Annotated in this window: 62 protein-coding genes, 1 tRNA gene and 1 pseudogene (1 of these 64 running past the window's edge); 22 read left to right on the forward strand and 42 right to left on the reverse strand. The window is 72.5% G+C overall.

Going from position 1 to position 54,428, the window contains the following annotated elements:
• On the forward strand, positions 1-464 hold a 464-nt coding region (locus tag Q9S36_RS40565), incomplete at its 5' end, for a phospholipase D-like domain-containing protein (RefSeq protein WP_311290419.1).
• On the opposite strand, the gene Q9S36_RS40570 is transcribed toward Q9S36_RS40565, so the two are convergent.
• Genes Q9S36_RS40570 through Q9S36_RS40585 form a run of 4 tightly spaced genes read right to left on the reverse strand, consistent with a single transcriptional unit; the run spans position 461 to position 2,878 of the window.
• A complete protein-coding gene (locus Q9S36_RS40570; RefSeq protein WP_311290421.1) occupies positions 461-1,102 on the reverse strand; it encodes an HAD family phosphatase in 642 nt (213 codons plus the stop codon). The two genes, Q9S36_RS40565 and Q9S36_RS40570, sit on opposite strands and share 4 nt — an antisense overlap.
• The gene (locus Q9S36_RS40575; RefSeq protein WP_311290422.1) at positions 1,099-1,566 is read right to left on the reverse strand and encodes a PTS glucose transporter subunit IIA; all 468 of its coding nucleotides are present in this window, start codon (positions 1,564-1,566) and stop codon (positions 1,099-1,101) included. The genes Q9S36_RS40570 and Q9S36_RS40575 overlap by 4 nt, the downstream gene beginning before the upstream one ends.
• The gene (locus tag Q9S36_RS40580; protein ID WP_311290493.1) at positions 1,563-1,820 is read right to left on the reverse strand and encodes a PTS glucose/sucrose transporter subunit IIB; all 258 of its coding nucleotides are present in this window, start codon (positions 1,818-1,820) and stop codon (positions 1,563-1,565) included. The genes Q9S36_RS40575 and Q9S36_RS40580 overlap by 4 nt, the downstream gene beginning before the upstream one ends.
• Positions 1,820-2,878 (reverse strand): SIS domain-containing protein, encoded by a 1,059-nt coding sequence (locus tag Q9S36_RS40585; RefSeq protein ID WP_311290423.1) that lies wholly within the window; start codon positions 2,876-2,878, stop codon positions 1,820-1,822. The genes Q9S36_RS40580 and Q9S36_RS40585 overlap by 1 nt, the downstream gene beginning before the upstream one ends.
• 97 nt (positions 2,879-2,975) lie before the next feature.
• Here Q9S36_RS40585 and Q9S36_RS40590 point away from each other — a divergent pair, with 97 nt between their 5' ends.
• The 4 genes from Q9S36_RS40590 to Q9S36_RS40605 are packed head-to-tail and all read left to right on the forward strand — an operon-like array spanning position 2,976 to position 6,809.
• Positions 2,976-3,779 (forward strand): GntR family transcriptional regulator, encoded by an 804-nt coding sequence (locus Q9S36_RS40590; RefSeq protein ID WP_311290424.1) that lies wholly within the window; start codon positions 2,976-2,978, stop codon positions 3,777-3,779.
• A complete protein-coding gene (locus Q9S36_RS40595) occupies positions 3,776-5,029 on the forward strand; it encodes a PTS transporter subunit EIIC (RefSeq protein ID WP_311290425.1) in 1,254 nt (417 codons plus the stop codon). Before Q9S36_RS40590 ends, Q9S36_RS40595 begins: the two co-directional genes overlap by 4 nt.
• Complete coding sequence (gene nagA / locus Q9S36_RS40600; protein WP_311290426.1) at positions 5,026-6,162, forward strand: N-acetylglucosamine-6-phosphate deacetylase; 1,137 nt, start codon at positions 5,026-5,028, stop codon at positions 6,160-6,162. The genes Q9S36_RS40595 and nagA overlap by 4 nt, the downstream gene beginning before the upstream one ends.
• A gap of 20 nt (positions 6,163-6,182) precedes the next feature.
• A complete protein-coding gene (locus Q9S36_RS40605) occupies positions 6,183-6,809 on the forward strand; it encodes a class I SAM-dependent methyltransferase (RefSeq protein WP_311290427.1) in 627 nt (208 codons plus the stop codon).
• On the opposite strand, the gene Q9S36_RS40610 is transcribed toward Q9S36_RS40605, so the two are convergent.
• On the reverse strand, positions 6,810-7,034 hold the full coding sequence (locus tag Q9S36_RS40610) for a hypothetical protein (protein ID WP_311290428.1): 225 nt from the start codon (positions 7,032-7,034) through the stop codon (positions 6,810-6,812). It lies immediately after the preceding gene.
• Between the two features lie 23 nt (positions 7,035-7,057).
• Positions 7,058-7,957, reverse strand: coding sequence for a mycothiol conjugate amidase Mca (mca, locus tag Q9S36_RS40615; protein WP_311290429.1), 900 nt, complete (start codon positions 7,955-7,957; stop codon positions 7,058-7,060).
• Between the two features lie 38 nt (positions 7,958-7,995).
• Here mca and Q9S36_RS40620 point away from each other — a divergent pair, with 38 nt between their 5' ends.
• Positions 7,996-8,388, forward strand: coding sequence for a DUF4307 domain-containing protein (locus tag Q9S36_RS40620; protein WP_311290430.1), 393 nt, complete (start codon positions 7,996-7,998; stop codon positions 8,386-8,388).
• A gap of 211 nt (positions 8,389-8,599) precedes the next feature.
• Positions 8,600-9,091, forward strand: a complete 492-nt coding sequence (gene greA, locus Q9S36_RS40625; RefSeq protein ID WP_311290431.1) for a transcription elongation factor GreA — start codon at positions 8,600-8,602, stop codon at positions 9,089-9,091.
• A gap of 103 nt (positions 9,092-9,194) precedes the next feature.
• On the opposite strand, the gene ilvA is transcribed toward greA, so the two are convergent.
• From ilvA to Q9S36_RS40650, 5 genes are all read right to left on the reverse strand, one after another.
• Positions 9,195-10,403, reverse strand: a complete 1,209-nt coding sequence (gene ilvA, locus Q9S36_RS40630; RefSeq protein WP_311290432.1) for a threonine ammonia-lyase — start codon at positions 10,401-10,403, stop codon at positions 9,195-9,197.
• A complete protein-coding gene (locus tag Q9S36_RS40635) occupies positions 10,400-11,776 on the reverse strand; it encodes an AI-2E family transporter (RefSeq protein WP_311290433.1) in 1,377 nt (458 codons plus the stop codon). Before Q9S36_RS40635 ends, ilvA begins: the two co-directional genes overlap by 4 nt.
• A 10-nt stretch (positions 11,777-11,786) precedes the next feature.
• A complete protein-coding gene (locus Q9S36_RS40640) occupies positions 11,787-13,193 on the reverse strand; it encodes a glutamate mutase L (RefSeq protein WP_311290434.1) in 1,407 nt (468 codons plus the stop codon).
• Entirely contained in the window at positions 13,186-14,355 is a 1,170-nt protein-coding gene (locus tag Q9S36_RS40645; RefSeq protein WP_311290435.1) for a cystathionine gamma-synthase, read from the reverse strand. The genes Q9S36_RS40640 and Q9S36_RS40645 overlap by 8 nt, the downstream gene beginning before the upstream one ends.
• 107 nt (positions 14,356-14,462) lie before the next feature.
• On the reverse strand, positions 14,463-15,218 hold the full coding sequence (locus Q9S36_RS40650) for a hypothetical protein (protein WP_311290436.1): 756 nt from the start codon (positions 15,216-15,218) through the stop codon (positions 14,463-14,465).
• A 159-nt stretch (positions 15,219-15,377) separates the two neighbouring features.
• Here Q9S36_RS40650 and msrA point away from each other — a divergent pair, with 159 nt between their 5' ends.
• Entirely contained in the window at positions 15,378-16,028 is a 651-nt protein-coding gene (gene msrA / locus Q9S36_RS40655) for a peptide-methionine (S)-S-oxide reductase MsrA (RefSeq protein ID WP_311290437.1), read from the forward strand.
• Between the two features lie 48 nt (positions 16,029-16,076).
• Here the strand turns inward: msrA and Q9S36_RS40660 are convergent, their stop codons facing one another.
• The 3 genes and pseudogenes from Q9S36_RS40660 to Q9S36_RS40665 form a co-directional block, all read right to left on the reverse strand.
• Positions 16,077-16,814, reverse strand: a complete 738-nt coding sequence (locus Q9S36_RS40660) for an Ltp family lipoprotein (RefSeq protein ID WP_311290438.1) — start codon at positions 16,812-16,814, stop codon at positions 16,077-16,079.
• A gap of 114 nt (positions 16,815-16,928) precedes the next feature.
• A pseudogene (locus Q9S36_RS51705) lies at positions 16,929-17,033 on the reverse strand (DUF2510 domain-containing protein); the annotation flags it as partial.
• 172 nt (positions 17,034-17,205) lie between these two features.
• Positions 17,206-17,610: a pilus assembly protein CpaE gene (locus tag Q9S36_RS40665; RefSeq protein ID WP_311290439.1), complete on the reverse strand. Its 405-nt coding sequence runs from the start codon at positions 17,608-17,610 to the stop codon at positions 17,206-17,208.
• Between the two features lie 71 nt (positions 17,611-17,681).
• Here Q9S36_RS40665 and Q9S36_RS40670 point away from each other — a divergent pair, with 71 nt between their 5' ends.
• The 3 genes from Q9S36_RS40670 to Q9S36_RS40680 all read left to right on the forward strand — a co-directional run bounded on the left by Q9S36_RS40670 (position 17,682) and on the right by Q9S36_RS40680 (position 19,522).
• Positions 17,682-18,047 (forward strand): DUF4406 domain-containing protein, encoded by a 366-nt coding sequence (locus Q9S36_RS40670; protein ID WP_311290440.1) that lies wholly within the window; start codon positions 17,682-17,684, stop codon positions 18,045-18,047.
• Positions 18,044-19,060 (forward strand): Gfo/Idh/MocA family oxidoreductase, encoded by a 1,017-nt coding sequence (locus tag Q9S36_RS40675; RefSeq protein ID WP_311290442.1) that lies wholly within the window; start codon positions 18,044-18,046, stop codon positions 19,058-19,060. The genes Q9S36_RS40670 and Q9S36_RS40675 overlap by 4 nt, the downstream gene beginning before the upstream one ends.
• Before the next feature lie 120 nt (positions 19,061-19,180).
• Positions 19,181-19,522: a YciI family protein gene (locus tag Q9S36_RS40680; protein ID WP_311290443.1), complete on the forward strand. Its 342-nt coding sequence runs from the start codon at positions 19,181-19,183 to the stop codon at positions 19,520-19,522.
• A gap of 25 nt (positions 19,523-19,547) precedes the next feature.
• On the opposite strand, the gene Q9S36_RS40685 is transcribed toward Q9S36_RS40680, so the two are convergent.
• Positions 19,548-20,105, reverse strand: a complete 558-nt coding sequence (locus Q9S36_RS40685; RefSeq protein ID WP_311290444.1) for a hypothetical protein — start codon at positions 20,103-20,105, stop codon at positions 19,548-19,550.
• Between the two features lie 99 nt (positions 20,106-20,204).
• Here Q9S36_RS40685 and Q9S36_RS40690 point away from each other — a divergent pair, with 99 nt between their 5' ends.
• Positions 20,205-20,936, forward strand: coding sequence for a CDP-diacylglycerol O-phosphatidyltransferase (locus Q9S36_RS40690; RefSeq protein WP_311290445.1), 732 nt, complete (start codon positions 20,205-20,207; stop codon positions 20,934-20,936).
• Here Q9S36_RS40690 and Q9S36_RS40695 read toward each other — a convergent pair whose 3' ends face one another.
• Together Q9S36_RS40695 and Q9S36_RS40700 are read right to left on the reverse strand one after the other, a co-directional pair.
• Positions 20,937-21,221, reverse strand: coding sequence for a DUF1905 domain-containing protein (locus Q9S36_RS40695; protein WP_311290447.1), 285 nt, complete (start codon positions 21,219-21,221; stop codon positions 20,937-20,939).
• Positions 21,222-21,344: 123 nt separating this feature from the next.
• Positions 21,345-22,844, reverse strand: coding sequence for a S8 family serine peptidase (locus tag Q9S36_RS40700; RefSeq protein ID WP_311290448.1), 1,500 nt, complete (start codon positions 22,842-22,844; stop codon positions 21,345-21,347).
• A 106-nt stretch (positions 22,845-22,950) separates the two neighbouring features.
• On the opposite strand from Q9S36_RS40700, the gene Q9S36_RS40705 reads away from it, so the two are divergent.
• Together Q9S36_RS40705 and Q9S36_RS40710 are read left to right on the forward strand one after the other, a co-directional pair.
• Positions 22,951-24,303, forward strand: a complete 1,353-nt coding sequence (locus Q9S36_RS40705) for an AarF/ABC1/UbiB kinase family protein (RefSeq protein ID WP_311290449.1) — start codon at positions 22,951-22,953, stop codon at positions 24,301-24,303.
• A 58-nt stretch (positions 24,304-24,361) separates the two neighbouring features.
• Positions 24,362-24,784 carry a nuclear transport factor 2 family protein gene (locus Q9S36_RS40710; protein ID WP_311290450.1) on the forward strand — a complete coding sequence of 141 codons (423 nt, stop codon included), beginning with the start codon at positions 24,362-24,364 and terminating at the stop codon, positions 24,782-24,784.
• Between the two features lie 90 nt (positions 24,785-24,874).
• On the opposite strand, the gene Q9S36_RS40715 is transcribed toward Q9S36_RS40710, so the two are convergent.
• Genes Q9S36_RS40715 through Q9S36_RS40735 form a run of 5 tightly spaced genes read right to left on the reverse strand, consistent with a single transcriptional unit; the run spans position 24,875 to position 29,657 of the window.
• Positions 24,875-25,246, reverse strand: coding sequence for a VOC family protein (locus Q9S36_RS40715; protein ID WP_311290451.1), 372 nt, complete (start codon positions 25,244-25,246; stop codon positions 24,875-24,877).
• Positions 25,247-25,284: 38 nt separating this feature from the next.
• A complete protein-coding gene (locus Q9S36_RS40720; protein WP_311290452.1) occupies positions 25,285-27,297 on the reverse strand; it encodes a VWA domain-containing protein in 2,013 nt (670 codons plus the stop codon).
• On the reverse strand, positions 27,294-27,689 hold the full coding sequence (locus Q9S36_RS40725; protein WP_311290454.1) for an OsmC family protein: 396 nt from the start codon (positions 27,687-27,689) through the stop codon (positions 27,294-27,296). Before Q9S36_RS40725 ends, Q9S36_RS40720 begins: the two co-directional genes overlap by 4 nt.
• Positions 27,686-28,246, reverse strand: coding sequence for a GNAT family N-acetyltransferase (locus tag Q9S36_RS40730; protein ID WP_311290456.1), 561 nt, complete (start codon positions 28,244-28,246; stop codon positions 27,686-27,688). The genes Q9S36_RS40725 and Q9S36_RS40730 overlap by 4 nt, the downstream gene beginning before the upstream one ends.
• A complete protein-coding gene (locus Q9S36_RS40735; protein WP_311290458.1) occupies positions 28,239-29,657 on the reverse strand; it encodes a sigma 54-interacting transcriptional regulator in 1,419 nt (472 codons plus the stop codon). Before Q9S36_RS40735 ends, Q9S36_RS40730 begins: the two co-directional genes overlap by 8 nt.
• 169 nt (positions 29,658-29,826) lie before the next feature.
• Here Q9S36_RS40735 and Q9S36_RS40740 point away from each other — a divergent pair, with 169 nt between their 5' ends.
• The gene (locus Q9S36_RS40740) at positions 29,827-30,267 is read left to right on the forward strand and encodes a pyridoxamine 5'-phosphate oxidase family protein (protein ID WP_311290459.1); all 441 of its coding nucleotides are present in this window, start codon (positions 29,827-29,829) and stop codon (positions 30,265-30,267) included.
• Between the two features lie 30 nt (positions 30,268-30,297).
• Positions 30,298-31,863, forward strand: coding sequence for a GAF domain-containing protein (locus Q9S36_RS40745; RefSeq protein WP_311290460.1), 1,566 nt, complete (start codon positions 30,298-30,300; stop codon positions 31,861-31,863).
• Positions 31,864-31,959: 96 nt separating this feature from the next.
• On the opposite strand, the gene Q9S36_RS40750 is transcribed toward Q9S36_RS40745, so the two are convergent.
• The 3 genes from Q9S36_RS40750 to Q9S36_RS40760 form a co-directional block, all read right to left on the reverse strand.
• Positions 31,960-32,562 carry a hypothetical protein gene (locus Q9S36_RS40750; protein ID WP_311290461.1) on the reverse strand — a complete coding sequence of 201 codons (603 nt, stop codon included), beginning with the start codon at positions 32,560-32,562 and terminating at the stop codon, positions 31,960-31,962.
• 81 nt (positions 32,563-32,643) lie between these two features.
• Positions 32,644-33,306, reverse strand: coding sequence for a response regulator transcription factor (locus tag Q9S36_RS40755; RefSeq protein ID WP_311290462.1), 663 nt, complete (start codon positions 33,304-33,306; stop codon positions 32,644-32,646).
• A 39-nt stretch (positions 33,307-33,345) separates the two neighbouring features.
• Positions 33,346-33,828: a GNAT family N-acetyltransferase gene (locus tag Q9S36_RS40760; RefSeq protein ID WP_311290463.1), complete on the reverse strand. Its 483-nt coding sequence runs from the start codon at positions 33,826-33,828 to the stop codon at positions 33,346-33,348.
• Between the two features lie 110 nt (positions 33,829-33,938).
• Between Q9S36_RS40760 and Q9S36_RS40765 the strand changes: the two genes are divergently transcribed.
• Complete coding sequence (locus Q9S36_RS40765; RefSeq protein WP_311290464.1) at positions 33,939-34,322, forward strand: VOC family protein; 384 nt, start codon at positions 33,939-33,941, stop codon at positions 34,320-34,322.
• Between the two features lie 15 nt (positions 34,323-34,337).
• On the opposite strand, the gene Q9S36_RS40770 is transcribed toward Q9S36_RS40765, so the two are convergent.
• A complete protein-coding gene (locus tag Q9S36_RS40770) occupies positions 34,338-34,874 on the reverse strand; it encodes a DinB family protein (RefSeq protein WP_311290465.1) in 537 nt (178 codons plus the stop codon).
• 47 nt (positions 34,875-34,921) lie between these two features.
• The gene (locus Q9S36_RS40775; protein ID WP_311290466.1) at positions 34,922-35,500 is read right to left on the reverse strand and encodes a hypothetical protein; all 579 of its coding nucleotides are present in this window, start codon (positions 35,498-35,500) and stop codon (positions 34,922-34,924) included.
• 96 nt (positions 35,501-35,596) lie between these two features.
• Here Q9S36_RS40775 and Q9S36_RS40780 point away from each other — a divergent pair, with 96 nt between their 5' ends.
• Positions 35,597-35,941 (forward strand): YchJ family metal-binding protein, encoded by a 345-nt coding sequence (locus Q9S36_RS40780; protein WP_311290494.1) that lies wholly within the window; start codon positions 35,597-35,599, stop codon positions 35,939-35,941.
• Here Q9S36_RS40780 and Q9S36_RS40785 read toward each other — a convergent pair.
• From Q9S36_RS40785 to Q9S36_RS40805, 5 genes are read right to left on the reverse strand one after another with little or no spacing between them, the layout of a single operon-like run.
• Positions 35,938-36,576 (reverse strand): YigZ family protein, encoded by a 639-nt coding sequence (locus tag Q9S36_RS40785; RefSeq protein WP_311290467.1) that lies wholly within the window; start codon positions 36,574-36,576, stop codon positions 35,938-35,940. The genes Q9S36_RS40780 and Q9S36_RS40785 overlap by 4 nt on opposite strands.
• On the reverse strand, positions 36,573-37,586 hold the full coding sequence (locus Q9S36_RS40790) for a YihY/virulence factor BrkB family protein (protein WP_311290468.1): 1,014 nt from the start codon (positions 37,584-37,586) through the stop codon (positions 36,573-36,575). Before Q9S36_RS40790 ends, Q9S36_RS40785 begins: the two co-directional genes overlap by 4 nt.
• A 37-nt stretch (positions 37,587-37,623) precedes the next feature.
• The gene (locus tag Q9S36_RS40795) at positions 37,624-38,403 is read right to left on the reverse strand and encodes a TSUP family transporter (RefSeq protein WP_311290469.1); all 780 of its coding nucleotides are present in this window, start codon (positions 38,401-38,403) and stop codon (positions 37,624-37,626) included.
• A 1-nt stretch (position 38,404) separates the two neighbouring features.
• Complete coding sequence (locus Q9S36_RS40800; RefSeq protein ID WP_311290470.1) at positions 38,405-38,845, reverse strand: hypothetical protein; 441 nt, start codon at positions 38,843-38,845, stop codon at positions 38,405-38,407.
• The gene (locus Q9S36_RS40805) at positions 38,842-40,239 is read right to left on the reverse strand and encodes a cystathionine beta-synthase (protein ID WP_311290471.1); all 1,398 of its coding nucleotides are present in this window, start codon (positions 40,237-40,239) and stop codon (positions 38,842-38,844) included. The genes Q9S36_RS40800 and Q9S36_RS40805 overlap by 4 nt, the downstream gene beginning before the upstream one ends.
• A 40-nt stretch (positions 40,240-40,279) precedes the next feature.
• Between Q9S36_RS40805 and Q9S36_RS40810 the strand changes: the two genes are divergently transcribed.
• A complete protein-coding gene (locus Q9S36_RS40810) occupies positions 40,280-41,365 on the forward strand; it encodes an SGNH/GDSL hydrolase family protein (RefSeq protein WP_311290472.1) in 1,086 nt (361 codons plus the stop codon).
• Positions 41,366-41,494: 129 nt separating this feature from the next.
• Here Q9S36_RS40810 and Q9S36_RS40815 read toward each other — a convergent pair whose 3' ends face one another.
• The 7 genes from Q9S36_RS40815 to eno all read right to left on the reverse strand — a co-directional run bounded on the left by Q9S36_RS40815 (position 41,495) and on the right by eno (position 47,225).
• A complete protein-coding gene (locus Q9S36_RS40815) occupies positions 41,495-42,373 on the reverse strand; it encodes a Bax inhibitor-1/YccA family protein (RefSeq protein ID WP_311290473.1) in 879 nt (292 codons plus the stop codon).
• A gap of 382 nt (positions 42,374-42,755) precedes the next feature.
• Positions 42,756-42,829 (reverse strand) — tRNA-Leu (locus Q9S36_RS40820).
• 8 nt (positions 42,830-42,837) lie between these two features.
• A complete protein-coding gene (locus tag Q9S36_RS40825) occupies positions 42,838-43,659 on the reverse strand; it encodes a uracil-DNA glycosylase (protein ID WP_311290474.1) in 822 nt (273 codons plus the stop codon).
• A complete protein-coding gene (locus Q9S36_RS40830; RefSeq protein ID WP_311290475.1) occupies positions 43,656-44,588 on the reverse strand; it encodes an exopolyphosphatase in 933 nt (310 codons plus the stop codon). Before Q9S36_RS40830 ends, Q9S36_RS40825 begins: the two co-directional genes overlap by 4 nt.
• 160 nt (positions 44,589-44,748) lie before the next feature.
• Positions 44,749-45,291, reverse strand: a complete 543-nt coding sequence (locus tag Q9S36_RS40835) for a DUF501 domain-containing protein (RefSeq protein WP_311290476.1) — start codon at positions 45,289-45,291, stop codon at positions 44,749-44,751.
• Positions 45,292-45,301: 10 nt separating this feature from the next.
• A complete protein-coding gene (locus Q9S36_RS40840) occupies positions 45,302-45,928 on the reverse strand; it encodes a septum formation initiator family protein (RefSeq protein ID WP_311290477.1) in 627 nt (208 codons plus the stop codon).
• A gap of 19 nt (positions 45,929-45,947) precedes the next feature.
• Positions 45,948-47,225, reverse strand: a complete 1,278-nt coding sequence (eno, locus tag Q9S36_RS40845; protein ID WP_311290478.1) for a phosphopyruvate hydratase — start codon at positions 47,223-47,225, stop codon at positions 45,948-45,950.
• 114 nt (positions 47,226-47,339) lie between these two features.
• Between eno and Q9S36_RS40850 the strand changes: the two genes are divergently transcribed.
• The 3 genes from Q9S36_RS40850 to Q9S36_RS40860 all read left to right on the forward strand — a co-directional run bounded on the left by Q9S36_RS40850 (position 47,340) and on the right by Q9S36_RS40860 (position 51,865).
• The gene (locus Q9S36_RS40850; protein WP_311290479.1) at positions 47,340-47,837 is read left to right on the forward strand and encodes a helix-turn-helix domain-containing protein; all 498 of its coding nucleotides are present in this window, start codon (positions 47,340-47,342) and stop codon (positions 47,835-47,837) included.
• Entirely contained in the window at positions 47,834-49,078 is a 1,245-nt protein-coding gene (locus Q9S36_RS40855; protein WP_311290480.1) for an APC family permease, read from the forward strand. The genes Q9S36_RS40850 and Q9S36_RS40855 overlap by 4 nt, the downstream gene beginning before the upstream one ends.
• A 93-nt stretch (positions 49,079-49,171) precedes the next feature.
• Positions 49,172-51,865 carry an esterase-like activity of phytase family protein gene (locus Q9S36_RS40860; protein ID WP_311290481.1) on the forward strand — a complete coding sequence of 898 codons (2,694 nt, stop codon included), beginning with the start codon at positions 49,172-49,174 and terminating at the stop codon, positions 51,863-51,865.
• 42 nt (positions 51,866-51,907) lie between these two features.
• Here the strand turns inward: Q9S36_RS40860 and Q9S36_RS40865 are convergent, their stop codons facing one another.
• The 3 genes in view from Q9S36_RS40865 to mfd are tightly spaced (at most 3 nt apart) and all read right to left on the reverse strand, a layout consistent with a single transcriptional unit that may run on beyond the window.
• Complete coding sequence (locus tag Q9S36_RS40865) at positions 51,908-52,312, reverse strand: MazG nucleotide pyrophosphohydrolase domain-containing protein (RefSeq protein WP_311290482.1); 405 nt, start codon at positions 52,310-52,312, stop codon at positions 51,908-51,910.
• Positions 52,312-52,992 (reverse strand): hypothetical protein, encoded by a 681-nt coding sequence (locus Q9S36_RS40870; RefSeq protein ID WP_311290483.1) that lies wholly within the window; start codon positions 52,990-52,992, stop codon positions 52,312-52,314. Before Q9S36_RS40870 ends, Q9S36_RS40865 begins: the two co-directional genes overlap by 1 nt.
• A gap of 3 nt (positions 52,993-52,995) precedes the next feature.
• Positions 52,996-54,428, reverse strand: the 3' end of a protein-coding gene (mfd, locus tag Q9S36_RS40875) for a transcription-repair coupling factor (RefSeq protein WP_311290484.1). The gene runs 2,149 nt beyond the window's last position; 1,433 of the gene's 3,582 nt are visible here — the last part of the coding sequence; its start codon lies beyond the right edge, outside the window — the gene reads right to left on this strand; its stop codon occupies positions 52,996-52,998.

Raw genomic sequence — 54,428 nt, forward strand, 5'->3', positions numbered from 1 at the left:
AGCAGATGCTCAAGGGGACGAAGGAGGTCACCTTCGCGATCTTCACCTTCGCCGGCTCGTCGGGCATCGACGACGCCATGCTGGCCCTGGCCAGGGGCGGGATGCGGGTCCGCGGGGTCCTCGACCGCGGGCAGGCCGCCCGCGACTGGGCGGCACCGCCGTGGCTGGTGCACGACAACATCGAGCTCTTCGTGCCGCGTCGCGACGGTCCGTTCGCGGACCTGCGCAAGCTGCACCACAAGCTGATGGTGATCGACGAGCAGGTCGTGGTGGCCGGCAGCTTCAACTACACCGCGCCCGCCAACGAGTACAACGACGAGAACATCTTCGTCGTGGGGTCGGTCCACGACGAGGTGGAGGGGATCGACGTGGACCACGACCCCGGCGGCGACATCGCCCGCCACCTCAAGGCGGAGATCGAGCGGATCATCGCCCACAGCGAGCCGTGGTCGCCGGGCAGCTAGCCGCCGAGCAGGCCCAGCAGCGGGCGCAGGTCGTCGTGGACGTCGACGGCGCCGGCCTCGCGCAGCCGGTCGGCGTCGTGGGTCGTCGCGACGCCGTGCACGCGGCGCACGCCGGCGCCCAGGGCGGCGCGCACGCCTGCCGGCGAGTCCTCGGCCGCGACCGCGAGGGCGGGATCGACGCCGAGCCGCTCGCACGCCAGCGCGAAGCCGGCCGGGTGCGGCTTGCCGTCGACGACGTCGCGCGCGGTGACGACCACGTCGACGCTGGTCAGCGACAGCCCCAGCGACTCGACCAGCGAGCGCTCCACCCAGGCCGGACCTGCCGAGGTGACGATCGCGAGGCGGACCCCGGCAGCCGCGGCCGACTGGATGAGATCGCGGGCGCCCGGGACCGCCTCGGCAGCCTCGTCAGGGACGTGGCGCAGGACCTCCGCGAGCACGGTCGCGGGGTCGAGCCCCGACCACGGTCCCGGCTCGGTGGCGAAGACGTCCTCGGCCCGGCGACCGGTGAAGATCGTCAGGTCAGGCACGTCCCACCCCCGGTGGGCGAAGTACGCCTCGTAGCCGCGGCGGTGGATGGGCTCGGAGTCGACGAGCGTGCCGTCGAGGTCGAGGAGGAAGGCCGAGACCTCCGTCATGCGGTCGTGAACAGCAGGTCGCCGGCCGCGACCGGGCCGCCGATCGCGTCGCTGGTGACCGAGCCCTTCGGCGCGTCCATCACCACGACCGGCACCACGGACGAGAGCTCGTGCCCGTCGTGCGAGGTCGGGATGCTCGCCGGGTCCCACCGGACCATCTCATCCCCAGCGGCGACATGGGAGCCCTGGGTCGCGAGCACCTCGAAGCCCTCGCCGCCGAGGCGGACGGTGTTGATGCCGAGGTGCACCAGCACCCCGACCCCGTCGCCGAGCACGACGAACGCGTGGGGCATCACCTTGACCACGGTCCCGGCGATCGGGGAGACGACGGTCGTCGGGCCGGGGTCGGGCTCGATGGCCACTCCCGGGCCGACCATCTCCTCGGCGAAGACCGGGTCGGGCACGTCGCTCATCGCGACGACCTTCCCGGGGCAGGGGGCGAGGACGTCGACGCGGGACGTCACATCAGGTCCTCGATGTCGTCGGCGAGGTTGTCCGCCTCGGGCCCGACGACGACCTGGACGACCGTGCCGCTCGCCATCACGCCGTGCGCGCCCGCGGCCTTGAGGGCGGCCTGGTCCACGAGGGAGCCGTCCTTGACCTCGGTGCGGAGCCGGGTGATGCAGGCCTCGATCTCGACGACGTTGTCCGCGCCGCCGAGGCCCGCGAGGATCTGCTCGGCCTTGCTGCTCATGGTGGGTTCCTCTCGTTGGTGGATCAGTCGGTCGGGGTGACGTCGGTCTGGGTGACCTTGTTGAGCCCGCGCGGGTTGTCCGGGTCGAGCCCGAGGCGCAGCGCCAGTCTCTCGATCATCATCTGTGCCGGGACGATGCTCGCAACAGGCTCCACCGTCTCCGGGAGGTCGGGGACCGAGAGGTGGACGTCGCAGCCGCGGGCGAACGCCTCCGTGCCACCGAGGCCGAGCACCTGCGCCCCGCGCGCACGGAGGTCGTCGGCGAGCTCGACCATCGGCTCGGCGAGGGGCCCGTGGGCAGCGGCGACGAGGACGGCGAGGACACCGTCGCCGACCACCGAGATGGGGCCGTGGCGCAGGTCGGCGTAGGAGTAGCCGCGCACCGGGCGCAGGCAGGTCTCCTCCATCTTGAGCGCGGTCTCCAGCGCGGTGCCGAGGAGGAAGCCGCGACCCGAGACGATCACCCGGTCCACGCCGGCGAGGGCGGCCGCGGCGGGCTCGACGTCCTGGGCGAGGAGGCCGGCCACCGCGTCGGGGAGGCGCTCGAGGTCGGCGGCGAGCGCCGAGCCGGCCGGCGCGAGGGCGTCCGCGAGCACCGCGAGGGCGACCATCTGCGTGAGGTACGTCTTGGTGGCGGGCACCGCGACCTCCGGGCCGGCCTGGGTGGTCAGGGCCAGGTCGGCAGCCGCGGCGAGTGGTGAGCCGGCGACGTTGGAGACCGCGACAGTGGCCGCGCCGCACGACCGGGCCCACTCCTGGGTCTCGACGATCTCCGCCGTCGACCCCGACTGCGACACCGAGACGACGAGGGTGTCGTCGAGGTCGAGCCGCGCGCGGTAGTGGGTCGCCACGCTCGGCGCCGCCAGCGCGGCCGGGACCCCGGAGGCGACCTCGAGGAGGTAGCGGCCGTAGATCGCGGCGTTGTCGCTCGACCCGCGCGCCACCAGCAGGACCCGCCGTCGACCCGCGAACAGCTCGCGGAGGCGGTCGCGCTCGGGCAGCAGGTGGTGGAGCGTGCGACGGGCGGCGGCCGGCTGCTCGGCGATCTCGGCGGCCATCCGGGTGGGTGCGGGGGTGCTCATCGCGGTCCTTGACAGGCTCGGGGCGCTGGGTTCATGCTCTCCCAACTGGTACGTACCAGACCGTACCAATCAAACCCGCAGGCGTCGAGAGGTGGAGATGGCCCGCAGGATCGACGACGGCCCCCGGCCCAAGCACGCGCAGCTCAGCGACGTGCTGGCCGAGCTGGCGGTGCGCGAGCTCGGGCCCGACGTGGCGATCCCCTCGGAGCGCGAGCTGATGACGACGTACGACGTCTCGCGCGCCACCGTCCGCAAGGCCATCGACAACCTCGTCGCCGGCGGCCTGCTGCACCGCATCCAGGGCAAGGGCACCTTCGTGGCCCGGCCGCGGGTGGAGAGCCGCCTGCACCTGGCGTCGTTCTCCCAGGACATGCTGCGCCGCGGCCTGACCCCCTCGACCCGCCTGCTCCGGGTGGACGAGGAGCGACCGCCGGCCCCGGTCGCCCGGTCGCTGCGGCTCGGCGCGCGCGGCACCGCCTGGCGCATCGACCGGATCCGGCTCGCCGACGACCAGCCGATGGCCATCGAGCAGGGCTGGTACCCCACCGCCCTGCTGCCCGACCTCGACGCCGAGGACCTCTCCGGCTCGCTCTACACGCTCTTCGACGTCCGCTACGACCTCGTCATCGACGCGGCCGAGCAGACCCTGTGGGGCGAGGCCGCCGAGGGTGCCACCGCACGCCGGCTCGAGGCGCCCGTGCACACCCCGCTGCTCGTCTTCCGCCGCGTGTCCAGCGCCGCCGGGCGCCCGCTCGAGCACGTGGTCTCGCGCTACCGCGGCGACCGCTACCAGGTCCACATGACGCTCGGCCCCACCGCCGGCCCCGACTCCAGCCCCGATTCCAGCACCGCACCAACCCCCACCCGCACAACCAGCACCACCAGAAGGGATCCATCGTGACGACCCAGGACACCGCCGCCGGCGGGACCACGACCGGGCGCAGGTTCAACCTCGCACCCGTCCAGAAGTTCGGGCGCAGCCTCATGCTCCCGATCGCCGCCCTGCCCGTTGCTGCGCTGCTGCTCCGCCTCGGCCAGCCCGACCTGCTGGGCGCGGACGGCCTCGGCTGGGTCGACGTGGCCGCCGTGATCGGCGCCGCCGGCAACGCGCTCTTCGCGAACCTGCCCCTGCTCTTCGCCGTCGGCATCGCGATCGGCATGGCCAAGAAGGCCGACGGCTCCACGGCGCTCGCCGCCGTCGTCGGCTACCTGGTGTTCAAGGGCGTCGGCGACGCCATGTCGCCGGTCATCCTCGGGGCTCCCGAGGGCGACGCCGAGCAGCAGCTGATCAACTACGGCGTCCTCGGTGGCATCGTGGCCGGCCTGGTGAGCGCCTGGCTCTGGCAGCGCTACCACCGGATCTCGCTGCCGCCCTACCTCGCCTTCTTCGGCGGGCGCCGGTTCGTCCCGATCATCACCGCCTTCGCAATGCTGGTGATCTCGGTCCTGATGAGCTTCGTCTACCCCGCGTTCGACTCCGGCATCACCTCGCTCGGCGAGTGGGTGACCGACAACTCGGTCCTCGGCGGCTTCGTCTACGGCACCCTGAACCGCCTGCTGATCCCGCTGGGCCTGCACCACATCCTCAACAACCCGCCGTGGTTCATCTTCGGCGAGTACACCAGCGGCGGCGAGACCTACCACGGTGACATCGCGCGCTTCCTCGCCGGCGACCCGACGGCCGGCGCCTTCATGACCGGCTTCTTCCCGATCATGATGTTCGCGCTCCCCGCCGCCGCGCTGGCGATCTGGCACGAGGCCAAGCCGGCCCACAAGAAGGCCGTCGGCGGCATCATGCTCTCCGCCGCGCTCACCGCGTTCCTCACCGGCGTGACCGAGCCGCTCGAGTTCGCGTTCATGTTCGTCGCGTGGCCGCTCTACGTCATGCACGCCGTGCTCACCGGCACCTCGCTGGCGCTGGTCAACGCGATCGGCATCAAGGACGGCTTCGGCTTCTCCGCCGGCCTGTTCGACTACGCGTTGAACTTCAACATCGCCACCGATCCGCTCCTGCTGATCCCGATCGGCCTCGGCTACGCCGCGATCTACTACTTCCTGTTCCGGTTCGTGATCCGGAAGTGGAACCTCAAGACCCCCGGTCGCGAGGACGAGGGCGAGGAGTCCCTCGTCGAGGCGGACACCCGCGCGTGACGGTGCTCCTCACGGCCGACCAGGTGGTCACCCCGGCGCAGATCCTCGCGCCGGGGTGGCTGCTCCTGGACGGCGACCGCATCACCGAGGTCGGCGAGGGCGCACCGCCCCGGCCGGCCGACCTCGACCTCGGCCCCGCCACCGTCGTACCCGGGTTCGTGGACATCCACGTGCACGGCGGCGGCGGCGCCTCCTTCGACACCGGTACGTCGGACGCGGCTGCCGTGGTGGCCGACACCCACCTCGCCCACGGCACCACCTCCATCGCGGCCAGCCTGGTGACCGACACGCACGAGCGGATGGTCGACGCGGTCCGCGAGCTGTCCCTCCTCGTGCAGGACGGCCGCCTCGCCGGGGTGCACCTGGAGGGGCCGTGGCTGAGCCCCCGGCGCTCCGGCGCGCACCAGCCCGGCTCCCTCACCGAGCCCGACCCCGCCTCGGTCGAGGCGCTCCTCGACGCCGGCGAGGGCGCGGTCCGGATGGTCACCCTCGCCCCCGAGCTGGCGGGCGGCGTCGAGGCCGTGCGCGTGCTCGCGGAGCGAGGGGTCGTCGCGGCCATCGGCCACACCGACGCGACCTACGACGAGTCGCGCGCCGCCATCGACGCCGGCGCACGCCTCGGCACCCACCTCTTCAACGCGATGCGCCCCCTGCACCACCGCGACCCGGGGCCGGTCGGCGCGCTGCTCGACTCCCCCGTCGACGTCGAGCTCATCGCGGACGGCGTCCACCTGCACCCGGCCGTGCTGCGGACCGTCTTCGCCGCCAAGCCCGGGCGCTGCCTCCTCGTCACCGACGCGATGGCCGCCGCCGGCGCTCCCGACGGGGACTACCGGCTCGGCCCGATGGCCATCGAGGTCCGCGAGGGCGTGGCCAGGCTCGCCGACGGCAGCGGCACCGGCGCGATCGCCGGGTCGACGCTGACCATGGCAGCGGCCGTCCGGTTCGCCGCGGGCGAGGCGGGGCTCCCCCTCCTCGACGTCGTCCACGCCGCCAGCACCGCGCCCGCCGCGGCCTGGGGCCTTGCCGACGTCGGCGCCCTCGAGGCCGGCCGACGGGCCGACCTCGTCGTGCTCGACGACCGGCTCGAGGTGGCCCGCGTGATGCGGGCGGGGGTCTGGGTCGGTCACTGAGCCGGACCTAGGCTGGCGGCATGGACGCACGCGACTGGGACGAGAGGTACGCCGCGAGCGAGCTGGTGTGGTCGAGGGAGCCCAACGGGTTCGTGGCCGCCGAGCTGGCCGACCTCCCGCCCGGCACCGCCGTCGACCTCGCCGCGGGCGAGGGCCGCAACGCGATCTGGCTCGCCTCCCGCGGCTGGGACGCGACGGCCGTCGACTTCTCCCAGGTCGCGCTCGACAAGGGCGCCCGGCTCGCCGCCGAGGCCGGGATCGAGGTCACCTGGGTGTGCGCCGACGCCACGTCCTGGCAGCCGCCCGCACCGGTCGACCTGGTGGTCGTCGCCTACCTCCAGCTCCCTGCAGATGATCGGCGCCGGGCGGTGCGCAGCGCGATCACGATGCTGCGCCCCGGCGGCACGCTGCTGCTGGTCGCGCACGACTCGACCAACCTCACCGAGGGCACCGGCGGCCCGCAGGACCCGTCGGTCCTGATGACGGCCGAGGACGTGCTCGCCGACCTCGAGGGGTACGACGTCGAGGTGCTGCGCGCGGAGCGGGTCGCCCGGGAGGTCAGGTCAGCGGACCCGGCGCACCACGAGCACGGCGGTGAGGAGCGGCGTACGGCCTGGGACTGCCTGGTGCGGGTCGTGCGACGCTGATCAGCCGTCGCTGTCGGCCTTCTGCTCGGGCTTGACCGGCTCGTCGCCGTAGACGCCGGCGTCCTTGGCGGCCTGTGCCTTGCGCAGCTGCTTGACCAGGCTGAACGCCAGCACGACGACGGAGAGGATCAGGAAGATCCAGATCGCGAAGCCCAGCGGACCCGCGACGACGTCGTTGTCAGCCGGCGTCGGGTCGTCGGCGAGGGTGATCAGCAGCGCGTGCATGCCTCCAGTGTCCCACTTCCCCGTCAGGGGGCGGGCGTCGGGATCCCTGCGAAGAGGTCGTCCTCGGGCGTGGTGGTCTCCACCTTGGTGTCGACCAGCTCGTAGTCCTCGGTCGGCCAGGTCTTCTGCTGGATCTCGCGCGGGATGGCGAACCACATGCCGTCCGGGTCGATCTGCGTGGCGTGGGCCAGCAGCGCCTGGTCGCGCACGCCGAAGTACTCGCCGCAGGGCACCCGGGTGGTGATCCGGTCGTCCCACTCCGGCTCGCGCTCCCACTTCTCCAGGCGCTCGGCGTAGGGGGACTCGAGGTCGTGGGCGAGCATCGCCTCGTGGAGGGCGTTGGTCTTCGCCCAGCTCCAGCCGTGGTGGTAGTAGAGCTTCAGCGGCTGCCACGGCTCCCCCGCGTCGGGGAACCGATCGGGGTCGCCGGCGGCGTGGTAGGCCGCGACGGAGACCTCGTGGCAGCGGATGTGGTCGGGGTGGGGGTAGCCGCCGCGCTCGTCGTACGTCGTCATCACGTGGGGCCGGAACTCGCGGATCAGCCGCACCAGGCGCTCGGTCGACTCCTCGAGCGGGACGAGCGCGAAGCAGCCCTCGGGCAGCGGCGGCAGCGGGTCGCCCTCGGGCCAGCCGGAGTCGATGAAGCCGAGCCAGTCCTGGCGGATGCCGAGGATGTCGCGGGCGCGGTGCATCTCCTCGCGGCGGATCTCGGTGATGTTCTCCCAGACCTCCGGACGGTCCATCTTCGCGTTGAGGACCGACCCGCGCTCACCGCCGGTGCACGTGACGACGTGGACGTCGACGCCTTCGGCGACGTACTTCGCCGTCGAGGCGGCGCCCTTGCTCGACTCGTCGTCGGGGTGGGCGTGGACGTGCATGAGCCGGAGCCCGGTGCGGGGGCGGTCGGCGGAGGGCTGGGCCATGGGCGCGAGTCTAGGAGGTGGCACTTACCCTCTTCGTCGTGACCACTGACCTCACCGACCGCTACGGCTCGCCGTCCGCCTGGCGGCGCCCCGTCACCATCGCGGTCGCGGCCGGCCTCGCGGCGGTCGGCCTGACCTGGCTGGTGTGGGTCGCGTGGTTCCACGGCAACCCCGAGGTGCGCTCGGAGATCGTCTCCTTCGACGTCACCAGCGACCACGAGGTCGCGGCGCGCGTCGACGTGCGCCTCAGCGACGACGACGTCGACGCGACCTGCCGCGTGCGGGCCCTCGCGGAGGACAAGACCGCGGTCGGCGAGCTCGCCTTCACCCCGCTCGGCGGCGTCAACGACGTCGTCATCCGCACCGAGCGGCGGGCCACCTCGGTGGAGAAGCTCGGGTGCACCGCACCCGGGCAGTCGCGCCCCCGCTGACCAGTCCAGGTCCACCCCGGGTCCACGACCTGCGCTTTTGCTGCAGGCTTGCTAGCCTGTAGTCCTGCCCGTCCGGCAGCGCTGGCCCACGTCTGCAGCCGCGCTGACCCCGATCGGACGGAAGAACCACCACCGACCGGATGCGGTCGCGCTGAGGCACACCCGCATCTCGCACCACCTGAATTTCCTACGTTGAAGCAGGAGTAGTGACATGACCGACCAGGGCACCATCTGGCTGACCCAGGAGGCCTACGACAAGCTGCGGGCCGAGCTCGAGGACCTCAAGGGTCCCAAGCGCCAGGAGATCATCGAGCGCATCTCGGCCGCCCGCGACGAGGGCGACCTCAAGGAGAACGGCGGCTACCACGCCGCCAAGGACGAGCAGGGCAAGCAGGAGGCCCGCATCCGTCAGCTCGAGGACATGCTCCGCCGCGCCGAGGTCGGCGAGACCCCGCCCGACGACGGCGTCGTCGAGCCCGGCATGGTCGTCACGGTCGACTTCGGCGACGGCGACCACGAGAAGTTCCTGCTCGGCGCCCGCGAGAACCTCGGCGAGGGCGACACCCTCGACGTCTACTCCCCGGAGTCGGCGATGGGTGCCGCGATCAACGGCAAGTCCAAGGGCGACAAGGTCACCTACACCGCGCCCAACGGCAAGGACCTCACCGTGAAGATCGTCGACGCGGAGCCCTACAAGGCCTGACCGCCACCCGCCTCACCGCTGGAGCGGTGCGCCAGCCACGTCCGGGACTCCCGGGCCGTGGCCGGGGCACCGCTCCGCGGCATTTCCGGGCGGCGTACGACGCTCAGTCGTCGACGCGGTAGCCCCGCTCGCGGAGCCGGGCGCGGAGGTGGTCGGCGTGCGCCTCGCCGCGGGTCTCGAGCTGGATGCGCACCTCGACCTCGTTGAGCGTGAGGGACGGCGAGATCCGCTCGTGGGCGACCTCGAGCACGTTGGCGCCCTCCTCGCTGATCTCGGTCAGGAGGGAGGCGAGGCCGCCGGGGAGGTCGGGGATGCAGACGCGGAGGTAGAGGTAGCGTCCGGCGGCAGCGAGGCCGTGGCGGATCACCTTGCTCAGCAGCAGGGGGTCGATGTTGCCGCCCGACAGCACCGCGACGGCGGGCGTCTCGAAGCCGGTCGGGTTGTCGAGCATCGCCGCGACCGCGGCCGCGCCGGCGGGCTCGACGACCTGCTTGGCGCGCTCGACGAGCGCCAGCAGCGCCCGCGACAGCGACTCCTCCGAGACGGTGAGGATCTCGTCGACGTGGTCGCGCACGGCGGCGAACGTGATGTCACCGGGCCGTCCGACCGCGATGCCGTCGGCCATCGTGCTCATCGAATCCAGCGCCAGGGGGTGCCCGGCGGCGAGCGAGCCGGGGTAGGCCGCCGCCCCCTCGGCCTGCACGCCCACGACGCGGACGTCGGGGCGCATCGCCTTGATCGCGATGGCGACCCCGGCCAGCAGTCCCCCGCCGCCGGTCGGCACCAGCACGGTGCGCACGTCCGGTGCCTGCTCGAGCACCTCGAGACCGAGCGTGCCCTGCCCGGCCACGATGTCGACGTGGTCGAACGGGTGGATCAGCACGGCGCCGGTGCGCTCGGCGAACTCGCGGGCAGCCGCGAGGGAGTCCTCGAGGTAGCGCCCGTGGAACACCACGTCGGCGCCGTAGCCGCGGGTCGCCTTCTCCTTGGGGATCGGTGCCCCCTCGGGCATGAAGACGGTGGACGTGATGCCGAGGGTCGACGCGGCGAGGGCGACGCCCTGGGCGTGGTTGCCGGCGGAGGCCGCGACGACGCCGTGGGCACGCTCGTCCTCGGAGAGGCGGGCGATCCGGACGTAGGCGCCGCGCGCCTTGAACGACCCGGTGCGCTGGAGGTTCTCACACTTGAGCCGCACCGGTCCGCCGGCCATGGCGGAGAGCCAGCGGGCCCCCTCCATCGGCGTGGTGAGGGTGATGTCGCGGAGCATCTCGCGGGCGGCGTGGATGTCGTCGATGCCCACCTGGTCAGTCATCTGCGGTCCTTCGTCTGGTCGTCGTCCGGCGCGTCCGGTCCGGCGAGCGGGCTGTCGTCCTCGGGGATCAGGTCGCCCTCGGTCGGTGGTGGCGCGATGTCCTCGTCGAGCGCCTCGTCGGGGTCGTCCTCCCCGATCTCGGTGTAGCTGGCGAGGTGCTGGGCGACCGCGTTGCCCGCGGCGGCGAGGGGTACGGCGATGAGTGCGCCCGCGATGCCGGCGACGAGCACGCCGCAGCCGATCGCCACGATCACGCCGAGCGGGTGCAGCGAGACGAAGCGGCCCATGAGGAACGGCTGGAGGATGTGACCCTCGATCTGCTGCACCAGGATGACGCCGCCGAGCATCAGCACGGCGGTCCAGGGGCCCTGGTCGACGAGCGCGACCAGGATCGCGACCGTGCCGGCGACGGTGGCGCCGATCATCGGCACGAAGGCGCCGAGGAAGACCAGCACGCCGATGGCGACCACGAACGGCACGCCGAGGACGGCCGCGACGATCATGATGCCGATCGCGTCGGCGAGGGCGACCAGGACGGTCGCGCGCACGAACTGCGTCAGCGACACCCAGGCGACGCGGCCCGAGGCGTCGACCCGCTCGCGCGCGGCGCGGGGGGCGATGCGGACCAGCCACGACCAGATGCGCTCCCCGTCGGAGAGGAAGAAGTAGGTCGAGAAGAGCACGATGAAGAAGCCGGCGACGACGTGGCCTACTGCGGTGCCGACCTCGGTCACCCGGGTGACCATGCCGTCGGTGCCGGTGCTGTCGGTGATCGCCCCCTGCACCTCCTTGATGTAGCCGTCGAGCTGGGAGTCGGAGACGTGGAGCGGCCCGGTGCGCAGCCAGTCGCGGACCTGCCCGAGTCCCTGGACGACCGAGTCCGCGAGGTCGTTGGCGCCCTGGGCGACCTGCTGGCCCACGTAGGTGAGCAGCAGGGAGACCATCGCGATCCCGAGCAGCATCACGATCCCTGTCGACGGACCGCGCGGCAGCCCGACCCGACGGAGCCACGCCACGAGCGGCGCGGCCAGGGCGGCGATGAGCAGCGCAACGGCCAGCGGCAGCGTGATCACCGCGAAGTACCTCAGCGTCCACAGCACGCCGAGCCCGGCGACCACGATGACGATCAGTCGCCACGACCAGGCAGCGGCCAGGTCCAGGCCCCACGGCACCTGCGCACGGCTGAAGTTCGAGGGGCCGGTGGTGAAGGCCGGCCGCTCCTCGGCCCTCCGCTCGGCGCGCATCTGCGCCCACTGCGCGACGATCCGCTCGGTCAGCCCGTCGTCGTCGCTGCGGGACAGCGCGGCGAAGAGACGACGGCGGCCCGACTCCTCGTCGGTCTCCTCGGGCTCGGGCGTGCGCTGCTCGCTCACGTCGGCCACGCTAACGGGTGCCCGCGTCGTGGAGGCGTCGTACGAGCCGGTGCGCCGCGAGGGGGTGCGCCTCGGCCAGCAGGCCGGCGGCGGCGAGGACGTAGTCGTGGTCGACCACGACCACCGGGTCGCGCGGCAGCTGCCAGCCACCCTCGAACGCGTCACCGGTCGACGGCACCAGCACGCGTCGTACGGCGTCGGGGCCGCCGTGGCGCAGCACCCCGCCCGAGCCGACCAGCAGGTCGACCTCGCGGAGGTCCTTGCCGCTGCGCTCCACGACGCGCCCCTCCGGGCTGACCACGACCTTGCTGCGCCCGGCGTGCCGCTCGAGCGCGATCCGCACGGCGGCGGCCGCGATCTCGTGGTCGACGTCCTGCTCGGCGGCGTCACGCGGCACCCAGCCGGGGTCGGCGCGGCGGGCGGCCGCCGCGTCGGCGAGGTCCTCGCGCCCGGCCGCCTCGACCGTGGAGACCGCCGACCACCGCATGCCGAGGTCTCCCTCGACCGTGCGGGTGACGGGGGTGGTGGCCACGACCTCGCGGGCCAGGCCGCTGTCCTCCGGGTCGAGCTCGACGACGCTGTGCACGTCGGTGGTGGCGCCGCCGACGTCGACGACGACCACGTCACGGGCCCCGGGGTGCTCGTCGTCGAGGCCGCGCGCCAGCAGCTCCACACCGGTCAGCACCACGTCGGGCGTGGCACCGCGGACCATGGCGGTGAAGGTCCTCCCCTGCGCGTCGGTCCGGCTGCTGAGGTGCTTGCCGCCGATCACGTGGCTGAGGAAGATCTCGCGGATGGCGCGGCGGGCGCTGTCAGGGGCGAGGACGCCGATCTTCGGCACGACGTTGTCGGCGACGACGTGGGGCGTGCCCGAGTGGGCGAGCAGCGAGCGGACCGCGTCCTGCGACTCGACGTTCCCGGCGACCACCACCGGCCCGTCCCACGGGGCGTCGGCGAGGACCGCGGCGTCGCCCTCGAGCACCTCGGAGTTGCCGCCGTCGGTGCCCCCGACCAGGAGCACCACGTCGGGCTCGGCGCGGCGCAGCTCGGCGAGGCGGTCGGCGTCGAGGCCGCCCGAGAGCACCAGCACGACCTTGCCGCCGCTGGAGAGCGCCACCCGGCGACCCGCCTCGGCGGTGACGAGCTCCTCGTTGCCCACCACCGCGATCCGCAGCCCGCCGCCGGCGCTGGAGCAGGCGAGCACGTCGGCGTCGACGGCGCGCGGGTCCTGCTCGGCGAGCGCGTCGAGGCAGGCGTCGTACCCGTCGAGGACGTCGCCGTGACCGCTCGCGTCGGGGAGCGTGGTGGGGTGGCTCGCGGTGGCGAGCAGCGCCCCGGAGCCGAGGTCGACGAGCGCGGCCTTGGTGAACGTCGACCCGAAGTCGACGCAGACGACGGCCGCGCCCTGCTCAGCCAACGGTGCCCAGGGACCGGTCGAGGTCGGCGACCAGGTCCTCGACGCTCTCGATGCCGACGCTGAGGCGGACCAGGTCGGCCGGGACCTCGAGGTCGGTGCCGGCGACGCTGGCGTGCGTCATCCGCCCGGGGTGCTCGATGAGCGACTCGACGCCGCCCAGCGACTCGCCCAGCGTGAAGACCTCGGCGCGCTCGCAGACCGCGAGCGCCTGCTCGAGCCCACCGGCGACGCGGAAGGAGATCATCCCGCCGAACCGCTTCATCTGGCGGGCGGCGACCTCGTGGCCGGGGTGCGCGGCGAGCCCGGGATAGATCACCTCGGCGACCCGGGGGTCGCCGTCGAGGAACTCCACGATCCGCTCCGCGTTGTCGCAGTGGCGGTCCATGCGGACGCCGAGGGTCTTGAGGCCGCGGTGGGTCAGGAACGCGTCGAACGGGCCGGCGACCGCCCCCATGGCGTTCTGGTGGAAGCCGATCCTCTCGGCCAGGTCGAGGTCGCGGACCACGACCGCGCCGCCGACGACGTCGCTGTGGCCGCCGACGTACTTGGTGGTCGAGTGCACGACCACGTCGGCGCCGAGGGTGAGCGGCTGCTGGAGGTAGGGCGAGGCGAAGGTGTTGTCGACGACCAGCAGCGCGCCGGCGTCGTGGGCGACCTGCGCGAGCGCCTCGATGTCACCGATGGTGAGCATCGGGTTGGTGGGCGTCTCGACCCAGACCAGCTTGGTGCGACCCGGCTCGATCGCGGCCGAGACGGCCTCGACGTCCGCGACGGGGGCCGGGCTGTGGGCGGTGCCCCACAGCTTCGCCACCTTGTCGAAGAGGCGGAACGTGCCGCCGTAGGCGTCGTCGGGGATGACCACGTGGTCGCCCGGCGCGGTCAGGGCGCGGATGATCGTGTCCTCGGCGGCCAGGCCCGAGGCGAAGGCGAACCCACGCTCGCCGTCCTCGACGGCCGCGAGCGCCCCCTCCAGCGCCGTACGGGTGGGGTTCGCGGAGCGGCTGTACTCGTAGCCGCCGCGCAGTCCGCCGACGCCGTCCTGCTTGTAGGTGCTGCTGGCGTAGATGGGCGGGTTGACCGCCCCGGTCATCGCGTCGGGCTCGTAGCCGGCGTGGATCGCACGCGTCTCGAACCCGGCCTTGTTGGCGCGTTCCTGGGTCACACGGCGAGCGTAGACCTCGGTGCCGGTACGCCGCCCACCGGAGGACGGCCGAACGGCCGCCACACCCACGCCGGTGGCGGCCGTCCCTCCTGGGGTCGGTCAGGCGCTCACTCGCCCGGGACGGTCGAACCGCCGCCCTGGTCGGGTGAGACGCGCGGCGCGCCCGCCGCGAGCCCGGTGCCACGCGCGGCCCACGAGCCGTAGGCGTAGACGTTGCCCGTCGCGGTGGAGGTGGCGAACAGGTTCGCAGCGAAGGGAGCCGTCGTCCCGGAGTTGTTGGACGTGTTGCGGATCTGGACCGGGCTCACCCCGTTGCTGCCGAAGGCGAAGACGCACAGGTTGCCGGGGTCGGCGCCGGGCGCGTCGAGGTTGCCCGAGCAGCCGGCGGGCACGGCCCCGGCCGGCGGGATGTAGTGGACCGTCAGCGTGCCGGAGAAGGTGTAGCCCCAGTTGACGTCGGTGCTCAGGTAGGTGCCCACGGCGGGCGCGTTGTCCATCATCGACCACGAGCCGCGGATCACCGTCGGCGCCGGCGCGTAGCGCGCGTCGGACTCGGTCTTCTTGTAGTAGCTGCCCAGCTTGGAGTCGGTGGCCGAGCTCGCGGCCGACTGGGCCGCGGCAGCCGCGGCAGCCGACTCGGCCTTGGTGGCGAACGTCGAGTCCGACTTCTTCTTGGTGTAGTAGCGCTTGTCCGCGAGCGGTCGGAGCTCCTTCTTCCAGATCTTCTTCCAGCTCGTCGCGAGAGACTGGGAGACCTCGGCGCCGGCGGGGGTGACAGCCATCAGGCCTCCCCCGACCATGACCCCGACGACGACGGCCACGACGAGCCGGCGCAACGAACGACGTGAAGACCCTGACGACATGTGCGGTTCCTTTCGAGTGGTGGTACGTGGTGGGCCCACAGTGCTCCCGCGTCGAGGACCTGCACATCGGTGGTACTACGACGACTAGACCACCGGATCCGCCGGTCCTCGCGCGGTGGACGGCGCTCGCCCGCTTGCGCGACCGGGGAGAATGGGCACATGTTCGGATTCGGGAAGCCCACCACCCTGCCCACGCCCGACCAGGCCCTGCCGGGCCGGACGGAGCCCATGTGGAGCCTTGGCGAGCACGTGGTGCTGCACACCCCCGTCGTCACCGACGAGGTGCCGGCCGGCCACGAGGTCGCGATCCTGGGCCTCGGCTGCTTCTGGGGCGCGGAGGAGACCTACTGGCAGGTCCCCGGCGTGTGGTCCACCTCGGTCGGGTACGCCGGCGGCAGCACGCCGAACCCCACCTACGAGGAGGTCTGCAGCGGCCGCACCGGCCACACCGAGGCCGTCCGGGTGGTCTTCGACCCGTCCGTCGTCTCCTACGCCGACCTGGTGAAGAAGTTCTTCGAGATCCACGACCCGACCCAGGGCATGCGCCAGGGCAACGACGTCGGCACCCAGTACCGCTCCGCGATCTACTGGACCACCCCCGAGCAGGAGCAGACCGCCCGCGAGCTGACCAAGCTCTACGGCGACGAGCTCGCCCGCCGCGGCCTCGGCGAGATCACCACCGAGATCCGCCCGGCCAGCGAGACGCCGTACTTCTACGCCGAGGACGCCCACCAGCAGTACCTCGCCAAGAACCCCTTCGGCTACCGCTGCCACGCGAACACGGGCGTGAGCTTCCCCGAGACCGCCTGAGAACCCGCCGCGCCGCGATCTGCGGATGCAGCGTTGGGTCAGCCTCGGTCAGTACGCCTTGTTCGCCCCGTACGACGCCTGCTCGTAGGTGAAGCCCTCGAACTGCAGCTGCCCGATGAGGCCGGAGAGCGAGAAGCTGGAGTAGTCCAGGTAGGACTTCGCGGACTTGAACGCCTGCTCGTTCCAGTTCACATCCAGGTAGTCGACCGCAAACGTGGCGTCGCCGGTCGCATACCCCTCGAACTCCAACTGCCCGATCAGCCCGGTTCGCGAGAACGCGCTGTACTCGAGGTAGGACGACGCACTGTCGATGGCGTTCCACATCGCATTGGTGATCTTCGAGCGACTGGGATCAGCAGGGAAGTCGTCCTCCGAGTCCGCCACCTTGTCGCCGTCGGAGTCTTTGCTGTATCGCTCGTCCTTCGGGAAGGCGTCGATCGCGTCGGCCGCCCCGTCACCGTCGCTGTCCTTGCTGTACGTGGCGTTCTTCGGGAAGTCGTCCTTGTAGTCCGGAACGCCGTCCTTGTCCGTGTCGACATCGTCCTCGGTCTGGACCTTGGCATCCTCGGGCCGGTAGTCCTCGTCGTCGACGACCCCGTCGCCGTCGGTGTCGACCGGCTCCTCCTCGACCGCCGGCTGCGTCTCTGCGTCGGCCTCGGACTCGGCCTCGGCCTGCGCAGGTTCTCCCGATGAGTCGGACTCCGCCGTCGACGAATCGGCGCTGGAGGGAGCCGGTGCTTCCTCGTCAGGTAGAACGCTGCCCAAGATCGTCAGGGCGACGATCACAGCCGCGGCGATTGCCCACCATCTGAAGTACCACGGCTTCTTCGCGGGCCGGGCGCTGAGTGGTTGCGGGGCCGGGACCATTGGGGATGGGACCTCTGGGACAGCCGAAGGGTTCATGGGCCGGGTCTGGTCAGTCCATGTCTGACCGTCCCACCAGCGAAGCTGGGTGCTGTCCATCTGGTCCGGGAACCAACCGGGTGCGGGCGTGTTGTTCGGCATCGGAGTTCCCCCGTTGGTGCGATGAGCTGGCGCCGCTGCTTGACGTGATGTCAGGGTCGCACTGACTGCGGCGCGCTGTTCGCGGAATCAGACATTGACTGGATCACGTGGGTTGGAGGAGTCACGCAAAGAGGCGGGTCACGTGTCCCAAGGCAGCAGGAGCTTCGGGCCCTCAGCCGCCGGCCGCCAGCAGGCTGAGGACGGCGCGCGCGGCCGCGTCCGCGGCACCGACGTCGACGTGGTCCTCCTCGACGCCGTCCACCCGCACGCGTACGACGTGGCCGCCGGAGCGCGCGTTGAGGCTGAGGAAGTGCGGCCCGAGGCGGTCGAGCAGCTGGTCGAGGCGCGGCAGCCAGACCGCCTCCTCGTCCTCCACGTCGTCGAGCGCCCACTCGGTCGTGCCGTTGAAGGCGAGGAAGCGGCCGGAGGGCCAGTCGCGCACCTCGACCACCATGTCGCTCACCGTGAAGACCACCTCGTCGAGGTCGCGGTCGGGCAGCCAGAACCGGTCGCCGTTGACCGGCGACCAGACGAGCCCGGCGTCGTGCAGCCGGTGCGCGAGGTCGAAGGAGATCACCCGGCCAGTGTCGCCCAGCCCCGGTCGCGGATCGAGGCCGTGCCGGGCGCCCGCGTTGCTAGCCTCGCCCGGTGCCACACGAGGAGTCGCGCACCGCGCCCGAGCTCACCGTCGTCACGCTCTGCGGCTCGATGCGGTTCCGCGAGCACTTCGACCGTCTGGAGGCCGAGCTGTCGCTGGCCGGCCACGTGGTGCTGGCCCCGGCTGCCCTCGACCCCTCCGCCGAGCCCGACGAGGAGCAGCGGGCCCGGCTGGGTCGGGTCCACCTCCAGAAGGTCGCGATGGCCGACGAGGTGCTGGTCGTCGACGTCGGTGGCCACGTCGGCGAGAGCACGCGCCGCGAGATCGCGCACGCCCGGTCGCTCGGCATCCCCGTCCGCTTCCTCGAGGGCGACCCCGGGGATGCGGGTCGGCCCGACCCGGGCAGCCTGCGGTGACGCACGACGCGGAGGCGGCGGCGGGCGACTCCGTGCGGACCGTCGCCCTCGTCGGGCTCGGCGTCATCGGCCAGGTGCACCTGCGGACCCTGACCGAGGTCCCGGAGCTCGAGGTCGGGTGCGTCGTGGACCCGCGCGCCGACGCGCGCGAGCCTGCGCGCCGCGCCGGCTTGCCGTCGTACGACGACGTGAACGCGCTGCTGCGTGACGTCGACCGGGGGCGGCTGCCGGCGCCCGACCTCTACGTCGTCGCCACGCCCACCAACACCCACGTGGGCCTCGCCGAGCGGCTGCTGGCGACCACCGCCGCGGACGTCCTGTCCGAGAAGCCGCTGGCCGACGACCCGGCGGCGCTCGAGGTACTGGCGGCCCGCCCGGACGTCCACGACCGCCTGCGCGTCGTCAACCACTTCGCCTTCTCCCCCGAGGTCGAGTGGGGCGTCCGTCTGGCGCAGGACCGGGAGTGGGGGCCGCCCACCTCCGCGCTGTCGGTGTTCAACGACCCGTACGTCCTCAAGCCGGAGCACGAGCGTGCCACCTACGTGTCCAGCTGGACCGACTCCGGACCCAACCAGCTGGGGCTGCTGGCCCGCTTCGTGTCGGGGGTCGCGGTCGCGGCACACGACGCGGTGGCCGACGGCACGCGGTCGGTGACCCGCGTGGTCTTCGACGGCGGGACGGGTGTGCTCACCTCCAGCTGGCACACCGGCGACAGCAGCAAGCAGACGTCGCTGCGCTGGTCCGGCGGGCGGGAGCTCTGGCTGGACCACACGTCGATGACCGCCGTCGCGGTCGAGGACGGGACGCCCGTGGCGCACCTGGGGCACGACGGCACGGTCGACCGCAAGCGCGCCCACTACCGGGCGATGTACCGCACCTACGTCGACGACCCCGCCCACCCGCTGCTGTCCCTCGGGTCCGCCCGGGAGACCGCGCGCCTTCTTCGCGAGGCGCACGAGCTCGCGAGCCCGCCGTCCGAGCAGGCGTGGGAGTCGTGGTCCGCGGCTCCGTGAGCGCGTCCAGCGAGGTGAGTGGGCGCTTCCCACTCGTCTCCGCAGGGGTGTCGATTCGGGGGCCCCTCGTCCGTCAGAGTGTCGGAGGGCCGCACGGGGCGGCGCCGGACGAGGAGAGCCATGACCCAGTACGCCATCTACTTCATGCAGCAGTGGGTCGGTGACCACCCCGAGGAGTGGTACCAGACCCGCGTCAAGCCGTCCACGGACGTCGTCCTCGACATGGAGAAGGCAGGCGTCCTCGTGTTCGCCGGGGGCCTCGTGGAGGACATGGAGGAGGCCTTCAGCGCGGACGGCACCAGCGGCGAGATGGTCGTCACCGACGGCCCCTACACCGAGGTGACCGAGTACCTCGGCGGCATCACCATCATCGAGGTCGAGACGCTCGAGGAGGCCAAGGAGTGGGCCGCCCGGGTGGCCGAGGGGTGCGGCTGGCCCCAGGAGGTCCGGGTCGTCAAGTAGTCGGCTGGGCCGAGGCCGGGAGCGGCTACTGCGCCACCCAGTCGGTGAAGGACCGGGGAGCACCGAGCCAGTCGGTCCGGGTGTTCTTGCCGTTCGGCTTCGTGCCGGCGACGCGTACGGCGACCCGGACCTCGTCCGGCGAGCCGAGGGCCTCGCGCGAGATCCGGAACCGCACCATCTCCCGGTCGTAGTCGACCTTCATCCGGTACGACCCCTCGACCGGTTCGCCCCACGCCGAGCTCGCGAAGCCGTCGGTCGTCAGCAGCTGGTAGTCGGTGCCGACGAAGAAGCCGCCGGAGAAGACGTACTCCGGGCCGGCGTCGGCGGGGTCGGTGTCGATGAACACCGATCCCGACGAGCCGCTGCGGAACGACTCCCGGAGGTCGTCGTGCGTCGTGGTCACCACCACGTTGGCGGCCTTGTGCTGGACCTCCACCGAGAGGAGGTCGACGCCGTGGGCGAGGTCGTCGGCGTCGGCGATGCCGATGCCGTCGGCGGTCGCCGGGGCGAGCTGGGTCAGGGTGAGGGCGGCCACCGACAGGGCGGCGGCGCTGCGGAGGGTGCGGCGGGTCGACATGTTCATGCAGGAGAGACGCGCATTCCTCGTCCGAGGTTGCACTTCGGGTGCCTCCGTCTGACATCATCCCCACTCGACGCACGAACCGACGACCGAGGAGGGGACGTGGCATCCCCGCGGCGCACCCTCCCGACCGTTGCCTCCTACCTCGTGCACGCCTACACGGCCTCGGGACTCGTGCTGGCGTTCCTCGCCGTCGTCGCGGTGATGGAGGGCGCCACCGCGCGGTGCCTCTGGCTGTTCCTGGCCACGATGGTGGTGGACGGCACCGACGGCATGCTCGCGCGCTGGGTGCAGGTGAAGCGGCACGTCCCCTGGTTCGACGGCGCCCTGCTGGACAACATCGTCGACTACATCACCTACGCATTCCTCCCGATGGTACTGCTGTGGAGCACCGGCGCCCTCGGCGACGGCACGTCGGCGCAGGTGCTCGCCGTGGTGCCCCTGCTCGCGTCGGCGTACCAGTTCTGCCGGGTCGACGCGAAGACCGAGGACCACCTGTTCCTCGGCTTCCCGAGCTACTGGAACATCGCAGCGTTCTACATCATCGTGCTCGACCTGACGCCGACCGCCGCTGCGGTCGTGCTCCTGGTGTGCGCGGTGCTCGTGTTCGTGCCGATCGGCTACGTCTACCCCTCGCGGACGACCACGCTGCGGGCGACCACGCTCGTCCTGACCTGCGTCTGGCTGGCCAGCTACGCGGTCCTGCTCGTGCAGGCGCCCGACCCGAGCGTCGCCTGGCTCGCCGTCTCGGTGGCCTACATGGGCTACTACGTGGCCCTCAGCCTCTACCTGACCGCTCGCCGCGGCCAGCAGCCGGTCGCCGCCGGCGGTTGACTACCGCCCGACCCTCAGCCGCACGGGCACGACCTCCCCGAGCTCGACGTGCTCGGCCCGGCGCACGGCGTCCTTGACCGGCAGGAACCACGTGTCCTCGCGCGGGAACATGGCGGTGGTGAACTCGGTGCCGCCGATCCACGCGCGCACCGGGACGACGCCCCAGTAGGCGACCTCGGCCTTCACCTCGTCGACCAGGTCGGCCTCGTCGGGCGGCAGCGGCACGAAGTGGAACGGCGCGGGACCGCGCCACTCCACCAGCTCGCCGCTGAACTCCAGCTCCACGGGGCCAGCGTGGCAGAGGTTGCGGAACAAGTGAGGGCGGACGGGAGTCCCTGTGTCCCGTCCGCCCTCGTCACCGCGCCCCTGTGTGCACGGTGTCCCCCTGGAGAGGGGCTGTGTCGGCGCCTACTGCAGCGCCGCGACGGCAGCCACCACGTCGACGAGGCCGTGGCCCTTGTCGTACGACGTCGGGCCGAGGGGCCCGGACTGGTAGGCCGCTCCGTCGGTGAACCTGTGGGCCGAGGACTTCAGCGCCTGCTCGACCTCGGCCGGGGTGGCGGTGGGGTCGGCCTGGAACAGCTGGGCGACGATGCCGGCGACGTGCGGCGCGGCCATCGAGGTGCCGCTGATGGTGTTGAACGTGCCGATGTCCAGGGGGCCGGGGCCGTTGCGGAAGTCGAGGCCCGTCGCACAGATGGCGAGGTAGGGCCGGCAGGACGAGGTGATGGCCTCGCCCGGGGCCGAGACGTCGGGCCAGGTCGAGGGGTCGGACGACAGGCCGCGCGAGCTGAAGTCGGACACCGTGCCGTCACGCGTGCCGGTGTCCTGGTCGAAGTACGACGCCACCGACAGGATCCCGCCGGTGGGGTCCTGGCCGGGCGGGTTGGTCAGGCTCTGCGAGCCGTCGCCGCCGTCGTTGCCGGCGGCCCAGACCGTCACCACGCCCTTGGCGGCGAGCGCGCGCTGGAGCTTCACCGTCGCGGACTCGGGGTCGAACTCACCGCCGCCCGAGGGACCGTAGGAGTTGTTGGTGACCTTGATCGGCGGGCACGTGGACGCCGGGACGCCGGCACCGCACGGGGCGGCGTGGTTCTCCAGCACCCAGTTGAGCGCCGAGTCGGCGCCGAGGATGACGATGCCGGCGCCGGTCGAGATCGACACCAGCTTGGCGCCGGGCGCCGCGCCCTGCAGCGTGCCGCCGTCGCCCAGCGTGGTCGGGCGCCCGGCGACGATGCCGCTCACGTGGGTCCCGTGGCCACCGACGGACAGCGTGTCGGTGTCGACGATGTTCGGCAGCCTCTGGACCGAGCAGGTCTCGGTGAGCGGCTCGCAGAGCGCCTTGAGGTTGGCGACCACGGCGGACGAGCCGTCGGCCTCCTCGAAGTAGGGGTGGGTCGGGTCGACGCCGGAGTCGATGACCGCGACGCTGACGCCCGTGCCGGTGAGCGGCGTGCCGTCGGCGCCGGTGAGCGTGGCAGCCGCCTCAGCGCCGCGGGTCGCGACGTTCGACGTCTCCTGGAAGAAGTCGATCGGCTGCGCGCCGCCCTCGACGTACGTCACGCCCGGCTGGCTGCGGACGGCACCGATCTGGCTCTTCGAGGCGTTCGCGATGACCACCCCGATCCTGCGGAACTCGCCCACCTTGCTCATCCCCGTCGCGGCCACCGCCTCGCGGGCCGCGGTGAGCGAGGTGCCGTGGACCATCACGGTGGTGCGGCCGGTGAGCGAGTCGAGCTGTCCGGCGAGGAAGTCGGACACGTTCGCGCGCTCGGCAGCGGGGCCTGCGGCTGCGGCGCCGCCGCCGGTCTTGAGGGTCGCCATCGCGGCGAGGACGGCCGCAGAGGCGGCGAGCAGGGACGTGAGGCGTGACGTACGACGTGAATGACGAAGCGGCGTGGGGCGCACCGGGGTCCTCCGAGGGTGGGGGTCTGTTGCCCGTCCAACGACGACACGTGCGCCAGGTCACGCAGGGGTACGACGGCGGCGTTGTCCCGGTGGGGACAATGGGCCCATGACCGAGCTCCCCCGCAAGGCCGCAGCCCGCACGGCACGGCTGGCGGCACTCCCCCTCGGGTACGCCGGACGGCAGGCGGTGGGGCTGGGCAAGCGGCTCGGCGGCAAGCCTGCCGAGGCCGTGCTCACCGAGGTGCAGCAGCGCACCGCCGAGCAGCTCTTCCGCACCCTCGGCGAGCTCAAGGGCGGGGCGATGAAGTTCGGCCAGGCGCTGAGCGTGCTGGAGGCGGCGCTGCCCGAGGAGGTCAGCGCCCCCTACCGCGAGCACCTCACCGCGCTCCAGGACTCCGCTCCCCCGATGCCCACCTCGACCGTGCGCCAGCAGCTGTCGACGTACCTCGGCGAGGACTGGCAGGAGCGGCTGGTGTGGCTCGACGGCGCACCGACGGCCGCAGCGTCGATCGGCCAGGTCCACCGCGGTCGCTGGCTCGACCACGCCTCCGACGAGCCGTCCGAGCGCGAGGTCGCGGTCAAGGTGCAGTACCCGGGCGCCGGCGAGGCGCTGATGTCCGACCTGCGCCAGATCTCGCGGGTCGCGCGTGGGGTGGCGCCGGTCTTCCCGGGGCTCGACATCAAGCCGCTCGTCGCCGAGCTGCAGGCCCGGGCGGCCGACGAGCTCGACTACCACCTCGAGGCCGAGGCGCAGTCGGCGTACGCCGAGGCCTTCGCCGACCACCCCGACATCGTGGTGCCCGCCGTGGTCTCGGTCGGCGAGCAGGTGCTCGTGACGGAGTGGATGGACTCCCCGCACTCGCTGGCGCACGTGATCCGGGAGGGCACGCAGGAGGAGCGCGACCACTACGGCGAGATCTTCGTGCGGTTCCTGTTCGAGGGCCCGAATCGCACCGGCATGCTCCACGCCGACCCGCACCCGGGGAACTTCCGCGTGCTCCCCGCCCCGGACGGCGGCCTCGGCCGGCTCGGCGTCCTCGACTTCGGCGCCGTGGCCAGGCTGGAGGACGGCGGCATGCCGCCGGCGACCGGGCGGTTGATGCGGATCGCGCTGGACAACGACGAGGAGTCGCTCGTCGCCGGCCTGCGCGCCGAGGGCTTCATCAAGGACCGGATCGAGGTCGAGCCGCGCCAGGTGATGGAGTACCTCGCGCCGTTCGTCGAGCCCGCCGCGCAGGAGCGCTTCACCTTCACCCGCGACTGGATGCGCGAGCAGTTCGAGCGCGTCAACGACCCGCGCTCGGAGGCCTTCACCCTCGCGATGAAGCTCAACCTGCCGACGTCGTACCTCCTGATCCACCGCACCTGGATCGGTGCCATCGGCCTGCTGAGCCAGCTCAACGCCACCGCGCCGTTCCGGGAGATCCTCGAGGAGTCGCTGCCCGGCTTCGCCGACTGACCGTTGCCGTTGCTGGTGGTGCAGTGACGAACCGCGACCGGGTGGCACCATGACGCCCATGGACGCAGCCACCACCACGTCAGCCGACGCCCTCGCCCGCTGGCACGCCGTCGTCGAGAGCCGCGACCCGGCCGGCCTGTCCGCGCTCATCGCCGAGGACGCGGTCTTCCGCAGTCCTGCGGTGCACACGCCGCAGGTCGGCCGCGACACCGTCGTCGGCTACCTCACCGCCGCGTTCACCGTCCTCGGACCGCACCTGACCTACGAGCGCGAGTGGCTCGCCGAGGACTCGGCCGTCCTGCAGTTCCGGACCGAGGTCGGCGGCCTCGACGTGTCCGGCATCGACATGATCACCTGGGACGCCGACGGGCGGATCGTCGACTTCACCGTGATGGTCCGGCCGAAGAAGGCGCTCGACGTCGTCATCGAGCACATGGGTGCCGAGCTGCTTCGGATGCTCGAGGCAGCGGGTCACCGGTGATGGTCCACCATGGGATGTCGCTGGACCCGCACTTCCCACGGTCAGCTCACCGTGGGAAGTGCGGTTTCGCCTGCATACCGTGGTGAACCGTCAGCGCGGGCGCTGCTCGACGAGCCCGACCGTCGTCCCCTCGGGGTCGACGAAGAACGCCATCCACTCGTCGGTGCCCGCCGGGCCGAGCGTGTCGTCGTCGTGGCCGAAGATCACGTGCGGCTCCGAGGTGATCTCCACGCCCTTCTCCCGCAGCCCGGAGACCGCCGCGTCGATGTCGTCGACGGGCAGGTAGATCAGCGCCCCTGGTGCACCCCTGTCCATCAGCAGGCGTACGCCGTCGAGGTCGAAGAACGCCAGGCCGGGCGGGTCGAACGTCGCGACGGGCTGCACGCCGAGGAGCTCGGCGTAGAAGGCGGTGGTGGCGTCGAAGTCCGTCGCCCGCTGGGCGACCTGCACGAGTCGGGGCATCGGGCCAGTGTGCTGCGACGGGAACGACCGCGCCAGCCTCAGACCCAGAAGCCCCGCCCGCCGTACCAGTCGCCGAAGTGCTCGCGGTACGACGACGCCGGCCCGCGGGAGCCGAGGTAGGACCCCACCACCGCGGCACCGAGGTCGTCGAGCTCGGGGCTGACCATCCGGCCGTCGACCCGCCGGGCCATCGAGTCGATGAAGCGGGCCAGCCCCGGGTCGTCGCCGAGACGGAAGAACGTGACCTGGGCCCCGAGCCGCGCCGCCGCGTCGAGCTCGCGCACGGAGTGCGCGATGGTCAGCGGGTGCGGCGGGTAGGAGAACCACACCTCCCCGTCGGCCTCGAGGTGCGCGGTGGGCTCGCCGTCGGTCACGACCAGCAGCACCGGCTGCGCGTTGGGGTGCTTGCGGAAGAACCGGTTGGCCAGCAGCAGGCCGTGGTGGAGGTTCGTGCCCTTGGCCCAGCGGGCGTCGAGGGCGGTGAGCTCCTCGATCTCCATCACCTGGGCGTGCCGGCCGAAGGCGATCAGCTGGAGGTCGTCGCCACGGAAGCGCGAGCGGACCAGCTGGTGCAGCGCCAGCGCGGTGCGCTTCATCGGCACCCACCGCCCGTCCATCGCCATCGAGAAGGACGTGTCGACCAGCAGGGCGACCGCGGCCTGGGTGCGGGCCTCGGTCTCGACCACCTCGATGTCGTCGACCTGGATCCGCACGGGCCGGGTGCCGCCGTCGCGCAGGACCGCGTTGCCGATGGTGCGGGGCACGTCCCACGGCTCGGTGTCGCCGAACTCCCACCGCCGGGTGGAGCCGCTCGGCTCGCCCGCGAGCCCCGTCGTACGCGTCTCGCGGGCGCCGGAGCGCCCGCTCATCCGGTCGGCCACGTCGCGCAGCAGCGCCTTCCCGAGCTGGCGCATGGCCTTGGGCGAGAGCCGCAGCTCACCGTCGGAGCCCCGCTTGAGGTAGCCGCTGTCGCGCAGCGCGCGCTCGAGCTCCTGGAGGGTCTTCGCGGCCACCGCCGCCTCGTCGCCCAGCTGGCGGGCGAGCGCGTCGAGGTCGACGTCGTCGAGCCGGGCGCCGTGGTGGGACTGGGCGAGCTGGTCGGCCAGTGCGTCGAGCTGCGCGAGGTCCTGCAGCGCGCCGGTGCCGTCGCCGAGGCCGAGCCCCTGGTCGCCCTCGAAGCTCTCCGAGCCCGACCAGTCCTCGCCGGGACGGAGGGCCTGGAGGTTGGCGTCCATCCGGGCCAGCTGCTCCATCAGCTGCGGCGAGCCGAAGGCCTGCTGCGAGAGCTCCATCAGCTCCTGCCGCTGCTCGGGCGTCATCGAGCTCAGCATCCGCTGCGCCGCGGCGGCCCGCTGGGCGAGCGAGTCGAGGAGCTCGTCGATGTCCTGGGGGTCCTCGGGGAAGAAGTCGCCGTGCTTGTCCATGAACTCGGCGAAGTCCTCGTCGGTGTCCTCGCCCCGGGCGTGCTTCTCGAGCAGGTCGTTGAGGTCCGAGAGCATCTCCGCGATCGCCTGCCGGTCCTCCTCGGTCGCCCCCTCCATCGCCTGCTTCATCCCGGCGAAGCGCTGGTCGAGCAGCTCGCGGCCGAGCAGGTCCTTGATCTGCTCGTAGGCCTCGCGCGCCTCGCCCGAGCGCCAGTCGTACGACGACAGCTCGCTCACCGCAGCGGCCGTGGACGACGGCAGGTTGTCGAGGGTCATCTCCCGCAGCGTGCGGTCGGAGTCGTCCATCGTGATGTCGCGGGCCAGCTGTCCGCGCTCGGCGAGCACCGCCTTGTCGAGCAGCTCGCGCACCTCGCGGAGCGTCCCGTCGAGGTCGTGGCGCTGGAGGATCTCGCGCCGGCGCTCGGCCACGCGCCGGGCCAGGTCGTCGAGCCCGGCCTGGTCGGTCCCGCCGCGCCGCAGGAACTCCCGCATCGCGTGCTCGGGGCTGTAGCCGGCCATCACGTCCTGGCCGATCTGGTCGAGCGCCTCCGCGAGGTCGACGGGCGGTGCCAGCGGGTCGCCGCCCTCGTAGCGGTGGAACCGCGAGCGGTCCTTGGCTCGGCTCATCGTCGGGTCACCGTGACCTCCCCGCCGACCGCCCGCGGGATCTCCGCGACGTCGGCGACCTTCGCCACCAGGGCGTCCACCTGCGCCGCGCTCGCCCGCGAGTCGACGACGACCCCGTAGGTGACGGCCGTCGACGACCACGTCGTGGTGTCGAAGTCCCCGGAGACCTCGACCAGCACGCCGTCGACGGCGACGTCCATCGGCGCTGCCTCGCGGAGCACGTCGTTGAGCACGCAGCAGCCGATCGCGGTGAGCAGGAGGTGGGCACCGGTGCCCCCGCCCTCGACCGCGATGCCGCCGTCGGTCCACGCGTGCGGGACGACGTACGCCGCCGTGACGTCGCCCGCCCGCGACCCCGCGGCGACGCGCACCTCGAAACCTGCCGTGCTCATCGGGCCCGATCCATGGGCAGCTCCTTGCGCATCCAGACGTCATCGGGCCACGGGCCGCCGTCGACCCGCTCGACCTCCTCGAAGCCCTGCGCCCGGTAGAAGTCGTAGGCCTGCGCGTTGCCGTCGACGACCTCGAGCCAGAGCTCGTCGCCCTCGACGAGCGCCTCGATCCCCGCGAGCAGCCGGCGCCCGATCCCGCGGCCCTGGTGGTCGGGGTGGACGTAGAGCTTCCACATCACCTCGCGGTCGCCGGTGACGTACGGGAAGTCCCGGTAGGACCGGGAGACCCGGCCGAGGTTGGCCATGGCCACGACCTCGCCGTCGACCTCGGCGACGAGGTGGGTGTTGCGCGCGAGCGACGTCTCGAAGACCTCGGGGACCCACCACTCGTCGAGCATCCGCTGGGCGTACGCCGCGTCGATCGGCCCGTACGTCGACGGCACCACCGCCTCGCCGAGCGCGCGGAAGCCCGGGATGTCGGCGACCGTGCCGGCGCGGAAGGTGGGTTCCGAGGCTCGCTGCGCACGCACCTCGACCAGCGACGGAGAGTCAGCCATAGACGGTCTCCCCGGCATCGGCGTCCTTGCCGATCCGGCGCGCGAGGTAGAGCCCCTCCAGCGCCAGCTCGAGGGCTCCGGCGCGCTCCCCGTCGTTGGTGGCGCCGAGGCGGTCGCAGACCTGGTCGTAGAGGTCGGACTCGCCCAGCACGGGCAGGCCGGCGAGGAAGTCCCGGGCGCCGACGCGGGCGCCCGTGGTGACCATCGCGCCCTCCTCGATGGCGTCGACGAGCAGGCGCAGGTCGATGCCGGCGAGGTGCGCCCGCACCGTCTCGGCGATCGAGGTGCGCAGCAGGTGGGTGAGGATCTCGGCCTCGCGGCCCTCCTCGCCGGTCTCGAACTCGATCTTGCCGCCGAGCACGTCGACTGCCGTCTCGAGGTCGACGACGCGGGCCACGGCCTCGTCCTCGCCCTGCGTGGTCGCCCGGTGCAGCGCGGCAGCGGCGATCGTCTCGGCGCCGGCGATCGCGAAGCGGGCGCTCACGCCGGAGCGCTGGTCGACCGACTGCGAGTCGCGCAGGTTGGCGGTGAAGCGGGCCAGGACCTCGAGGAGGTAGTCGGGCACCTCGGCCACCAGCTCGGCCTCCTGCGCGATGACCGCGATCTCCTCCTCGACCTCGCGCGGGTAGTGGGTGCGGATCTCGGCGCCGAAGCGGTCCTTGAGCGGGGTGATGATCCGGCCGCGGTTGGTGTAGTCCTCGGGGTTGGCACTGGCGACCACGAGCACGTCGAGCGGCAGCCGCAGGACGTAGCCGCGGATCTGGATGTCGCGCTCCTCCATCACGTTGAGCATCGCGACCTGGATCCGCTCGGCGAGGTCCGGCAGCTCGTTGATCGCGACGATGCCGCGGTGGCTGCGCGGGATCAGGCCGAAGTGGATGGTCTCCGGGTCGCCGAGGTGGCGGCCCTCCGCGACCTTCATCGGGTCCACGTCGCCGATCAGGTCGGCGACCGAGGTGTCCGGGGTGGCCAGCTTCTCGGCGTACCGCTCGTCGCGGTGGCGCCACGAGATGCGCAGGTCGTCGCCATAGGTCGCCGCGGCCTGGCGCGACGCGACGGTGATCGGCTCGTAGGGGTGCTCGCCGAGCTCGGACCCGGAGATGACCGGCGTCCACTCGTCGAGCAGGCCGACCAGCGAGCGGAGCAGCCGGGTCTTGCCCTGGCCGCGCTCGCCGAGCAGCACGATGTCGTGGCCGGCGAGCAGCGCCCGCTCGACCTGCGGGATGACGGTGTCCGCGAAGCCGTGCAGCCCCGGCCACGGGTCCTCGCCACGACCGAGCCGGTCGATCAGGTTGTCGCGGATCTCCTCGCGGAGCGTCTTGAGCTGGTGGCCGCTCTCGCGGAGCTGGCCGAGCGTGCTGGCGTCAGGGTGCTGGCTCTGGGTCGTGCTCTGGGTCTGGCTCTCGGTCACGTCGTCCACGCTAGACCCAGCGGTCAACGTGGAGTGCGCTCGAAGTCCGCGATGGTCCGGGGGGCTCGCCCGACTCCGGGCCCTGCGGTCTGCCCCGTGGGGGACCTTCGGCCCTGCCTGCGCCCGCGGCCGCGAGGGAAGGTGGGAGTCGATGACGAAGGAGACTCCCATGCGAACCATGCTCGACCTCTCGCGCGAGGACTGCGTGCGCCTGCTCGGCGCGGGCATCGCCGGACGGGTCGCGGTGGCCACCCCGACGGGGCCGCACATCGTGCCCGTGAACTACGCCGTGGCCGGGGAGTCGACCCTGGTCCGCACCACGGCCTACAGCCTGCTCGGGACCTACGGTCGCGATGCCCAGCTCTGCTTCGAGGTCGACCAGTTCGACTACGAGAACCAGCGCGGCTGGAGCGTCTCGGTCCGCGGCCGGGCCAGCTTCGTCGACGACCCGGACGAGCTCGCGGAGATCGCCCGGCACTGGGAGCCGCGGCCGTGGGCGGAGGGCCAGCGCAACCTCGTCATCCGCATCCCCTGGACCGAGCTCAGCGGTCGCCAGCTCGGCGGCGGGTGGGATCCCTGGGCACACCTCCCCGTACGTCGCCTCGCCTGAGCACGTCCCGGGTGCGCCACAATCGGCGGTGTGACCCACACACCGGACCTCGGCGCTGACGCCCGCTCCCTGCTGGAGGCGGTCACCGCGATCTCCAGCGACCTCGACCTCGACCTGGCCCTGACCCGCATCATCGAGGCGGCGACCGCGCTCACCGGCGCCCGCTACGGCGCGCTCGGGGTGCTCGGTCGCGACGGCGAGCTGGTGGAGTTCGTCACCACCGGCATCGACGACCGCACGCGCGCGGCCATCGGCGACCTGCCCCGCGGGCGCGGCATCCTCGGCGTGATCATCGACGACCCCTCCGGCCTGCGCCTGGTCGACCTTTCCGCCCACCCGTCCTCGGTCGGCTTCCCGCCCAACCACCCGCCGATGACGACCTTCCTCGGGATGCCGGTGCGGATCCGGGGGACCGTGTTCGGCAACCTGTACCTCACCGAGAAGACCGGGGGTGGGCCCTTCACCGACGAGGACGAGCGCTTGGTCGAGGAGCTCGCACGCACGGCCGGCTACGTCATCAGCAACGCCCGGTCGTTCGCGCTGAGCGAGCGGCGGCGGCAGTGGCTGGAGGCGTCGGCCGACCTCGCCGAGCTGCTCCAGCCGCCCGTCGACCTGCCGACCGCGCTGCACCAGATCGTCTCCACCGCGCGACAGGTCTCCGGGGCGGACGCGGTCGCGGTGTGGTCCTCGCTCGGGCCCGAGCACGACACCCTCAGCGTGGCGCCCGACGCCGACCCCGAGGAGGTCGCCCGGATGCTCGCCACCGCGCGCGAGGCGACCGGCGCCGGGCCGGGCAGCCCCGTCACCACCACCCGTGTCGACGGCGTACCCCTGGTCGTGGTGCCGCTGCGCTCGCACCTCGCGCCGGTGACCGCGCTCGTCGCCGTGACCAGCCCCGGCTCAGGGCTCCTCGACGTGCAGGAGCGCGACCTGTTCGCCGGGTTCGGCGACCAGGTCGGACTCTCCCTCGACCGCACCCAGGCGCTGGCCGACCGTCAGGAGATGGCGCTGCTCTCCGACCGCGAGCGGATCGCCCGGGACCTGCACGACATCGTCATCCAGCGTCTGTTCGCCACCGGCCTGCAGCTGCAGGGGGTCGCGGCGATGGCCGGGGACAGCGCGGTCACCGAGCGGCTCGACAAGTCGGTGGCGGAGCTCGACGACACCATCAAGGCCATCCGCGGCACGATCTTCGAGCTGCAGGACCGCCGCGGCGACTCCCTGCGGGCGGCCATCCGCGGCCTGGTCAAGGAGTACGTCCCGGTGCTGGGCTTCACGCCCGTGGTCCGCACCTCCGGGCCGATCGACACGGCCGTGCCGCCGGCCCTGGGCTCGCAGCTGCTCGCGGTGCTGCGCGAGGCGGTCTCCAACGTCGCCCGGCACGCCCTCGCCGACTCGGCCGAGGTCGACGTCATGGTCGGCGCGGACCTGCTCGAGCTGCGGGTGGCCGACGACGGGGTGGGGCTGCCGGGCGAGGTCTCCGAGAGCGGCCTGCGCAACGCGCGCCGCCGCGCCGCCGATCTCGGCGGCACCCTGGAGGTATCACCGGTCGGCGAGCGCGGCACCGCGCTGGTGTGGCGCGTGCCCCTCGGCTGAGCCCACCACGCGGAGCTCAGCGGGACCACCTCGGCACACCAAGCGCGCACCAGAGGACCCGGCGCCGAGGGCGCCGGGTCCAGAGGGGGCCTGGTGTCATCGCAGGACGGGGTAGTTCTCCACCACCTCGGTGCGGTTCCACCAGCGACCCAGCCCCCAGGTGGTGCCGGCCGCGCCCAGGGCGAGGACCGCCATCACGATCACGCCGACGAGGTGGTCGTCGACGACCGGGTTGTTCTCCAGGGGCAGCACGGCCGCGTACATGAACGCGTACATCAGGGCGCCTGCCGCGGTGCCGATCCGCATCCCCACCCCGAGGAGCAGGGTCACGCCGATGCCGAGGAGGCCCAGCATGAACAGCCAGTCGACCCACGCCTGCCCGGCCAGGCCGGTGAAGAACCCGTGGAAGGGGTTGTCAGCAGGGACGCCGAAGGAGAGGAAGCCCTCGGTGGGGCTGCCGCCGTTGATCCACGCAGCGGGGCCGAACCGGTCCAGGTTGCCTTCCTGGTCGTAGCCGGTGTGGAAGCCGAGTGCGAAGGTCTTGTCGAGGAAGGCCCACAGGAAGGTGACTCCGTAGGCGATCCGCAGGGTGGCCAGGGCCCGGTGGAACCAGGGGCCGCGGTCGTTCTCTTCGTTGCTCACGCCGACCGGGGCTTCGTACGCCTCGACCTCGTGGCGGTGGCGATGGATGACGCTCATCGTCATCCCCTCCTTCGGTGGTGTGTTTTCTGGGTCACCACCAGAGTCGCGGAGCCACGCTCCGGGCAGCAGGGCCTGCCGTCACCTCCCGGTGGGACCTTGGTCCTGACCGAGGAGCTTGGAGGCCAGGACGGCCGCCTGGGTGCGCCGCTCGAGGCCGAGCTTGGCCAGGATGCTGGAGACGTAGTTCTTCACCGTCTTCTCGGCGAGGAACATCTGCTCCGCGATCTGGCGGTTGGTCAGGCCCTCGGCGATGTGCCCGAGCAGGATCCGCTCCTGGTCGGTCAGCGAGGCCAGCTCGTCGGGCGTGCTCGGCCCGTTGCGGATCCGGTCGAGGACGGTCGCCGTCATCGCCGGGTCGATCAGGGACCTGCCGGCCGCGACGGTGCGGATGGCGCTCACCAGGTCGGAGCTGCGGATCTCCTTGAGGACGTAGCCCGCGGCGCCGGCCATGATCGCCGCGAACAGCGCCTCGTCGTCGTCGTACGACGTCAGGATGAGGGCGTTGATCGTCGGGTCGATCGCCCGCACCGTGCGGCACACCTCGATCCCCGAGCCGTCGGGCAGCCGCGCGTCGAGCACCGCGACGTCGGGGCGCAGCGCCGGGATGCGGGCGGCCGCCTCGGTGGCGGTGGCGGACTCCCCCACCACGACGATGTCCTCCTGCTGCTCCAGCAGGAACTTGAGGCCCTCCCGCACCACGTCGTGGTCGTCGAGGAGGTAGACGCGGATCGGCTCGGGCATGAGCACATTCCACCAGATCGACGGGGCTGGCTGCTCGGGTCAGGACAGGTCGAGGTGCATCACGTGCAGCCCGACCCTCCCGTGGGCGGCGCTGTCGAAGGCGCGCGGCACCGTCCCGACCACCACGAAGCCGAGGTCCTGCCAGAGCCGCACGGCCGCGCGGTTGGTCTCCACGACGGCGTTGAACTGGATGGCGGCGAACCCCTGGTCGCGGTGCCACTGCACGACGTGCTCGCCGAGCCGACGGCCCAGGCCCCGCCCGCGCGCGGCCGGATCGACCATGAACGACGCCGTGCCGACGTGGGAGCCGCGGCCCGGGCGGTTCGGCCCCATCTTGGCGGTCCCGAGCACCGTCCCGGCTTCGTCCCAGACCACGACGTGGCTGCCGTCGAACCACCAGGCGCGGGCCTGGTCCGACGTGGCGCCCAGCGGGTAGGCGTAGGTCTCGCCCGCCTCGACGATCTCACGCCAGAACGGCCAGATGGCCGGCCAGTCCGCCTCGGTCGCGGGTCGGATCGTCATGAGATCTCCTCCGGATCTCCGGTCTGGAGCAGTGGCGCGGACCGACCCTGCCGGACGGACAATGGGAGGGACCAGACGGGGGCAGCCAGACGAGCAGAGGGAGGCGCTCCATGTCGCTCACCCACCGGGCGGTCGCGATGATGATGCCGGTCACCGACGTCGACCGGTCGCGCACGTTCTACTCCGAGTCCCTGGGGCTCGACTACACCGGGACCAACGACGAGGGCAGCGCGGTCTACGCGCTGGACGGCGGCTCCACGCTCGTCCTGCTCCCCCGCCCCGACAGCACCCCGTCCGACAGCACGGCGATGAGCTTCGAGGTCGACGACATCCACGCCGAGGTCGCGGAGCTCGAGGGTCGCGGGGTGGTCTTCGAGGACTACGACCTGCCCGACCTCAGGACCGTCGAGCACGTGTGCGTCCTCGGCGCCGAGAAGGCCGCGTGGTTCAAGGACCCCGACGGCAACGTGCTCTGCCTGCACCAGGACACCTGACCCGGACGGTCCCACCTAGACGTCCGTCGCGCCGTCGATCGACTGCCGGATCAGGTCGGCGTGCCCGGCGTGGCGGGCGTACTCCTCGACCATGTGCACCAGCACCCACCGCAGGGTCGCGGTCTCCCCCTTCTCGGGCGGGCGGGGACGCGCGACCGGGCGGCCGAGGTCGGGATCGGCCGCCAGGGCGGCGTCGAGGCACGCGTCGGAGCGCCGGATGGCCGCGACGAGCAGCGCGTCGAGCTCGGCGTGGCCCTGCCCGGAGGCGCTGTGCCAGTCCCAGTCCTCGTCGTCGTCCCAGGGGGCGGTGTCCCACGGCGGCGACGGGTCCTGTGCGGCGAGGTGGTAGGAGAACCACCAGTCCTCGACGTAGGCGAGGTGCTTGAGCATGCCGCCCAGGGTGAGGTCGCTGGGCGGCAGCGGCTGGTCGAGCTGCGCGTCGCTGAGCCCGGAGGCCTGCAGCCGGATCGTGGCGCGGTAGTGGTCGAGGAAGCTGCGCAGCATCCCGACCTCGTCGTTGCTGAAGGACGGCTCGGGCCGCTCGATGGTCATGACCGGGACGCTAGTGCGTGGACGCCTCGGCACGACACCGGAATACGTCAGAGGGCCGGGCCCTCGCCACGCAGCTTGTCGACCTCGGCCATCGCGTCGCGCAGCTGGCCCAGCCACTCCTCGGCGTGCTCGCCGACGAGGCGGACCGACCAGGCCAGGGCGTCGGACCGAGAGCGGGCGATGCCGGCGTCGACGAGCGTGTCGAGCACCTGTCGCTCAGGCTGCCGGAGCCGGGTCATCACCGGCGCGGCGACGTGGGTGAACAGCGCCTCGGTGTCGCCGAGCCGCACCCCCCACGAGACCTTGCGCTGGTATCGCGCCTGCGCCTCGAGCGCGATCTCGATGCGCTCGGCCTTGGTGTCGGCCCGGAACCGGCTGATCCGGCCCTCGGCCTCGGCGCCGTCGGCACCGCCTCCCTGGCTCTCGCTCAGCGTGCCCAGCACCGTGATCTCCTCACGGTCGGTGCGCACCTCGACCTCGCTGAACCAGTCGTCGGGCAGGCGCCCGCGGAACCAGTCGCCCGCGTCGTCCGCGGACGGGAGGTCCGCGACCTGCCAGCCCCCGCGGCGCCCGCCGCGCTCGCCCCGGCCGCGTCGCCCGCGGCCGTCGTCGTCTCTCGTCATCATGTCTCCTCCTCAGTTGTGCTTACATGATTACACCGTTGCACAAACCTGCCAAGGCCCCCGGCACGGACGACGACCGATAGCCTCGGCGGCGTGCCGATGTCCTCCTGCCCGTGCGGGTCCGGGGCGTCGTACGACGCGTGCTGCGGGCCGCTGCTGGCCAACCGCGAGCAGGCGGCGACGCCGGAGCGGCTGATGCGCTCGCGCTACACCGCCCACGTCGTCGGCGACGCCGACCACCTGTTCCGCACCTGGCACCCCCGCACGCGTCCCGACGACACAACGCCCGACCCCCGCACCCGGTGGACGGGCCTGGAGGTGCTCGCCGCGGAGGGCGACACCGTGGAGTTCGTCGCCTCGTGGGAGGGCGGACGGATGCACGAGGTCAGCCGGTTCGAGCAGCGCGCGGGTCGCTGGGTCTACCTCGACGGCGACGTCACCTAGGCCGGACGGTCGGGCCCGTCGACCCAGCGCTCGCCCACCACGACCGGACGGCGCCGCCCGCCCGTCGCCGCGGCGACGACCTCGGACACCCGCTCGACCTCGGCCGGCGGCGCGGCGAGAAGCAGCCGCACGTGCGCGTCGTACGCCATGTCGAGCACGGTCACGCCGCGGGAGCGCAGCTCACCCTCGACCCGTCCCGCGTCGGCGTGGTCGAGGTCGAGGGCGAGCTCGGCCAGCAGCGACCGGCGCAGCGTGCCGGCCTCCGCGAGCGCGGCCCGGACCGCGTCGCCGTAGGCCCGGACCAGCCCGCCGGCACCGAGGAGGGTGCCGCCGAACCACCGGGTGACCACCGCCGCGACGTCGCTCACTCCCGCACCGCGCAGCACGTCGAGCATCGGCGCCCCGGCGGTCCCGGCCGGCTCCCCGTCGTCGGAGGAGCGCTGCACCTCGCCTCGCGGACCGAGGACGAAGGCCGAGCAGTGGTGCCGCGCGTCCCAGCGCTCGCGGCGCAGCGTGGCGACCAGCGCACGCGCCTCGTCCTCGTCGGCCACCCGGCGGAGCGTGCAGAGGAAGCGGGAGCCGCGGTCCTCGACCTCCGCCTCGGCCGCGCGGGCGACGGTGAGGTACGACGTCACCCCGGGTCGTCCGGGTCCGCCTGCGTGCGGCGCTCGAGGGGGCCGGGCTCCCAGACCACGGACACCTTCTCGAAGCCCTTGTGACGCTGCATCCGGGCATAGGCGGCGTACGCCCGGCGGTCGGCGTCGGTCAGCTCGACGTTGTCGGTGAAGGGTGTCAGCAGTGCTCGCGGCCACAGCCGGCGGGCGCCGACGACGTTGATCTCCGTCGCCAGCACGGCCATCACCGCGCCGATCCAGAGGAAGCCGATCAGGCCGAGGACGAGGCCGAACGTCTTGGTCATCGACGAGGTGTCGACGAGCACGTTGTCGACGTAGGCCGCACCGGCCAGCTGGAGCAGCTGCCACATGACCGCCAGCGTGTAGCCGCCCGGCGCCGCCCGGCGGAAGGAGTGCTGCCCCGTGGCCGCGAACCGGAAGAGCAGGGTGAGGAAGGTGCCGACGACCGCGACGGTCACGAGCGGCAGGAAGTACTGGATGCCGGAGCCCAGCACCTCGGTGAAGACGTCGGTCGTGCTGGCGACGGTCGACACGATCGTCACGGCGAGCAGCGAGACACCGGCGGTGACCAGCAGGACGAGGGTCTTGACCCGCGCGTAGACCGGGTTGGGCCGGCTGTTGCGCGGCACCGACCACGCGACGTGCTGGGTGTTCTGCAGCGCCTGCCCGAGCCCCATCGCGCCGTAGAGCGCGGCGATCGCACCGACTGCGACACCCGCCACGGAGCCCTGCAGGCCCTCCGGACGGCCCAGCTCGTCGCCGATGATCGGGAACTGCGAGAGCGCGGAGTTGAGGATCTGCTCCTGCCACTGCGGCTCACCGCGCAGGATCAGGCCGAGGATCGAGGTGCCGAGCAGCATCAGCGGGAAGATCGCGATGAAGGCGTAGTAGGTCAGCGCCGAGGCGAGGTAGGGACCCTGGTCGTCGAAGTACTTGTAGACGACCGCCAGCGGGAAGCCGAGGACGGGGTGGCGGCGCTGGAACCTGTCGACTGCCGAGACCGCTCCCACGGGGTGGAGGCTACCGCCCACGGCCCACCTGACCCGGTCACCACCAGCCGAGGAGTCCCCCGCCGAGCCGCACGACGAACCCCGAGACGACGACGAGGAAGAACGCCCGGACGAACCGGGCTCCCTTCGCCATCGCCAGCCGGGCGCCGAGGTAGCCCCCGGCGATGTTGGCCGCGGCCATCGGCAGGGCGAGCTGCCAGATCACCGCGCCCTGCGGCACGAAGACGACCAGCGCGGCGAGGTTGGTGGCCCAGTTGGCCAGCTTGGCCTTGGCCGAGGCCTCGAGGAAGTTGTAGCCCAGCAGCCCCACGAGGGCGAAGACCAGGAACGACCCGGTCCCCGGTCCGATGGCGCCGTCGTAGAACCCGATCGTCAGGCCCGTCAGCACCACCGCGGTCAGGTGCTGCCCGCCCTGGAAGCGGAGGCTGGTGAGCTCGCCGACGCTCGGCTTGAACCAGACGTAGCCGCCGACCAGCACGAGCACGGCCAGGATGATCGGGTCGAAGGCGCTGCGCGGCAGCAGCGAGGCCACCAGGGCGCCGCCGGCCGAGCCGGCGAACGCTGCCAGCATCAGCGGCAGGAACGTGCGCGGGTCGGGACGGATGCGCCGGACGTACGTCGCCGCGCTGATCGAGGTGCCGCAGAACGACGCGAGCTTGTTGGTCGCCGCGATCTGCACGACCGACGCGCCCGGCAGGCCGACGAGCAGCGCCGGCAGCTGCACCAGTCCCCCACCGCCGACCACGGCGTCGACGAACCCCGCCACGAGCGCGGCGAGGACCAGGAAGGCGATGACCTCCGGAGCAAGGTCGCCCACGTCAGGACGAGCTGGTGTCTCGGCTGAGCTCCTGCACGACCACGGCGTCGTAGTCCTTCGGCATGGTGGCGCTGAGGCCGGGGCACTCGAACGGCATCGACTGCTCGGGCTCCATCTCGCTCGCGGAGCAGCTGAGCGTGGCGATCGGGTCACCGTCTGCGGAGAACACCATCTGGAAGATCGCGGTGCGGGTCTCGTCGGTCTCGTTCGTGATCGACCCGCGCACCTGCGGCGTGGTCACCGTCTCGGCGTTGACCGAGCGCTCGACGCCCTTGATGGTCCAGCCGTCGTCGACGGCGAAGCCGTTCCAGGTGAAGGCGTCGCCGACCTCGACCTCGACCGGCTCGGCGCTCGTGTTCACGTCGTCACCGCCGCAGGCCGACAGCGAGCCGAGGCAGGCGAGGGCGACCAGGGCGCCGGCCAGGCGCGTACGACGGGTCACGAGACCGCAGCCACGAAGGCGAGCAGGTCCTGGCGGGTCAGCACGCCGATCGGCTTGCCGTCCTCGTGCACCAGCACCGCGTCGGCCTTCTCCAGCAGCGTCACCGCGTCGGTCGCCGGCTCGGTCGAGCCGATGGTCGGCAGCGCCTCGGACATGTGGTCCTCGACGCGGTCGGTGAGCTTGGCGTGCCCGGTGAACAGCGCGTCGAGGAGGGTGCGCTCCGAGACCGACCCCGCGACCTCAGCGGCCACGATCGGGGGCTCGGCACGCACGACGGGCATCTGGCTGACGCCGTACTCCTGGAGGATGTGGACCGCCTCGGCGATGGTCTCGCCGGGGTGGGTGTGCACCAGGTCGGGGATCTGGCCGGACTTGCCGCGCAGCACCTCGCCGACGGTGCGGTGGTCGTCCTGCGCGCCGGTCGCGAAGCCGTACTGGCCGAGCCAGTCGTCGTTGAAGACCTTGGTGAGGTAGCCGCGGCCCGAGTCGGGCAGCAGCACCACGACCACCGCGTCGGTGCGGCCCTCGGCCGCGAGCTCGTGGGCGAGCTGACGGGCGGCGAAGGCGGCCATGCCGGCGGACCCGCCGACCAGCATCGCCTCCTCGCGCGCGAGGCGACGGGTGAAGGCGAAGGAGTCGGCGTCGGAGACCTCGATGACGCGGTCGGCCACGGTGCGGTCGTAGGTCTCGGGCCAGAAGTCCTCACCCACGCCCTCGACGAGGTAGGGGCGGCCGGTGCCGCCTGAGTAGACCGAGCCCGCCGGGTCGGCGCCGATCACCTGGATGTCGGGGTTCTGCTCCTTGAGGTAGCGCCCGACGCCGCTGATCGTGCCGCCCGTGCCCATGCCCGTGACGAAGTGTGTGATCTTCCCCTCCGTCTGCGCCCAGATCTCCGGACCGGTGGTCTCGTAGTGGGAGCGCGGGTTGTGCGGGTTGGAGTACTGGTCGGGCTTCCAGGCGCCCGGCTCCTTGGAGAGCCGGTCGCTGACGTTGTAGTAGGAGTCGGGGTGCTCGGGCGCGACGGCGGTGGGGCACACCACGACCTCGGCGCCGTAGGCCTTGAGCACGTTGCGCTTGTCCTCGCTCACCTTGTCGGGGCACACGAAGACGCACTTGTAGCCCTTCTGCTGCGCCACCATCGCGAGCCCGACACCGGTGTTGCCGGAGGTCGGCTCGACGATCGTGCCGCCGGGCTGGAGCGCGCCGGACGCCTCCGCGGCCTCGATCATCCGGGTGGCGATGCGGTCCTTCACCGAGCCACCCGGGTTGAGGTACTCGACCTTGGCGAGCACCAGCGGGCCGTCGGCCTCGCTGCTCGGGAGGTCGAGGGTCCGGCCGAGGCGGACGAGCGGAGTGTTGCCGATCAGGTCGAGGAGCGAGTTCACGTACTGCACCCGGTCAATCTACCGACCTACTGGTCCGTAGCATGAAGTCGTGGGGGCGACAGGAGCAGCACGCAAGCTGGCATCGGCCGCGGCCTTGGGCGGCGGCGGACTCTCCGTGCTCGGCGCCGGCCTGTACGGCGTCCTGGTGGCGGAGGCGAAGATCGCGCGCCGGATGATCGGCAACGCGACCGACATCCCCCCAGACTCGACCGGGTGGTACGGCCGCGGCCGCCCCGGACCCGCGATCCGGATCGCCCTGCTCGGCGACTCCAGCGCGGCCGGCTACGGCGTCGAGCGTGTCGAGGAGACCCCGGGCGCCCAGCTGGCCACCGGCGTCGCCGCGCAGGCCGACCGTCGCGTGCACCTGCGCTCGTTCGCCGTGGTCGGCGCCCAGTCCAGTGCGCTCGCCGCCCAGGTGGACGCTGCGATCCCCACCCACCCCGACCTGGCCGTCGTGCTGATCGGGGCCAACGACGTGACCCACTCGGTGCTGCCGTCGGCGTCGGTGCGGCACCTCGCCGAGGGCGTACGCCGCCTGCGCGAGGCCGACATCGAGGTGCTCGTCGGCACCTGCCCGGACCTCGGCACGATCCGGCCGATCCCCCCGCCGCTCAAGCAGGTCGCGCGGGAGTGGTCGCGTCGCCTCGCCGCGGCGCAGACCATCACCGTCGTGGAGAACGGCGGCCGCTCGGTCTCCCTCGGCGACATCCTCGGCCCGGAGTTCGACGCCGCTCCCGCGGTGCTGTTCGGTCCCGACCGCTTCCACCCGTCGGCCGACGGCTACCAGCAGCTCGCGTCGGTGCTCATCCCGTCGTGCCTGGCCGCGCTCGACCTGCTGCCCGACGACGAGGCGCTGCCCGAGCCGCTGCGCCGCGAGGGCATCCTCCCGGTCGCGGCCGCCGCGGTCCGGGCGTCCCGGACCCCCGGCACGGAGGTCGACGGCACGGAGGTCGGCGGCACCCAGCGCGGCCTGCGCGGACGCTGGGTGGAGCTCCGGCACCGCCGCCGGCGTCCGTCCACCGACGCCGAGTCGCCCGAGCACGACGAGCACGGGGAGCAGGAGGAGCAGGAGGCGGGCGGTGAGCTCGCCGACTCCCCCGCCTCCCCCGCCTCCTCGCCGTCCCCGGGTACCTAGGGACGTTCTGGTAGGCGATCGCACCCTCCGAACGCCCAGATCGTCCCTAGATACCCCGACACGGGCCCCGGACATGCCGCCGGCCCGCCCGAGCGTGGCTCGGGCGGGCCGGTGGGGTGGAGCGGTGGCTCAGTCCTGACGCAGGATCGCGAGGATGCGCAGCAGGTTGGTGTAGATCCAGACCAGGCTGACGGTCAGGCCGAAGGCGGCGCGCCACGACTCGCGCTCCGGGAGCCCGGCGGCGACGCCCTGCTCGACGAAGTCGAAGTCGAGGATCAGCATGAGCACACCGAGAACCAGGCCGGCCAGGGCGAAGGCGAAGCCGAGGCCGCCCATGCCGTAGAGGCCGGTGTTGATGCCGAAGAAGCCCAGCACCAGGGACAGCAGGCCCAGGCCCACCATGCCGAACATGGCGGCCACGACGCCGCGGCGGAACTTGTCGCCGACCTTGATGTTCAGGAACTTGTAGGCGGCGAGCGTGCCGGCCAGGGCGCCGAAGGTGCCGATCACGGCGCTCATCACGACGCCGTCGAACTGCACCTCGAAGAGCTTGCTGACGGCGCCCAGCGCGACGCCCTCGAGGGCGGCGAAGGCGATCACCAGGGCGGGGCTGATCACGCGCTTGAACGAGTTCACCAGGGACAGCAGGAACGCGCCGCCGGCGCCGAGCATGGCGCCCATGCTCGCGCGGCCGAGGGCGTCGTTGTCGACGACCGTCTGGCCGAAGCTGTCGGTGGTGCCCATGTCGCCGATCCACCACCAGGTGACGATGGCGGTCGCGAAGATCACGGCGACGGAGATGGCCGTCTTCTGCACGACGGAGTCGATCGTCATCCGGCCCTGGTCGACCTGGCCGGGCGTGCCGGTGCCCCAGGTGGAGGGGTCGTTGGTCGTGTCGCCGTAGCCCGGGTAGGCGGAGCCGCCGGCGTAGGTCTGGTTGCCGTAGGCGTTCGTCGAGGCGCGGTTGAACTCCTCGGAACGGGCGAAAACGGGGTTGTTGCTCTTCATGGTCTCTCCTTGGAGGCCGCCCCCGGAGGATCCGGAGGTTCCGACGCCGTCGCGGTGACGGCGCCTGTCACGTCACACCACTCTAGCCGGGGTGACACCTCTTCAAACGTGCGCGGTGGGGTTGCTGTTCCCCTCACAGCAACTTCTCAGGAAGCCGGCGGAGAGCGCACGTCCGGGCGCCCGTCACTCGTGCTTGTGCCACCAGCGCTGCGCGTTCACGGTGTGGTCGCCCCTGCTGCCGACGTTCCCCACGGACATCAGGACCAGGATCACGAGGATCACGACGATGATGACGACCCAGCTCGAGATGGCGACCTCCGACGGGGAGATTGACCGGTCGACGTTACTCCCCGGGCACGGCGTGCGCCATGCCCGGGAACGGTGCCCCGGCTGGGGTTCGAACCCAGACTTGACCGCTTTTAAGGCGGCTTCCTCTACCGGTTGGGATACCGGGGCCGGCGGGCTCAGTCTGTCAGCGACCGCGCCCGGACGAAGACCTCGTCCGTCATCTCCCGGGTCAGCCGGCGGGTGTAGGTGTTGTGCGGCGAGGGGTGGAAGCAGCCGACGAGCACGACGTCGCCGAGCTGCACCTCGACGCCGTGGCCGAACTTCGGCTTCCGCGGCGGGCCGGGCGCGCCTGCCGCGACGAGCGAGCGGATCGCGCCGTCCCAGCCGAACGAGCCCAGCGCGACGACCACGCGCACCGTGGGCAGCAGCGCCAGCTCGGCCGCGATCCAGGGCGCGCAGGTGTCGCGCTCGACCGCCGTGGGCTTGTTCTCCGGAGGCGCGCACCGCACGGTCGCGACCATCCGCGCACCCACCAGCCGCTGCCCGTCGCCGGCGTGGTGGCTCGTCTCCTGGACCGCCCACCCGGTGCGGTGCAGGCTGGCGAAGAGCCAGTCCGCGCTCGGGTCGCCGGTGAAGATCCGGCCGGTGCGGTTGCCACCGTTGGCGGCCGGGGCGAGCCCGACGATCAGCAGCGAGGGCTCGGGGTCGCCCCAGCCGGGGATGGGGCGACCCCAGTAGGGCTGGTCGGCGAACGACGCCCGCTTCTCCACCGCGACCCCCTCCCGCCACGCCACCAGCCGCGGGCAGGCCGAGCAGACGCTCACCCGGGCGTCGAGCTCGGCGAGGTCGCCGGCCTGCGCGAGACGTCGTACGTCGTCGGCATCGCGGGCGACCGGGGTGTCGGGGGCAGCCGGGTCGTCGGGCCAGCCGGTGCCGGGCGCCACGGGGCTGCTGAACCGCCCGCCGACGAGCGGGTGCGGCAGGTCCTGGGGGGTCATCGCGCGATGGCGGCGGCGATGCCGTGCAGGATGTCGGCCTCGGAGACGACGTGCCGGGGCACCGGGACCCGCGCCAGGATGCGGGTCCAGATCAGCGCGCCCGCGTCGATGACGTCGGCACGGCCGGGGTGCATGTAGGGCAGTGCGCGCCGCTCCTCGACCGTCATCGCGACGAGGCGGTGCACGAAGCGCTCGGTGTCGGCGTTGGACAGCACGGCACCGTCGAAGGCGGCCCGGTCGTAGGTGTCGAGCCCCATCACGCCGCACGCCAGCGTCTTGATCGTGCCGGAGGTGCCGATCGCGGTGCGCGTGCGCTCGAGGGGTACGCCGGACGCGTCGAGGTGCTGCTCGATGTCGGCCAGGCAGGCGGCGAGCTCGTCGGCGGTCGGCGGGTCGCCGTGGAGGTGGCGCTCGTGCAGGCGCACGGACCCGATGTCCATCGAGACGGACCGTCGCTCGTCGCCCTCGCCCAGGACCAGCTCGGTCGACCCGCCGCCGATGTCGACCACCAGCACGGGCTCGGCCGGCGCGGGGTCCTGGGCGGCGATAGCACCGGCGAAGACGAGCGCGGCCTCCTCGTCGCCCGACAGCACCTCCGGCTCGACGCCGAGCCGGCGGCGTACGCCCTCGGCGAAGACCGCGGCGTTGCTGGAGTCGCGGGTCGCCGACGTGGCGCAGAAGCGCAACCGCTCGGGCGGCACCCCGTGGTCGCGGATCACCGCGGCGAGCTCGTCGATGGCGGCGAAGGTGCGCTCCAGCGCCTCCTCGGCGAGCACGCCGGTCTCGTCGACACCCTGGCCGAGGCGCACGACCCGGGAGTCGCGCAGGTGGACGTCGAGGGTGCCGTCGTCGCGGACCGCGCCGACGAGCACCTTGATCGAGTTGGTCCCGCAGTCGATCGCCGCGACCGTGGGCGTCGGGTGAGTCATGCCGCCATTGTGCCGACCGGGCACTTCCTCGCGCTGGGGGGCGTCGACCGGGCACTTCCTCGCGCTGGACCCCCCGCGTACCGCGAGGAAGTGCCCGGTCACGGGCTTGCAGCGCGAGGAAGTGCCCGGTCACGGGCTTGCAGCGCGAGGAAGTGCCCGGTCAGTCCTCGACGGTGACGCAGGGGCCGGCGGCCCACCAGTCGCCGAGCGCGTCGAGCACCTCGTCGCCGAGCGGGTTCACGCCGCGCCCCATGGCCAGCGACTGTCCGGCCAGCACGTGCAGGCACTTGACGCGGTCGGGCATCCCGCCGGCGGAGATGCCGTCGATCTCCGGCACGTCGAGCCCGGCCCGGGCGCCGACCTCGGCGCGGTGGGCGAGGTACTTCTCGTGGGCCGCGCGGTAGGCGGCGGCGAGCTCCTCGTCCTCCCCGAGGCGCGCCTGCATCTCCTTCATCAGGCCGGAGCCCTCGAGGGTGCCGATGCGCGAGGCCGCGCGCGGGCAGGTGAGGTAGAAGGTCGTCGGGAACGGCGTGCCGTTGGGCAGCCGGGGCTCCGTGGTGACCACGTCGGGGTTCCCGCAGGGGCAACGGTGGCCGACGGAGTCGATGCCGCGGGGCGTGCGGCCGAGCTGGGCACGGACGGCGGCCTCGTCGGCGGGGTCGATCCGCTGCTCGCCCGCGTGGTCGTCCTTCTTGTTGCTCACCTGTGGCTGCTCACTGCTGGGTTCCGTCGATCAGGTCTGCGGGCTGCTCGTCCGGCGGGGGCGGGTTGCCGGCGAGCTCCATGGACTCCCACGCCGCGCTCCACCACGCCTTCGGCACCGTCTTGATGACGTCGGAGGGGTCGTTGAGGGTGGCCTGGGCCTCCAGCGGCTTGCCGTCGGGGCCGATCACCTCGAAGCCGGACTCGCCGGGCATCAGGTAGCCGAAGCGGGCCCGGGCCTGCGCCTTGACGTACGCAGGGTCGTCCCAGCGCTTCTTCTCGCGCTCGAGGTCCTCGATGTTGGCCTCGCGCTCGGCGATGGTCGCCTTGAGCTCGCCGATGTGCGAGCGCTGCTGGAGGTAGGCCCGCAGGGACGACGCGTAGGACACCGTCAGCACAGCGAGGACCAGGACCAGGACCGCCGCCCGGCCGGTCAGGCGGGGACGCCGCGCGTCGCTCCTCGGGGATGCAGGGCGTGCCGCGACGGTGGTGCCGGTCTCGGCGGCCGGCTCGGACGTCGTACGCGTCGACGCCCGTGGCCGGCGGCCGCGGGAGCCGGGATGCGTCGAGCCCTGCCCCGGTCCGCGTGACCCGCCACCGCCCGGCCCGCCCCGAGGAGTACGACGCTGGGAAGGCATGCGGTCCAGTGTGCCCGGTTCAGCCAGTGAATCGCGGGAACGCGCCCGCACCGGCGTAGCGAGCCGCGTCACCGAGCTCGTCCTCGATGCGGAGCAGCTGGTTGTACTTCGCGACGCGGTCGGAGCGGGCCGGCGCACCGGTCTTGATCTGGCCGCAGTTCGTGGCGACCGCCAGGTCGGCGATGGTGGTGTCCTCGGTCTCGCCGGAGCGGTGGCTCATCATGTTGCGGAAGCCCGCGCGGTGGGCGAGCTCGACGGCGTCGAGCGTCTCGGTGAGCGAGCCGATCTGGTTGACCTTGACCAGCATCGCGTTGGCCTGCCCGCCGCTGATGCCGCGCTGCAGCCGCTCCACGTTGGTGACGAACAGGTCGTCGCCGACGAGCTGCGTCTTGTCACCGAGAGCGTCCGTGATGGCCTTCCAGCCGTCCCAGTCCTCCTCGTCGAGCGGGTCCTCGATGGAGACGATCGGGTAGGAGGAGACGAGGTCGGCGTAGTAGTCGACCATCGCGTCGGTCTTGGTTTTCTTGCCCTCGAAGGTGTAGCTGCCCTTGTCGTGGAACTCGCTGGCCGCGACGTCCATCGCGAGCGCGATGTCCTTGCCCAGCTTGAACCCCGCGGCCTTGACGGCGTCGGCGATGAGGTCGAGCGCGGCCCGGTTGCTGTCGAGGTTCGGCGCGAAGCCGCCCTCGTCGCCGAGCCCGGTGGACAGGCCCTTCTTCTTCAGCACCGACTTGAGCGCGTGGTAGACCTCCGCGCCCTGCTGCAGCGCCTCGCGGAAGGTCGCCGCGCCGATCGGCGCGATCATGAACTCCTGGACGTCGACGTTGGAGTCGGCGTGGGCGCCACCGTTGAGGATGTTCATCATCGGCACCGGGAGCAGGTGCGCGTTGGGGCCGCCGACGTAGCGGAACAGCGGCAGGCCGGCGGACTCGGCGGCCGCCTTGGCGGTGGCGAGCGAGGCTCCGAGGATCGCGTTGGCACCGAGCTTGGCCTTGTTGGGGGTGCCGTCGAGGTCGAGCATCACCTGGTCGATGAGGCGCTGGTCGTCGGCGTCGAGCCCGACGATCGCGCCCGAGATGGTGTCGACGACACCGGTCACGGCGTTCTGCACGCCCTTGCCGAGGTAGCGCTTGCCGCCGTCGCGCAGCTCGACGGCCTCGAAGGCGCCGGTGGAGGCGCCGCTGGGCACGGCCGCCCGGCCGAACGCGCCGTCCTCGAGAAGTACCTCCACCTCGACGGTGGGGTTGCCGCGCGAATCGAGGATTTCGCGGGCGCCGACTGCAGCGATGATCGACATGGCAGAGCTCCTGAGGGGGTACGTCGTGGGTCGGCGGCCAGCCTAGCCACGTCGGGTCCTGACGTCGCCCGGGTGTCCGCGGGGACCGGTCCGGGTGGGGCTAGCGTGGGCCTCGTGGCGTCACGCGAACCCGGTCCGGCGGAGCACCTCGGGGCCCTCGTGGACCGCGCGACGGCCAGTGCCGACGACCCGGCCGGGGATCGTGGCGCGACGCGGCTGCGGCGTGCGATGGCGGGCGAGTCGCCGGCGAGGTTCCGCGACCGGCTCGTCCTCGAGCGTGCGGCGTGGCAGGCGCGGGAGACCGACCGCCGGCTCCAGGACATCGCGGCCGACTGCGGGTTCCGGGGCTACGACGTCTTCGTGCGCGCGTTCCGCCGCGAGCTCGGGGCGTCACCGTCGCAGTGGCGTGCCGATCCGACGAGCTGGGAGCTCGACGCCCCGGGCGAGGTGCACTTCCACCCGCCCGACGGGATCCGGCTGCCGGCGCAGGCCGCCGACGACGTGACGGACGCGCTCGGCGAGGCCTACGTCGACGCGTTCTCGCCCGACCCGACGGTCGTGCCCCTCGACCGGGCGCCCGGGTCGACCGGGTCGACCGGGGGCCCGGCATGAGCCCGCCCGCCGTGCAGCCGGGTCTTGCGCGCCGCCTCGGCACCGGCGACGCCGTCGTCGTGGGGCTCGGCGCGATGCTGGGCGCCGGGGTCTTCGTGGCCTTCGCCCCCGCCGCGGCGGCCGCCGGGAGCGGGCTGCTCGTCGGGCTGGGCATCGCCGCGGTGGTGGCCTTCTGCAACGCGGTCGCCTCGGCGCAGCTGGCGTCGTCGTACCCCTCCTCGGGCGGCACCTACCTCTTCGGCCGCGAGGTGCTCGGCCCGTGGTGGGGGTTCCTCGCCGGCTGGGGCTTCGTGGTCGGCAAGACCGCGTCGTGCGCGGCGATGGCGATGACGTTCGCGGCGTACGCCGTCCCTGCCGGAGGCTGGTGGGCGCGCGGGCTGGCCGCGCTGGTCGTCGTCGCCTTCACGGTGCTCAACCTGCGCGGCATCACCCGGACCGCCACGGCGGCCAGGGTGCTGCTGGTCGCCACGCTGCTCGTGCTGGTGGGCTTCCTCGCGCTGGCCGCGACGGGCGACGCCGGACCGGTCCCGCCGCTCGAGGCGACCGGCGGCGTGTGGGGCGTGCTCCAGTCCGCCGGGCTGCTGTTCTTCGCCTTCGCCGGCTACGCCCGGATCGCCACCCTCGCCGAGGAGGTGCGCCGGCCCGAGCAGCTCGGCCGCGCGATCCTCGTCGCGCTCGGCACCGCCGTCGTGCTCTACCTCCTCGTCGGGCTCGCCCTGCTCCACCTCCTGGGCGCCGACCTGCCGGGCTCTCCCACGCCGGTCGCCGCTGCGACCGAGGCGCTCGGCGCGGACTGGGCCGTGCCGGTCGTCCGCGTCGGGGCAGCGGCCGCCGCCCTCGGTGCCCTGCTCGCCCTGCTGGCGGGCGTCGGGCGTACGACGCTCGCGATGGCACGCGAGCGCGACCTGCCCGGTCCGCTGGCGTCCGTCGACCCGCACCACCAGGTCCCCGACACGGCGCAGGTCGTCATCGGCGTCGCCGTCGTCGTGCTGGTGCTCGCGGTCGACCTCCGCGGCGCGATCGGCTTCTCGTCCTTCGGCGTGCTGGTCTACTACGCCGTCGCCAACCTGTCCGCCCTGCGCCAACCCGCCGACCAGCGCCGCTGGCCCCGCGGGCTCCAGGTGCTCGGGCTGGTGGGATGTGTCGTGATGGCGGCCGCGCTGCCGCTCGGCTCGGTGCTGGCGGGGCTGGCCGTGTTCGCCGTCGGGGTGGTCGGGCGGCTGGTCGCCACCTCACGCTGACCCCGCGTTCACGTCGCCGTCACCGACGCGCCACGCGCCGCCGCAAGCATGCGCCCGACATCTCGGGCCACTCGTGCGCGAAAGGCACTCAGCATGCACCGACGACGTGGGCTGGCGATCCTCGCCACCGCCGCGGTCCCCCTGTCCCTCCTGCCGCTCTCACTGGTGGCCCTGACCGGTACGACGTCCGGCGCGGCCGAGGCCGGCTCCGGCGCCTTCGACCGGGTGGCGACCTACCCGGTCTTCCAGAACGTCCCGGAGGGGGTGGACCCCACCGCCGAGACGGTCGCCGAGATCTCGGCGGTCAGCGAGGACGGGAGGACGGTGGTCTACACCGACGCCCCCGGCAAGCGCGTGGGCCTCCTCGACATCACCGACCCGGCCGCCCCGAAGGGCCTGGGCACCATCGAACTGGCCACCCTCGGCCACGCCGACGACCAGCCGACCTCGGTCGCCGTGGTCGGCGACTTCGCCCTGATCGCCATCGACGAGACCGGTGGGGACTTCCCGAACCCGAAGGGCAGCCTGGTCGTCGTCCGGATCTCGACGCAGGAGTTGGTGCGCACGATCGACCTCGGCGGCCAGCCCGACTCGATCGCGATCAGCCCGGACAAGGCGTACGCCGCCATCGCCATGGAGAACCAGCGCGACGAGGAGGCCACGCCCGCCGGCGGTGCGGAGGGTGACCTGCCCCAGGCACCAGCCGGCTTCGTGCAGCTCCTCGACCTGCCGTCGACGACCGACCCCGCCGCGTGGACGACCCGCGCGGTGGTGCTGGACCAGCCGACCCTCGCGGCCGCCGGCCTCGACACCCCGTCGGACCCGGAGCCGGAGTACGTCACGATCAACGCCGCCAACAAGCTCGCGCTGACGCTCCAGGAGAACAACGGCATCGTCGTCATCGACGTGCCGACCGGCACGATCGACACGGTCTTCTCAGCCGGCACGGCCACCGTCACTGGCGTCGACGTCACCAAGGACGGCCTGTTCAACCCGAGCGGCACCGTCACCGCCCCGCGCGAGCCGGACTCGATCGGCTGGGTCGACGCCGCCCACGTCGCGACCGCGAACGAGGGCGACTGGAAGGGCGGCACGCGCGGCTGGACGATCTTCGACACCACCACCGGCACGCCGGTGTGGGACGCGAAGAACTCCTTCGAGAACCTCACCACCTCGCTCGGCCTGCACAACGACGACCGTGCGGCCAAGAAGGGCTCTGAGCCCGAGGGCCTGCTGATCTCCACCATCGGTGGCAGGAAGCGTGCCTTCGTCGGCTCCGAGCGCAGCAACGTCGTCGCGGTCTACGACCTGACCGACCCGGTCAAGCCGGTCCTCGAGCAGGCGCTGCCCGCCACCAACGGTCCCGAGGGCCTGCTCGCCGTCCCGTCGCGCGACCTGCTCGTCGTCTCCTCCGAGACCGACGACGCCAGCGCCCAGGTGCGCGCCTCGGTCGGCGTCTACGCCTACGGCGAGAAGGCGCCCGCCTTCCCGAGCGTCGTCTCGGCGGAGGAGTCGTCGGGCCTCCCGATCGGCTGGGGCGCGCTCGGCGCGCTGTCGGGCGCGCCGGGCAACGCCGGCGCCCTGTGGAGCGCGAGCGACTCGGCGTACGAGACCGCAAGGCTCTACAAAATCGACACCAGCGGCACCCCCGCGGTCATCGACCGCGTCGTCGAGGTGAGGAACGCCGACGGCACGATCGCCACCGGCCTCGACGTCGAGGGCCTGCACGCCCGCAGCGGCGGCGGCTTCTGGCTCGCGAGCGAGGGGGCCACCGGCGCCCAGAACAAGCTGGTCCGCACCAACGCGAAGGGCGTCGTCCAGCAGGAGGTCGCGCTGCCGGCCGACGTCGCCGCCAAGGTCGGCAAGTGGGGCCTCGAGGGCGTCACCGCCACCGGCTCCGGCTCGTCAGAGGTCGTCTACGCCGTCCTCCAGCGCCCGCTCTTCAGCGACATCGCCACCACCGCGTCCGCCGAGGGCGACAACGCCCGCATCGGCAGGTACGACGTCGCTGCCGGCACGTGGTCGTGGTTCTCCTACCCGCTCCAGACGACCACGACGGCGGGCGACTGGATCGGCCTGTCGGAGATCACGGCCGTCGACGACGACACCCTGGCGGTGATCGAGCGCGACAAGCTCAACGGCACCATGGCGGCGGTCAAGCGCGTCTACACCGTCGACGTCCCGGCCACCGGCGGCACCACCACCCCGGTGGCGCTCACCAAGAAGCTGGCGATCGACGTGCTGCCGCACCTCGAGGCGCTGAAGGGGTGGACCCAGGAGAAGCTCGAGGGGCTGACGATCGGCGCCGACGGCCAGGTCTACGCAGTGACCGACAACGACGGGCTCGACGACGCCACCGGTGAGACACAGTTCCTGCGCCTCGGCTCCGCCGCGTCCGTGTTCGGCCCGGCGCCGACCACGCCGCCCACGCCCACGCCGCCGACCACCCCGCCGACGACGACTCCCACCACGACGCCCACCACGACCCCGGCCCCCGTCCCGGCCACCAAGGTCCGGACGAAGGTGGCCGTGAAGGTCACCGACCTCCCCGGCCGCAAGGTCGGCGTGCTCGCCCGGGTGCGCCCCGGCGACCCCACCGGGGCCGTCCGGGTCGTGCTGAAGAAGGCGGGCGCCGAGGTCGCCGAGCGCACCGCGAGGCTCCGCGACGGGCGGAGGGCGATCGTGCTCCGGGTCCCGGCGGGGCGCTACAAGGTCGTCGTCACCTACCTCGGTGACGCCGGGCACCGGCGCTCGGCCGGCGTCGAGCAGGTCCGCCTGCGCGGCTGAGCCACCTACGTCATGGGGATCCCCGGCGAGCGCCGGGGATCCTCATCGCGTCCCCGGCTGATGACCGGCCTTCTCGGCCTTCTCGGCCGCCTTCGCCGCGTTCCAGAGCCGGAGGACCTCGGCCGCGTCGGTGGCCACCGCGTCGCCGAAGACGTGGGGGTTGCGCCGCTCCATCTTCGCGATCACGCCGCGGGCCACGTCGTCGAGCGTGAAGTCGCCCGCCTCCTCGGCGATGACCGCGTGGATCACCACCTGGAGGAGCAGGTCGCCCAGCTCGTCGCACAACGCGGCCGGGTCTCCGGACTCGATCGCCTCGACGACCTCCTCGGCCTCCTCGCGGACGAACGGGACCAGCGAGGTGTGCGTCTGCTCGCGCTTCCACGCGCACTCACGGCGCAGCACCCGCATCTGCTCGGCGAACGCCTCCAGGGCCGAGCCCTCGGTCATCAGCCGCAGCGGTGGGTCATCGGCAGCGTCCTGGCGAACGCCGCGTCGGGCTCGGTCTTGAGCCCGTCCTTCGCGGTCTGGCCGACCGCGACCGAGGTGTTGGTGTCGACCGGCGTCAGCACGCCGTCGACGCTCTCGAGGCCGTAGCGGGGGTCGATCTCGATGCCGTTCGCGTCGGGCCACTGGTTGAACACGTCGACACCGGCCTGGGTGACCTGCTCGGTGGTGGGGTCGGTGACGCCGCGCTCCTCGAGGACGATCGTGCCGACCTGGTCGACGATGTCGCTGGCGAGCGCGTTGGCCGAGGTGAGCTCGACGTAGGTCTCGCGGACGTCCTCCGGCATGGACGCGGCCGTACGACGACGCTGCGCCACATCGTTGCGGTAGCTCGAGCCCGGCTCGATGCCGTACTCGTCGGCGACCTGCATGGCCTGCGCGCGCAGCGTCAGCAGCTGCACCGTGCCTTGGCGGATGAAGCTCATCGGGAGCACGGTGCTCTGCGCCTCGAACTGGTCGCCGAGCGCAGTGCACATCTCGCGCGCCGCCGTGTCGACGTCGCGGACCGAGAGCTGCTCGTCGCCGACCGTGACCGCCACGCCCGGCGAGGCGCTGCCACAACCGGTCAGCAGCAGGCCGGCGACGCCCAGCGTCGCGGCCGTCATCAGGCGGGTCTTGCTCACGGGCTACTCCTTGGTCGGTGCTGCGGGGGCCGCCGGCGCGGGCGGGTCGATCACCTCGTCGATCACGCCGCGCGCCCATTCAAGCAAAGCCACCCCGGCCACCGGCTGCACGGGGAAGCCGGCAGTCTGCGGCCGCGGCACGAGGATGGTACTGACCGGTGCCTTGACGACGCTGCGCGGATGCAGCCGCTGCAGCCGTACGACGCGCGACTCGGGCAGGTCGACCGGCGCGAACCGGACGTACTTGCCGGCCACCGTCACCTCGCGCACCCCGGCCTGCCGGCAGCGCGCGCGGAAGCGGGCGACGAACAGCAGCGACTCCACGACCTCCGGGGGCGGGCCGTAGCGGTCGACGAGCTCCTCGCGGACCTCGTCGACGTCGGCGTCGAGGCGCACCTCGGCCAGGCGCTTGTAGATCTCCAGCCGCAGCCGCTCGCTGGGGATGTAGTCGTGGGGCAGGTGGGCATCGACCGGGAGCTCGATGCGGACCTCCACGAGCTCCTCCTCCGTGCCGCCCTTGAAGTCGGCCACCGCCTCGCCGACGAGCCGGACGTAGAGGTCGAAGCCGACGTCGGCGATGTGGCCGGACTGCTCGCCGCCGAGCAGGTTGCCCGCGCCGCGGATCTCGAGGTCCTTCATCGCGATGGCCATGCCGCCGCCCAGGTCGGAGTGCTGTGCCAGGGTCGCCAGGCGCTCGTGCGCGGTCTCGGTGAGCGGCTTCTCGGCGGGGTAGAGGAAGTAGGCGTAGGCGCGCTCGCGGGACCTGCCGACCCGACCCCGCAGCTGGTGCAGCTGGGACAGGCCGAGGGTGTCGGAACGCTCGATGATCATGGTGTTGGCGTTCGACACGTCGAGGCCGCTCTCCACCAGCGTCGTGCAGACCAGGACGTCGAAGCGCTTCTCCCAGAAGTCGAGCATCACCTGCTCGAGCTGGCGCTCGTTCATCTGGCCGTGCGCGGTCGCCACCCGCGCCTCGGGCACCAGCTCCCGGATCCGGGCCGCGGCCTTCTCGATCGACTGCACCCGGTTGTGGATGTAGAAGACCTGGCCCTCGCGCAGCAGCTCACGGCGCACCGCCGCGACCACCTGGCGGTCCTCGTAGGCGCCGACGTAGGTGAGCACCGGGTGCCGCTCCTCCGGCGGCGTGGTGATCGTGGACATCTCGCGGATACCGGTGACCGCCATCTCGAGCGTGCGCGGGATCGGCGTCGCGCTCATCGACAGCACGTCGACCGACGTGCGCATCCGCTTCATCTGCTCCTTGTGCTCCACGCCGAAGCGCTGCTCCTCGTCGACGATGATCAGGCCGAGGTCCTTGACCTTGATGTCCGGGTTGAGCAGGCGGTGGGTGCCGACCACGATGTCGATGGAGCCGTCCGCGAGGCCGGCGACGACCTCCTTGGCCTCCTTGTCGGTCTGGAAGCGCGAGAGCCCCT

This window comes from Microbacterium sp. ARD31 (genome assembly GCF_031844425.1).

Bases quoted from the DNA above. Each gene is read 5' to 3' on its own strand.
- Q9S36_RS40570 (WP_311290421.1), bottom strand. From the start codon at position 1,102: ATGACGGAGGTCTCGGCCTTCCTCCTCGACCTCGACGGCACGCTCGTC.
- Q9S36_RS40585 (WP_311290423.1), bottom strand. From the start codon at position 2,878: ATGAGCACCCCCGCACCCACCCGGATGGCCGCCGAGATCGCCGAGCAG.
- Q9S36_RS40590 (WP_311290424.1), top strand. From the start codon at position 2,976: ATGGCCCGCAGGATCGACGACGGCCCCCGGCCCAAGCACGCGCAGCTC.
- Q9S36_RS40605 (WP_311290427.1), top strand. From the start codon at position 6,183: ATGGACGCACGCGACTGGGACGAGAGGTACGCCGCGAGCGAGCTGGTG.
- Q9S36_RS40610 (WP_311290428.1), bottom strand. From the start codon at position 7,034: ATGCACGCGCTGCTGATCACCCTCGCCGACGACCCGACGCCGGCTGAC.
- mca (WP_311290429.1), bottom strand. From the start codon at position 7,957: ATGGCCCAGCCCTCCGCCGACCGCCCCCGCACCGGGCTCCGGCTCATG.
- greA (WP_311290431.1), top strand. From the start codon at position 8,600: ATGACCGACCAGGGCACCATCTGGCTGACCCAGGAGGCCTACGACAAG.
- ilvA (WP_311290432.1), bottom strand. From the start codon at position 10,403: ATGACTGACCAGGTGGGCATCGACGACATCCACGCCGCCCGCGAGATG.
- Q9S36_RS40650 (WP_311290436.1), bottom strand. From the start codon at position 15,218: ATGTCGTCAGGGTCTTCACGTCGTTCGTTGCGCCGGCTCGTCGTGGCC.
- msrA (WP_311290437.1), top strand. From the start codon at position 15,378: ATGTTCGGATTCGGGAAGCCCACCACCCTGCCCACGCCCGACCAGGCC.
- Q9S36_RS40680 (WP_311290443.1), top strand. From the start codon at position 19,181: ATGACCCAGTACGCCATCTACTTCATGCAGCAGTGGGTCGGTGACCAC.
- Q9S36_RS40685 (WP_311290444.1), bottom strand. From the start codon at position 20,105: ATGAACATGTCGACCCGCCGCACCCTCCGCAGCGCCGCCGCCCTGTCG.
- Q9S36_RS40705 (WP_311290449.1), top strand. From the start codon at position 22,951: ATGACCGAGCTCCCCCGCAAGGCCGCAGCCCGCACGGCACGGCTGGCG.
- Q9S36_RS40710 (WP_311290450.1), top strand. From the start codon at position 24,362: ATGGACGCAGCCACCACCACGTCAGCCGACGCCCTCGCCCGCTGGCAC.
- Q9S36_RS40715 (WP_311290451.1), bottom strand. From the start codon at position 25,246: ATGCCCCGACTCGTGCAGGTCGCCCAGCGGGCGACGGACTTCGACGCC.
- Q9S36_RS40720 (WP_311290452.1), bottom strand. From the start codon at position 27,297: ATGAGCCGAGCCAAGGACCGCTCGCGGTTCCACCGCTACGAGGGCGGC.
- Q9S36_RS40725 (WP_311290454.1), bottom strand. From the start codon at position 27,689: ATGAGCACGGCAGGTTTCGAGGTGCGCGTCGCCGCGGGGTCGCGGGCG.
- Q9S36_RS40730 (WP_311290456.1), bottom strand. From the start codon at position 28,246: ATGGCTGACTCTCCGTCGCTGGTCGAGGTGCGTGCGCAGCGAGCCTCG.
- Q9S36_RS40740 (WP_311290459.1), top strand. From the start codon at position 29,827: ATGCGAACCATGCTCGACCTCTCGCGCGAGGACTGCGTGCGCCTGCTC.
- Q9S36_RS40750 (WP_311290461.1), bottom strand. From the start codon at position 32,562: ATGAGCGTCATCCATCGCCACCGCCACGAGGTCGAGGCGTACGAAGCC.
- Q9S36_RS40755 (WP_311290462.1), bottom strand. From the start codon at position 33,306: ATGCCCGAGCCGATCCGCGTCTACCTCCTCGACGACCACGACGTGGTG.
- Q9S36_RS40760 (WP_311290463.1), bottom strand. From the start codon at position 33,828: ATGACGATCCGACCCGCGACCGAGGCGGACTGGCCGGCCATCTGGCCG.
- Q9S36_RS40765 (WP_311290464.1), top strand. From the start codon at position 33,939: ATGTCGCTCACCCACCGGGCGGTCGCGATGATGATGCCGGTCACCGAC.
- Q9S36_RS40770 (WP_311290465.1), bottom strand. From the start codon at position 34,874: ATGACCATCGAGCGGCCCGAGCCGTCCTTCAGCAACGACGAGGTCGGG.
- Q9S36_RS40775 (WP_311290466.1), bottom strand. From the start codon at position 35,500: ATGATGACGAGAGACGACGACGGCCGCGGGCGACGCGGCCGGGGCGAG.
- Q9S36_RS40780 (WP_311290494.1), top strand. From the start codon at position 35,597: ATGTCCTCCTGCCCGTGCGGGTCCGGGGCGTCGTACGACGCGTGCTGC.
- Q9S36_RS40815 (WP_311290473.1), bottom strand. From the start codon at position 42,373: ATGAAGAGCAACAACCCCGTTTTCGCCCGTTCCGAGGAGTTCAACCGC.
- Q9S36_RS40825 (WP_311290474.1), bottom strand. From the start codon at position 43,659: ATGACCCCCCAGGACCTGCCGCACCCGCTCGTCGGCGGGCGGTTCAGC.
- Q9S36_RS40830 (WP_311290475.1), bottom strand. From the start codon at position 44,588: ATGACTCACCCGACGCCCACGGTCGCGGCGATCGACTGCGGGACCAAC.
- Q9S36_RS40840 (WP_311290477.1), bottom strand. From the start codon at position 45,928: ATGCCTTCCCAGCGTCGTACTCCTCGGGGCGGGCCGGGCGGTGGCGGG.
- eno (WP_311290478.1), bottom strand. From the start codon at position 47,225: ATGTCGATCATCGCTGCAGTCGGCGCCCGCGAAATCCTCGATTCGCGC.
- Q9S36_RS40855 (WP_311290480.1), top strand. From the start codon at position 47,834: ATGAGCCCGCCCGCCGTGCAGCCGGGTCTTGCGCGCCGCCTCGGCACC.
- Q9S36_RS40860 (WP_311290481.1), top strand. From the start codon at position 49,172: ATGCACCGACGACGTGGGCTGGCGATCCTCGCCACCGCCGCGGTCCCC.
- Q9S36_RS40865 (WP_311290482.1), bottom strand. From the start codon at position 52,312: ATGACCGAGGGCTCGGCCCTGGAGGCGTTCGCCGAGCAGATGCGGGTG.